Raw genomic sequence first — 53,308 nt, forward strand, 5'->3', positions numbered from 1 at the left:
ATACTAAGACGGTTTGATGGCCGTTTGCAGTGCAATTGATGCCAATCAGCGCGTTTCACTCCGGCGCGGGGTGAAGCAAGCATCAGCAACCACAGAACAAAGCCTGCGCACGCCCATGGTAAACAATGGGCATAAATCCAACGATCAGAGACCTGCTCATGCACGCCACGCCACCAGTGGGCACGAAGACATTCGCGCTGTTCTGCCTCGCCAGTTTCCTGTTGTCACTGTCTTACGGCTCGACCTTTCTGTTGTCACTGCTGATCCATGCCCGTGGCGGTAATGAACACGACGCGGGCAGTGTCATTGCCACGGCGATGCTCAGCACCTTTGTAGCGGTGGTGCTTTCCGGGCATCTGGCCGATGCGCTGGGCGCGGCGCGAGCGATTGCGAGCACCGGCCTATTGTTGATGGTGGCCTGCCTGGGGTTTGCCCTGACGCCAGGGTTTGGCCAGGGCTTGATGCTGTTTGGATTGTCCCTTGGCTTGGGCTGGGGCGTGTTCTATACCTTGGGCCCGATCATCGTGACGCTGCTGGTGGAACCCCGCCAGCGGGCCAAATATTTCGCCTTGCTCTCGGGCAGTATGTTGAGCGGCATAGGTTCCGGCCCTTTGCTGGGACGCGCCGCCACTGCGCTGGACCTGCCCCTGACAACGGCGTTTTATATTGCCGGGCTCGCCAGCCTCGCCGGGGTGGTGATGTTCTGGCGCATGGGCTCTCGGTTGCGGCAGCACGCGAATGTACCGACCTCCAGGATTTCCTGGGCTGCAAGCCGCCGCGTACTGTCTTCCAAGGCGGCGTTCGCCATCCTGATGGTCGGCCTGGGTGGCTGCGTATTCGGGGGGCTGTCTTCGTTCCAGACCAGCTATGCCGTTGCCCATAAGCTGGACTATTCGCTGTTCTTCGCGGGTTTCCTGACAGCGGCAATTACCAGTCGCCTGCTGATCGCCGGTTTCGTGGTCAAGCGCGATGCATACCAGGCTGCCTGCGTATTATCCGGGGTGATGTTCGGCGCGATCGCGCTGTTCGCGTTTGGTGTCAGCGGTAACCTCAGTTATGTGCTCGCCGCCGCCACGCTAGGGATCGGGTATGGCCTGACGTATTCGGTGATTAATGGCCTGGTGGCCAACGAAGCACCCAGCGGCACCACTTCCCAGGCGTTATTGCTGTTCAGCCTGGCGTACTTTATCGGCGTCTTCGGGTTTCCCTGGCTCGCAGGCAAGATCATCGTCGACTTCGGCCTTGCGACAATGATGCTGAGCGTACTGGTGATCGCCGCACTCAACTGGACGATCACGGTGGCGCGCTTGGTAGCGCGCCGAGTATCGGCACATAAAGTGATACATGTGAGCTGATACCGTTCGTCGCCATCCCGGCACGATCGGCAAACGCGGGCAGACCAATACAGGGTAAGGACATTAATCATATGGAGGCACCCTGATGAAAAATTCCAAATTTGCTGCCCTCGCCCTCACCGGCCTGTTGTCTGCCGCGTCCCTGAGCGCCTTCGCTGGCAGTTCGACCACCGGGCCCACCGACCCTACGCCGGACGCCACCACTGAGTCGCAAAAATCCATGGGCACGGGCCTGGATACCAATGGTGGTGCGATCATCGACAACAGCGCCGACCCACGCACCAAAGGCAATGACACTCAGCGCCAGGCACCGCCTGCCGTAGGCAACGGCAAGATGGGCCCAGGCACGGACAACAATGAGCCGAAGATCAACAAGGGCGACGACTCGAACATCCCGGGCGCGAAGAAACAACCAGCGCCTTGATACACCCTTGGTACGACCTACACCCGACCATTTCCCCGTGAAGAGGTACGCATGAACGTCGATAGAAACCTTGAAAAAGAAGTCCTCACCCGCCTGCTGCACGCTCATCCGCAAGGTTTGGGCAAGGAGGTGCTGGACAATTACCGCGGTGAGAAAGAGGTCGCCGGTGTCTTGGCGTTCCTGCAGGACCGCGGGCTGATCAAGGATGGGCATGTGACCACCGACGACGCCGGTGAATATTCGTTGAACCTGCCGATCAAGCTGACTGCCTCTGGTGTGGATGAGGCACGCAAGCTGGACGGTGCAGTCCCTCAGTAATCCATTTCTGGTCTGGCCTCAGGCCACTGGGGCCAGAAGGAGTTTTAGCGATGCCTCGTGGAAGCAAAGCCAAATACACCGACGAACAGAAACGCAAGGCCGCTCATATCGAAGACAGTTATGAGCACAAGGGGTTGCCCAAGGACGAAGCCGAAGCCCGTGCCTGGGCGACCGTCAACAAACAGTCTGGCGGCGGTGAAAAAGCCGGCGGATCAGGCCGACGCAAGGCGCCAGCCAAGAAAACCCAGGACCGGCAGGAATCGGCCAAGCGCGCCGCTGCCAGTCGTGAAGGGCACCCGCGCAGCAGCCGTGCCTCGCTGGGTACGCAGACCAAGGAAAGTTTGATGAAAGAGGCGCGGGCCAAGGATATTCCTGGGCGCTCAACCATGCGCAAAGATGAGTTGATCCAAGCCCTGAAAAAAGCAGGTTAAACGCAGGACCCATTGTGGGAGCGGGCTTGCTCGCGAATGCGGTGTGTCAGTCAGCACATGTTTTAACTGACACACCGCATTCGCGAGCAAGCCCGCTCCCACATTTTTGAGCTTCGTTTATTCAGTCACTAATGCATCGACCTCAGCAGTGCCAGGTGAAGTCGCCGGCCCCCAACGGGTCACCGCCAGTGCTGCGGCTGCATTCGCTCTGCGCGCCGCTTGAACAGGTTTCAATCCTAGTGCCAACCCGGCAATAAATACCCCTGCATGTGCATCCCCCGCACCATTGCTGTCTACCGCCTGAACCTTGAAGCCTGGTACGTGCTCAGTCTCTGCCCCACGCCCTACCCAGCAACCATTTGGCCCATCGCGCACAACCAGCAGTGCCTGCATGTGCTGATTCAGCATGGGCAGCGCCTGATTAATATCCGTCGCCCCGGTAAACGCGAGGGCTTCAGGGCCATTGCTGGTCCAGATGTCGATACGCGGCAACAAGGCGCGCATCAACGCTGAGTCCGGCGCCTTGACCAGCGGGCCTGGGTCGAATACCACTACGATGTCTCGCGGCAGCGCCAGCAGCCAGTCAAGCAACGGCTGCGCCTTACCGTCAAGCAGCAAGCTGTAGCCACTGACATACACGTAATCATCGACACGCGGGACGATCTGAGCCAAGTCGTCGGCGCTCAGCTCACCCTCGGCGCCGAGATGGGAGATGAAGGTGCGTTCGGTGCTTGCTTCAGTCAGCGACACGCACAACCCGGTATCTTTGCCAGCGCTGGCTGCCAAGGCCATTTCAATACCCTCGGCCTGCATCGCTGCACGCGCCAGCTCGCCAAAGCGGCCCTCGCCATGACGGCCCAGGTAAACCACCGGCAACCCATTGCGTCGTGCCGCAGCCATCACGTTGAACCCGCCACCGACTTGGAAACTGGCGGAGTTGGCCAGCACGTCACCGCCGCTTGCTGGCAGGGTGTCGAGGCCCATGACCAGGTCAACAATGACCTGGCCGGTGTGCAGCAATCTAGACATTGGCGCTCTCTGCTAAAGCAGGACGACGGTCAGCCGCGCCGCCCAGTACCGCATATAGTCCACCCGCTACCAGGAAGGTCACGACCCAGCCCAGGCCGTTGTGGCCCAGCCAGGAGTCGGACAGCGGCCCGGCAAACCAGATGTTTTCGGCGGTGGTGCCGATGGTGGTGAAGCTGAACCCCAGCACAATGGCCACGGCCCAGGCGCCAAATGCACGCCACTCCACGCCGCCGCGATACCAGTAGGCACTGCTGGGGCTGACGTCCAGCAGGTCGGTGGGGCTGTAATAATGACGGTGAATCAGGTCGACCACGAAGATCCCGACCCACGCCGTGATCGGCACCGCCAGCAGCGAAATGAAGGTAATGAACGGGCCATAGAAGCTGTCGGCGATCAGCATGAAGTAGATGGAGCCGGCAAAAATCGCCACGATATCGACGATCACCGCATGCACGCGCTTGACCTTCAAACCCAGGGTCAGGGTGGTGAGACCGGCCGAATACACTGACAGATTGTTCGACAGCAACAGCCCGCCGAACGCGGTGATCAGGTACGGCACGGCCATCCAGGTCGGCAGCATGTCGCGGATCGCGATGATGGGGTCGGTGGCCGATGCCAAGTCATTGTTACCCACCGACAACAGGCCACCCAGGGTGATCAGTAGCACCAGCGGGATACCTGCACCAAACGCGGCGGAGGCCACCAGGCGCACGGCCTTGACGCTGCGGTGCTGGTAACGCGACATGTCTGCACCGGCGTTGGCCCAACCGATACCGGTACCGGCAGCCATGGTGCCTACGCCAATGATCATCGCGCTCAACGGCGCCGGGGTGGCGTTGAACACCGCGCTCCAGTCGATGGTGGCACACAGAAAGCCGCCCACCAGAATGTTCAGGCCGCCGAATACGTAGGTGGCCCACTTCTGGATCACCAGCAATGTGGCGTGGCCCAGGCCCGATACGGCCAGGGTCAGCAGCACGAAGATGGCAATGAAGATCAGGGTGAGCACCGGCGCGCTCTTGGCCTCCACTGCCGAGCCGAACAGGATGGAGCTCAACGACAATAATACGAAGGCTGCGGTGGTGGTGTTGACGGTTTCCCAACCCAGGCGGGACATCAGCGACACCAATGTCGGGCCGATATTGCCGCGCACACCGAAAATGGCGCGGGACAAGGTCAGGCTGGGCGCGCGACCACGGCGACCGGCGATGGAGATGATGCCCACTACGGCAAAGGAGCCAGCGGCACCAAGAATCGCGACGATGATCGCCTGCCAGATGGCCAGGCCACGAAACGCCACCAGCGTCGCACCAAGGGGCAAACCGAGGATGCTGATATTGGCCGCGAACCATACCCAGAACAGTTGCAGCGGATGACCGTTGCACTCGCCTTCCGGGACCGGCTCGATGCCGCGTGTTTCCAGTTGTCCGGCGCTTTGGCCGGAAGAGGGGCTGCTCATTAAGGGGTGCTCCTGGTGCCTGTATTGTTGTGGTTGTGGCGGATATGCAAATCAAACCTCTTACCGGGTCGTCCTGACGCAAAGATCCACTGTAGGAGCGAGCTTGCTCGCGAAGGTGGCCAACGATAACGCGGGGAGCCAGGAAAAAAGCAGCGCTCTGGTGGTTTTCGCGAGCAAGCTCGCTCCTACAGGGAACAGGGACTTATCGCAAAGCGAGCAGCCCCTGGACCAGCGGCTGCAAGTCCAGGCCATTGACCCGCTTGACCTGTTCAACCAACGCCTCAGGCCAGCACTGCATACCCAGGCACGCCCCCAGCATGGCGCCCAGGATCGCGGCAATGGTGTCGGTGTCGCCGCCCAGGCTGGCCGCCAGGCACAGGGCTTCGAAGGCATTCATATCACCCGACGCCACTTGCTGGGCCAAGGCAAACGAGACCACCACCGATTCCTGGGAAGCCACCGAAGTACCGATCAACTCGTAAAGCAGGTCGGCAAACAATGCTTTGTCGCCGCTGCCGACGCTCAGGGTGCGAGCCCAACTGATGCGGGTAGAAATGCGTCCGCCCGCGATCCAGTGACCATGGCTTTCGGCCTGTCGAGCAATCTGGGTCCCGATATTCAGGGCTTCCCCCAGGTCCACGCCATTGATGCCAGCCGAGACCACCGCCGCCACGGCCGCAGCGCTGGAAATACCCAGGCTGGTGTTATGAGTGACCTGGCACGCCTGGATCACCGCCTGGATAAACCGCCCCGGGTCGCTGACATCGGCGGCGATGCCCACCGGGGTGATGCGCATGGCCGCACCATTGGTGGTGCCGTAGCGCCCGGATTCTTCTGGGGTATGGCCGGCGAGGATCATGTCGATCGCGCGTTTGGTGGACGGCCCGAGCAAGTCCTGGGAACCCTTGGCGCGCATCCCCGCTTCCCAGTCGATCAGGCGCTGGGCAAGCACGCTGGGCTCGATCTGGCCCTGGCCTTGCACCAGTAACTCGGCAACCAGGATGGCTTGTTCGGTGTCATCGGTGATGGAACCGGCAGGCATGTTGGGCGCAATGGGCTGGTCGGCGTCGGCGTCTTCCAAGGCGGTGATGGCACCGAAGCGCTTTTGGACCTGCTCGCGGCTCAAGGATTGGGTGGGCATGCCCAAGGCATCGCCCAGGGCCAGGCCATAAAAGGCGCCAAGTGCGCGATTTTCTCGGGTCATTTCGACGCTCCAAACTGCAGATGCAGGCGAAAGTGCAGCGGGTCGAGCAGGCTTTCGACATGCTCCATGAAACGCTCGCGACGATCATAGGTGGTGCGCGACGCCTTGAGAAATACCGTACCGCTGGGGCGCCCGAGTAATTCGGCGTCTTCATCGCTCAGGGGTTCGGCACCGATCCACTGGTCGCCGTCGGCCCCGACGTAGCCGTAGGCGGCCAGGGTGATGGTCAGGGAGTTGTCGATCAGGCCAATGTGGGGCAGGTTTTCCAGATCGCCAACGGCCGGCATCAACGAGCGCTCCAGCGACACCGCTGTACCGTCAGCCGTACGCCGCAGGCGCTCGAGGGTAATGAACTGGTCGGTGCCGAAACGGCTGAACAGATCCGGGTGCGTCACGGCTTCGAAACGCAGGACGTCGGTGCTTACTTGGGCGCCCGTATCGGCCAAGGCCTGGGCCCAACCGCTGCGTTGGTCCAACACCATGCCGTCAAAGGTGACAATCGAACCGACGCCGCTCTGGGTGGCGATGTAGTTGCGACGCTTGAGCTCGGCCAGCGCCTCGCGCAGCGTGCCCCGGCTGACCGCAAACTCCTCGGCCAGTTGGTGCTCGCCCGGCAACAGGAAGCCGTCGGCCATGACTCCACCTTCGATACGGCGGATGAGCTCATCGACGACGCGTTTTTTCTTATCAAATCGAACATGTCTAATCATGTACAAATTGATAACCGAAAGCGCGCGTTTACCGCAAGAGGATTATTTCAGGCTGAAGACAAAAACCGCCTCAGGGCTCCAGGCCGATGGGGAAAAACTCCCCGCTGCTCCAGACGCCAAGCCAGTTCTGACCGTTGATCGGACGGCTCACCGCCAGCTCCACCAACTGGTAAAAAACGTTGCGATGCACGAGGGCTTCGAGGTTGGTGCGAACGCGCACATAGGGGGCGGGTTCTTGGGTGACGGGGTCGATCACCACCCGCAGCGGGTGTTCGAGGCCTGCCTCGAACTGTTCGTCGACGTTGGTGGTAAAGCGCAATAACTGGCTTTCGCCCTGCCCTTGCACTTCGAGGGTCACTGCCACAAACGGCGCATCATCGACGCGGATGCCGACCTTTTCCACCGGCGTCACCAGGAAATAATCGTCGCCATCGCGGCGGATGATGTTGGAGAACAGCTTGACCATCGGCTTTCGCCCGATGGGTGTGCCCTGGTAGAACCACGTGCCATCGCGGGCGATGCGCATGTCGATATTGCCGCAGAAATCCGGGTTCCACAGATGCACCGGTGCCGGCCCCTTGCCCTTGGGCAGTTGGGCCAATAACTCATTAGCCTTGGCGGAATCGGTCATGGCGGGCTCCTCTGTCTTACTGATCACTCATACCCAGCAAACCGCGGGCATATTGCGCCAGGGGGCGGGCGATCAAATCTTGTGGCGATGTGTCGTGGAACGTCAGTAAACCGCCACGACTGCGAATACGTGCAGTATCAATCAAATACTGGGTGCTGGTCTCGATCAACATGACTTGGATCACCCCGCTGTCCAGGCCAAGGCGGTCCAGGGCTTGTTGGTCGGTCCACTCGTCGGCGTTGCCGATACGGTCATCGGCTGCCGCAAAGCGGCAATACAGCAGGTAATGAGCACCCGCGTCGCGGGCTTCGGCCATGGCCTGTTCAAGACCCTCCGGCTGGCGGGCGCGACGGATCATGGGGAAATATTCAACGAAGCCATTGAACGCTTCCTCGGCCACCACATTGGGCCGCGGGTAAGCGCTGCCCGGCGGCACGAAGGCGCCCTGGGCGATAAACACAAAGGAGTCCGGCTGTATGCGCACCGAGGCGGTACGCCGCGTATCGCTGTGATCGAGCAGCCCGGCATCGCTCATCTGATAGCGGGTGCCTTCGGCCATATCACTGACGGTCATGCAACCGCCCAGGGCCAATGACGCCAGCAGCAAAACCAGACTACGCATCCTAATCCTCCAGAGGCCGGTGACAGGAAACCGGCGAATGGGGCGTGGGATGCAGGTTCTACGCCAGTTCGAGCAGCGCATGACAAATGTGGGGGTTGCCTGCGATGACGGCCTGACAGCCGACGCTTATCTACCTGACACTCCACGATCCAACTGTGGGAGCGGGCTTGCTCGCGAAGGCGGCCCGGCAGTCAACACAGTTAGATTGTGTGCATATCCATTCCTGCGGTAACGGCTACTTAGGGTTCCGCCCTGACGGCGGGTCACTTTGGAAAAGCCCCAAAGTAACCAAAGGGCTCTTGCCCCACCACTCGGCACCTCGCCTAGGCTCGGTGTGCCCGTAATCCGCCAGTGATTTGGGGGGCCGCCTAAGATCAAAAGCAGATCAAGAGCAAGATCAAAAGCGGCTCGCTTCGCATCGTGGTTACCGTCGGTGGCTATAAACTAGAAAGTTGTAAGAATCCATCAGCATCGCAGGCAAGCCAGCTCCCACCACTGATGTGCGACCGAATTAAAACGGGATCAGCCGCCGATGATCTTCATGATCGTGGCACCACCGGAAAACGCCACTTCCTGCTTGTCGGCCAAGGCCTTCATCAACAAGCCCTGCAACGCCGGCAACGCCTGGTGACGCGGTTGATCGAGCAAGTCACCGACATAATGGCGATTGCTGGAGGACAGGCACCCATGCAGCCAACCGGTGGAGGACAACCGCAACCGCGAACAGGTGCGGCAGAACGGTACGCTCTCGTTGGCGATCACACCGAAGAAGCCCTTGCCCGGCACTTCGTAGCGTACCGCCGTCGCATCGACGGGTGCGTTGGCTTGCAGGTATTCATGTTGCTCGCCGATCAAGCTGAGCAGCTGTTGCAAACTGACGAACTGTTGCAGGAACGCGTTGGAGTCTTTGGCCAGGTGCCCCATGCGCATCAGTTCGATAAAGCGCAGCTCGTAGCCACGCGCCAGGCAGTAATCGAGCAGCGGCATCACCTGGTCCAGGTTCTGGCCGCGCAACGGCACCATGTTGACTTTGATCTTGATTCCGGCAGCACTGGCCTGGTCCATGCCATCGAGCACGGTGGCCAGGTCGCCGCCACGGGCGATGCTGCGGAAAGCGTTGGCATCCAGCGTGTCGAGGGAGACATTGATGCGTCGGATACCAGCGGCCACCAGCAACGGCAGTTTGCGCGCCAGCAGTTGGCCGTTGGTGGTCAGGCTGATGTCGCTCAGGCCCATCTGCCCTACCGCCCTCATGAAGGCTTCCAACTTGGGGCTGACCAACGGCTCACCGCCGGTAATGCGCAAGCGCTCGATACCCGCCGCTTCGATCAGGTATGCCACGCCTCGGGCCATGGCTTGGGCCGACAGTTCATCCTGGGCAGCCACCAGCCGCTTGCCGTCAGGCACGCAATAGGTACACGCATAATTGCAGGCTGAAGTCAGGCTGATCCGCAAATTGCGAAAACGCCTGCCTTGACGATCAACGATCATGGATCACTCCGGCAGAGGATAATTCGGGCGCGCTAAAAGCTGACTCATAACTCAGCTTTTAGCAAGGTCCTTGCCTGAGTATATTCCTGGGTTACTGCGCCTGGCAGTAAATCGTTGCGCCATCACTGTGGCGAATGACTTACGTGGCAGGGGTGTCGCCGCTCTTCTCGGCGCCCGGCAGTTCCGGGCTGTGCTTGCGCTTGTTGCCCATGCGCACGCCGATGTCCATCAGGAATTGGAAGAAACCTTCCTGGTCTTCCAGCACATTGCTCCAGAACGGCGAGTGGTACAGCGCCACAGCGCCATGCACCAAGGCCCAGGCGGCGCAGTAGTGGAAATATGGTGGCACGTCTTCAAGCTTGCCTTCGCTGATACGCCCCTTGATCAGCAGGGTCAGGCGTTCGAAGTTCGAGGCGCGGATCTTGTGCAGTTCCTCGACCATCTCCGGCACTTGGTGACCTTTGACCACCTTCTCTTCCAGGCGGTCGAACAGGCGATAGCGCTGCGGGTCACGCATGCGGAACTCGAAGTAAGCGCGGGACAGGGCTTCCTTGTCTTTGTCGACATCCGCAGAGTGCAGCAACTCGTTCAAATCGCGCTCGTAGTCGAGCATCAGGCGCAGGTAGATTTCGGCCTTGGACTTGAAGTGCTTGTAGATCGTGCCTTTGCCGATACCCACGGCATCCGCAATCATCTCGACGGTGACGCTGTCTTCGCCTTGTTCAAGAAACAACTTGAGCGCGGTGTCGAGAATTTCCTGCTCACGGCGGCGAAACTCACGGACCTTACGGGGTTCTTTGTGCATGAGGAAGAGTCTGCAGAGGTCGGAAATAGGGAGGGTTGCGCAGGGCCATGGATACGTGGCGATACGATTTACCCGATGCGAGGGATTATCCCGACTGAACGGTCGTTGGGCAATGTCTATGTGAACCCGCCAGGCACATAAGTTTCAATGCGCCAACGATTTCGCCGTTATCAGTCAGAAATAATACGCAACACCTGAGCCTGCCCATCAGCGCAATGAGAACTCAAGCGAAGGCCGCGTATTCCAAATCTGTTTAAAAAACGATCAATCACGACTGGACTGAATGGGATAGTGGTCAATACTTCAACTGTCGGCGCGACATCTCCCCCAAGTGACGCGTCGACCTGGGTACCGACGGACTGCGTGCCCTTGTTTTACTCCTAATGGTCTTAGCCCGGATTCACCCCCCAGAACCCGGGTTTTTTTTGCCTGCGATTCAGCCGCTTTAACCGGCTACGTGGGCCAGCGGGAACAGGCGCTTGAAGTTCTCGGTGGTCTGCTCGGCAAAACGCTCGTACGACTCGCCGCGCAGCATCGCCAGGTAATCAGCCACGTCACGTACATATTCGGGCAAGTTCGGTTTGCCGCGATGGGGGATGGGCGCCAGGTACGGCGAGTCGGTTTCCACCAGCAGGCGGTCGGCGGGCACTTGGCGGGCCACATCGCGCAGCGCGTCGGCATTGCGGAAGGTGACGATGCCCGACAGGGAAATATAGAACCCCAGGTCCAGGGCCGCCTTGGCCATGTCCCAGTCTTCGGTAAAGCAATGCAACACGCCAGCCTGCGGCAACGCGGCTTCACGCAGCAAGGCCAGGGTATCGGCACGGGCGCCTCGGGTGTGGACGATCACCGGCTTGCCCGTCTGCTGGGCGGCTTGCAGGTGCAGGCGGAACGAGGCCTGCTGCAACTCGGCAGCTTCAGGCTCGTAGTGATAGTCCAGGCCGGTTTCGCCAATGGCCACCACCCGCGGGTGGTTGAGCTCACTCAGTAACCAGTCCAGAGCCGGCGCTTCGCCAGGCTTGAGGTCCAGCGGGTGGATACCCACCGAGCAATCGACGTCGGCGTAGCGATCAGCCAGGGCTTTGACATCGGCGGCGTTGTCGGCGCTGACGCCAATGCACAGGAAGTGCCCTACCCCACGCTGGCGGGCAGCTTCAAGGGCGGCGTCGAGGGAGCCGCCGTGCTGGGCAAGGTCGAGGCGATCAAGGTGGCAATGAGAATCTACGAGCATAGGAATCAGGGCTTAAGTCACAAAAGAGGTAGGGCCAACGATACACCCGTCGGCCACGGAATTTAACGGCGCCCGAGCAGACCGACCCACTGCACCAGCAACGCCTCGAGCAGCAGCACGCGGTTGAGGTTGGCCTTGCCGAGGACTTTCTGGCGCTGGGCGAGGATCCAGTCCTGGATGTTCAGCACTTTGTCCTGGGGACTTTTTTGCGCGAGGTATTGCACGACCTTGCGCATATCCGCCAGGCCCAGGCCGTTCTCATCCTGGGTAAGCTGGTAGCGCAGGATCAGGCTGGACCAGTCGCAGAACCAGTCGAACAGCAGCAACAGCGGAATATCCTTCCAGGCGCTTTCGGCCAGTTGCGTGGCGGACAATTCCTGCTTGAGCAGTTTCTTCACGCCATCCACGACCAGTGCACGCTGTTCGCGCACGCCCTGAGCCTGCAGCTTCACCGCCGCCAAGGGCGAACCGGCCGCCAGGGTCAGCAACTCGCCTCGTTCTTCTGCACTGCATTCCGGCAACGCCTGCGCCAGCCATTGCAGGCTCATGGCTTCGCTGGGCAACGGGCAAGCCTGCTGCACGCAACGGCTGCGAATGGTCGGCAACAAGCGGCTGGACTGGTGGCTCACCAGCAACAGCACGGTATCGCCGGACGGCTCTTCAAGGCTTTTGAGCAAGGCGTTGGCCGCGTTGATGTTCATCGCCTCGACCGGCTCGATCAGCACCACTTTGCGCCCGCCCATCTGCGCGGTCTGCACCACGAAGCTCACCAGGTCGCGCACCTGGTCGACCTTGATGGCCTTGTCCGCTTCCTCGGGCTCCAGCACATAGTTGTCCGGGTGACTGCCAGCCTTGAGCAACAGGCAGGACTTGCACTCGCCACACGCCTGCAGATTGACCGGGCGTTGGCACAACAGGCTGCCCATCAGGCGTTCGGCGAGGTGGCGTTTACCGATGCCCACCGGCCCATGCAGCAGATAGGCGTGGGCATGCTGGGCACGCCCCGCCAGATGCTGCCAGAGACCGTCCTGCCACGGGTAGGACTCAGCCACGGTTACGCTCCAACAGGGTGGGCAACAGCGCGTCGATAGCCTGTTGCACCTGGCTCAGCGGCTGGGCGGCGTCCAACAGGTAATAACGTGCGGGTTCGGCCTTGGCGCGCTGCAGGAAAGCGCTGCGCACCGCATCAAAAAAGGCCTGGCCTTCCAGCTCGAAGCGATCCAGGCGACCTCGCGCACTGGCGCGGGCCATGCCCACTTCCACCGGCAGGTCGAACAACAGGGTCAGGTCGGGGCGCAGATCGCCTTGCACGAAGGTTTCCAGGGTGGCGATGCGCTCCAGGGACAACCCCCGGCCCCCACCCTGGTAGGCGTAGGTGGAGTCGGTAAACCGGTCGCAGATCACCACGGCACCCCGCGCCAGGGCCGGGCGAATCACTTCGGCCAGGTGCTGGGCACGGGCGGCAAACACCAGGAGCAACTCGGTGTCCGGATTCATCGGCTCGTCACCCGGGGTCAGCAGGACTTCGCGAATGCGCTCGGCCAACGGCGTACCACCCGGCTCACGGGTCAGCACCACCTCGATGCCCTGCGCACGCAGGCGCTCGGCCAGGTAGTCACGGTTAGTGCTTTTGCCGGCGCCTTCCGGGCCTTCCAGGGTAATAAACAAGCCAGTCACAGGCAGTCCTTAGTCAGAGTCATTGCGGGCTTTGAGGCGCGGTAGTGTCCGGCGCGGGCTCGATCGGAGCGTCGGGGGTAGGCGCATCGCTGGAAGGTGCCGAATCTTCCAGCGGTTTCACCACCGGTGCCGGGCTGGAACGGTAATCGGCACGGCGCTTGAGTTGGAACTCACGCACAGCGGCATTATGCGCATCCAGGTTATCCGAGAATATATGGCTACCATCGCCACGGGCGACGAAGTACAGGCTGCTGCCCGGTACCGGGTTCAGCGCTGCATGGATCGCCTCGCGGCCGACCATCGCGATGGGCGTGGGCGGCAGGCCGGCGACCATGTAGGTGTTGTAGGGGTTGGCTTCCTTGAGGTGGGCGCGGGTCAATTTGCCGTTGTAGCGCTCACCCAAGCCGTAGATCACGGTAGGGTCGGTCTGCAGCAGCATACCGATCTTCAGGCGACGCACAAACACACCGGCAATCTGCCCGCGCTCCTGAGGCACACCGGTCTCCTTTTCCACCAGCGACGCCATGATCAGTGCTTGGTAAGGGTCGGTGTAGGGCGCGTCGGCGGCACGCTTGCTCCACTCCTGGGCGAGTACATCGTCCAGGCGGTTGTAGGCTTTTTTCAAAAACTCGACATCAGTCATGCCGCGGACAAAACGGTAGGTGTCGGGGAAGAACCGCCCTTCCGGAAACACACCTGGGTGGCCGAGCTTATCCATCACTTCGCTGTCACTCAGGCCCGCGAGGGTCTGCACGATCTTTTCATGTTTGGCCAGGGCGGTGCGCACCTGACGGAAATTCCAGCCCTCCACCAAGGTCAGGCTGTACTGCACCACTTCGCCGCGCTGCCACAGGCCGATCAAACCCTCGGCGGTTAGGCCCGGGCTCATGCGGTACTCGCCGCTGTGCAGCGGCTGGCCTTCGAGGTTGAAACGCCAGTACAGGCGCAGCCAAAAGGCATCGTCGAGCACGCCGTCAGCTTCCAGACGATTGAAGGTGCCCGTCGGCGTAGCGCCAGCAGGTACATCGAGCAATTGCTCCTGAGGCAGCTTCAGGGGCTGCTTGAGGGCAGAGTCGAGTTTCCAGGCCGAAAAGCCCACGAGCAACGCTGCCGAGACCAGGCTGATCTGCAGCAGTAACACCAGTTTTCGTATCAACTCAAATATCCAATAGCGCGCGAACAATGCCCTGCAGTTTACGGGTGAGCGGCCCAACCGGCCAGCTCATCGCAGCGCAGCCTCGCACCGGCCAAATGCCATAAACGCTGTTGCAGACGAAGACTTCATCGGCCTGTTGCAACTGCTCCACACTGATGTCGGCCACGGCCACCGGGACGCCCAGCGCTTGTGCCTGGGCCAGCACTTCGGCGCGCATCACGCCCGCAACGCCACAACGGCTCAGATCAGCGGTTAGTAACAAGCCGTTGCTCACGAGGAAAAGGTTGCTGAATATGCCTTCGATCACCCGGCCGGACATATCCAGCATCAGGCCTTCGGCATGTTCGCTATCTTGCCATTCGGCACGCGCAATCACCTGCTCCAGGCGATTGAGGTGCTTGATACCGGCCAGCAGCGGCTGCTGCGCCAAACGCGTGGCACACGCAAACAGGCGCACGCCTTCGACTTCATGGGTAGGTGGGTAAACAGCGGGCGCACTGCCCTGCAAGATGCGGCGCACCGGGGCGCCAGGGTTGATGCCATAACCGCGCAAGCTGTCGCCACGGGTGAGGATCAATTTGAGAACACCGTCGCCAAGGGCGGCGGCGAAGCTCAGCACTTCGTGGCGAATCAACCCGTGATCCGCCACCAATGCCAAACGCCTGCAACCCTCTTCCAGGCGTTGCAGGTGACGGTCGAGCAGCAACGGCTGCCCGGCCTTGACGGCGATGGTCTCGAACACCCCATCGCCATAGGCCAGGCCGCGATCTTTCAGGGGCACGCTGTCCGCTGGCTGACCGTCGACCCAGCTGTGCATCACTCGGCGAACCGGCGGAACACCAGGGAACCGTTGGTGCCACCGAAACCGAACGAGTTGGAAATCGCCACGTCGATCGGCATAGGTTGCGCTTCGTGGGGTACGAAGTTCAGGTCGCAGCCTTCGTCCGGCTCATCAAGGTTGATAGTCGGCGGAGCGACCTGATCCCTGATTGCCATCACGCTGAAGATCGCCTCGACCGCGCCCGCCGCACCCAACAGATGGCCGGTCATGGACTTGGTGGAGCTGACCGCCAGCTTGTAGGCGTGCTCGCCGAACACCGACTTGATGGCCTCGGCTTCCGCCAGGTCGCCGGTCGGGGTCGAAGTGCCATGGGCGTTGATGTACTGCACCTGGTCGGGGTTGACCTTCGCATCGCGCAGGGCATTGGTGATGCAACGCGCAGCACCCGCTCCATCGGACGGAGGTGAAGTCATATGGTAAGCGTCGCCGCTCATGCCAAACCCGATCAATTCGGCGTAGATAGTGGCGCCACGCGCCTTGGCGTGCTCCAGTTCTTCGAGCACCAGCGCACCGGCACCGTCGGACAGCACAAAGCCGTCACGGCCCTTGTCCCACGGACGGCTGGCACGGGTCGGCTCGTCGTTGCGGGTCGACAGCGCACGGGACGCGCCGAAGCCGCCCATGCCCAGGCCGCACGCGGCCATTTCGGCGCCGCCGGCGATCATCACGTCGGCTTCGTCGTAGGCAATGTTGCGTGCCGCCATGCCAATGCAGTGGGTACCTGTGGTACACGCCGTGGCGATTGCGTAGTTAGGTCCCTGTGCACCCAGATGGATGGACAGGAAGCCGGAAATCATATTGATGATCGAGCCCGGTACGAAGAACGGTGAAATTCGACGTGGGCCAGTCTCATGCAAAGTGCGGCTGGTTTCTTCGATATTGGTCAGACCGCCAATACCTGAACCCATGGCCACGCCGATGCGGTCACGGTTGGCGTCGGTGACTTCCAGGCCGGCGTTACGCACTGCCTGAAAACCGGCAGCCAGGCCGTACTGAATGAACAGGTCGAGCTTGCGGGACTCTTTGATCGAGAGATATTTCTCGACATTGAAGCCCTTTACCGAGCCGCCAAAACGGGTGGAATAGGCAGAAAGGTCCGTGTGTTCGATCAGACCAATACCACTGCGGCCAGCCAGAATGCCCTGCCAACTGCTCGGCACATCCGTACCCAGTGGCGACAACATACCCATACCGGTGACTACGACGCGTCTACGCGACACAGCACTCTCCTTTTTCTAATGACGACACTTTTCATCGCCGCTAAAGAAAAAACCGCACGCCTTTACAGCAGTGCGGTTTTTCCCTGACAGCAAGCGACGACTACAAACTATTACGCCTGGTGGCTAGTAACGTAGTCGATGGCAGCTTGAACAGTAGTGATTTTTTCAGCTTCTTCGTCCGGGATTTCGGTCTCGAATTCCTCTTCCAGAGCCATCACCAGCTCAACGGTGTCAAGGGAATCGGCACCCAGGTCTTCTACGAAGGAAGCAGTGTTGACCACTTCTTCTTCCTTAACGCCCAGTTGCTCGGCGACGATTTTCTTGACGCGCTCTTCGATGGTGCTCATACCTTGTTTAACTCCTAATGGACAAATTCAGGCAGCTGGCCAGTGGGTAAGTGTATAGAAAGCCATTTCAGCTTTTCAACTGAAAGCTTCACCCTGTACCCGGTCGGCCACCTGCCTATAAATTAAGTTGCAGCTTTATAACGGATTTTAGACAGCTCGTATGACATTTTTTTGAAGCGATCCGTCACAATTTAACTCATGTACATCCCGCCGTTAACCGGGATTGTAGCCCCAGTCACGTATGCCGCACCGTCAGATGCCAGGAAAGTGACCACATTCGCGATCTCTTGGGCCTGGCCCAGACGGCCCAGCGGAATCTGCGTCAGCAAGGCTTCGCGCTGTGCTTCCGGCAGTTCGCGGGTCATATCGGTGTCGATGAACCCAGGGGCCACCGAGTTGACCGTAATCGACCGCGAGCCGACTTCACGCGCCAGTGCGCGGCTGAAACCTTCCAGGCCGGCCTTGGCAGAGGCATAGTTTACTTGGCCTGCGTTGCCCATGGCACCCACTACGGAGCCAATATTGATAATTCGGCCCCAACGCGCCTTGGTCATGCCGCGCAAAACGCCCTTGGACAGGCGAAACAGACTGTTCAGGTTGGTATCGACCACGTCGTACCACTCGTCGTCTTTCATGCGCATCATCAGGTTGTCACGGGTGATCCCGGCGTTGTTCACCAGGATAGCCGGCGCACCGAACTGAGCAGTGATCTGGGCCAGTACGGCAGCCACGGACTCATCGCTGGTCACATTCAGTTCAAGACCGGTACCTTGCACGCCGTTTTCCTTCAGGGTCGCGGCGATACGCTCGGCGCCCGAGGCGGAGGTGGCGGTGCCGATCACTACGGCGCCCTGACGGCCCAGCTCCAGGGCGATCGCCTGGCCAATGCCACGGCTTGCGCCGGTAACCAGTGCAACTTTACCTTGCAGACTCATGCAGGCTTCTCCTAAGTAAGGGATTCAGGCCAGTGCCGCGCGAGCGGCAGCGAAGGCTTCTGGGGTATTGAGGTTGGCGGTCGACACACCGTCGGCGCAGCGCTTGTTCAAGCCGGCCAGGACTTTGCCCGGACCGCACTCGACCAGTTCGGTGGCACCGTTGGCGGCCAGGGTCTGGACCGATTCAACCCAGCGCACTGGCTTGTACAGTTGCTCCAGCAGGTCGCGCTTGAGGGTGTCGAGGTCGGCGGCCACGGCCGCGCTGACGTTCTGCACCAGCGGGATCTGCGGCGCCTGCCAGTTGATGGCCGCGATGGACTCGGCAAAACGCTCGGCCGCTGGGCGCATCAGCTCACAGTGGGACGGTACGCTCACCGGCAACGGCAGGGCACGCTTGGCGCCACGGGCCTTGCAGCCCTCGATGGCACGCTCGACAGCTGCCTTGGCGCCGGCGATCACCACCTGGCCTGGGGAATTGAAGTTCACCGCGCTGACCACTTCGCCTTGCGCCGCTTCGGCGCAGGCCTCGATCACCACCGCGTCGTCCAGGCCCAGGATAGCGGCCATGCCGCCCTGCCCGGCCGGAACGGCTTCTTGCATCAGTTGACCACGACGCTCGACCAGCTTGACCGCTTCAGCCAAGGTCAGGCTGCCCGCGGCCACCAGGGCACTGTACTCGCCCAGGCTGTGACCCGCGACGAAGGCAGGGCGTGCACCGCCTTCTGCCAGCCACAAGCGCCACAGGGCGATCGAGGCGGTCAGGATGGCTGGCTGGGTTTTATCGGTTTGGTTGAGCAGTGCTTCCGGCCCTTGCTGGGTCAGAGCCCACAGGTCGTAACCCAGGGCGTCGGAAGCTTCCTTGAAGGTGTCCAGGATCAGCGGAAACTGCGCGCCCAGCTCGGCCAACATGCCGAGGGACTGCGAACCCTGCCCTGGAAAGACGAATGCGAGGGATGTAGACATGTAACAAGCCCCTAATGATCTGGTCGTCAAAAATGCTCGCGCCTACGGTGGGCGCGAACGAAACTGACTGATTGGATGGTCAATTGAACTGGCCGGTCACATTTAAGCACTCCCGGGCCAATTCGCCTAAGGCAACAGATCCTCGAGACGGCCGTGCAAGCGTTGCGGCAGGTTCTCCTGAATCTCGATCAAGGCCCGTGCAATTGCACTTTGAAAGCCCAGCACACCGGCCGAGCCATGGCTTTTTACGACAATGCCCTGCAAGCCAAGAAAGCTTGCACCGTTGTGCCGTGCTGGCGCCAGGTCAGCCTGCAAGCGTCGCATCAGGGGCAACGCCAAGGCACCCACCATACGTGACGCCAGGTTGCGCTTGAACAAAGCTTCAATACGCGTGGCAATCATGGTTGCCAGGCCTTCGCTGGACTTGAGCAGGATATTACCGACAAAGCCGTCGCACACCACCACATCAGCTTCACCACGGTACAAACCATCACCTTCAACAAAGCCGATGTAGTTCAAGCCCCGCGCGCTTTGTAGCAAGGTGGCGGCAAGCTTGACTTGCTGGTTGCCCTTGATGTCCTCGGTGCCGATATTCAACAGGGCAACCCGGGGCCGGGCCACGCCCAGCGCTTCGGCGGCCACCGAGCCCATTACGGCAAACTGCAACAGGTGCTCGGCGCTGCAATCGACATTGGCGCCCAGGTCCAGCAGCTGGCAATAGCCTTTCTGCGTCGGGATCGCCGCCACCATTGCCGGCCGATCAATACCCGGCAAGGTTTTGAGCACGTGCCGCGACAACGCCATCAACGCGCCGGTATTACCGGCACTGACACAGGCATGCACCTTGCCATCACGCAACAGCTCAAGGGCCACCCGCATTGAAGAATCGGGTTTGCCACGCAGGGCAGCCGCCGGTTTTTCATCCATGCTGATGGTTTCGCTGGCTGGCGTAATCGTCAGGCGCGCGCGATCCACCGCCGGATGGCTGGCAATCAGTTCTTCAAGTAGGGAGGGTTGACCGACGAGGGTCAGGTGCAGCGAGGGCGTGGCAGACAGGCTGGCAATGCAGGCCTGAACAATGCTGCGGGGACCGAAGTCCCCGCCCATTGCGTCAATCGCGATGACTTGAGCAGACAAGTGATTACTCGTCAGCGCCCTTGTCGATCACTTTACGGCCACGGTATACGCCTTCTGGCGATACGTGGTGACGCAGGTGAACTTCACCAGTGGTCTTTTCCACGGACAGGGTGCTAGCCTCGAGAGCGTCGTGCGAACGGCGCATGTCACGGGCGGAGCGGGATTTTTTGTTCTGCTGAACAGCCATAATTGATTAACTCCTAAACGTTTGGGTCACGCTTTAACTGCGCCAATACACTGAACGGGTTGGACCGCGTTACCTCGTCCTCGCTCGGCTCGGCCTCGTCATCGAGACCCTCCGGCTGCTGGCATTCTTCCGGATGATGAGCAGGCACAATGGGCAAGGCGAGCAAAAGCTCCTCCTCGATCAGTGCATGCAGATCCAATGGATCTTCGCCCAGTTCCAGCACGTCATAACCTTTCGGCAACGACTGGGTATTCGCACCCTCTTTCACCACAGCATAACTGCATTCGCTGTGGATCGGCAGGGTGACCAGCTCAAGACAACGCTGGCAAACCATTTTGACTTCGGTGTCGATAACGCTGTGGATTACCACAGATTTACGTTCATCTCGTTCAAAAACGAATTGTGCCTGCACCGTACCGACAGTGTCGGAAAGCGGGTCGCAGAGTCTCTCCAAATCGGCCAGCAGCATCTCACCTTGAAGGGTGGTGCCACGATCAGCCAATTTGCGCGGGTCAACGTGAGGTGGAATCGGGTCATTCAACATAGGCGCAGCATTATAGGGATGCACCCGGCCATGTCAAAGGAAATTCAGCCCTGTGCGTCAGCCGGTCACGTCGCTAGAATCTGCGACTGCCTTGAGGAGACGTATATGCTGCCTTTATTACTCGCGTCCAGCTCGGTTTATCGCCGGGAATTACTGAGCCGCCTGCACCTGCCGTTCACCTGCAGCTCGCCGGATATCGACGAAAGCCACCGCCCGAATGAATCCGCCATCGAGCTGGTCAAGCGCCTGGCCGAACAAAAGGCCCGCGCCCTCGCCGCCAGCCATCCTGGCCATTTGATCATTGGCTCGGATCAGGTCGCCGCACTGGAAGGCCGGATCATCGGCAAGCCGCACACCTTCGAAAATGCCCGCGAGCAATTACTGGCAGCCAGCGGCAAGCGTGTGAGCTTTCTTACCGGGCTGGCACTGCTCAACAGCGAGACTGGGCGCTGCCAGGTGGACTGCGTGCCGTTTACCGTACACATGCGTGAACTGGATGCAGAGCGTATTGAGCGCTATCTGCGAACTGAACAGCCGTATGACTGCGCAGGCAGCTTCAAGGCCGAGGGACTTGGCGTGAGCCTGTTCCAGAGCACGGAAGGGCCTGATGCGACTAGCCTGATCGGCCTTCCACTCGTCAGGCTGGTGGACATGCTGCTGAGCGAAGACGTGAAAATCCCTTAGAACACTGCAAAACCAAATGTGGGAGCGGGCTTGCTCGCGAAAGCGGAGTGTCAGTCGATACAAGTGCGACTGATCCACCGCCTTCGCGGGCAAGCCCGCTCCCACATTTTGAGCTATGTCAGCCTTAAGATTTCAGCGCAGGGATGGCCCTTGGAAGCCCATGTACAGGGCTAGCTTCTCCGCCACACTGGCACCGAGTTTCTTGGAGAAGCGATCAAACGGCGATTCCTCGACCGTAAAATCCACCAACTCCTTCTCACCCACTACATCCCGCGCCACCGAGCTGGCGCTGCCCAAGCCGTCAATCAAGCCCAGCGGCAATGCCTGCTCGCCCGACCAGACCAGGCCGGAGAACAGCTCCGGATGCTCTTTATCTTTCAAGCGATCCCCACGCCCCTGCTTGACGCTGGCAATGAACTGACGATGGGTAGTGTCGAGCACGCCCTGCCAGAACGCGGTTTCATCCGCCTTCTGCGGCTGGAAAGGATCGAGGAACGACTTATGCTCACCCGAGGTGTAGGTGCGACGCTCCACCCCCAGCTTCTCCATGGTGCCGACAAAACCGTAACCGGCCGCCGTCACACCAATGGAACCTACCAGGCTGGCCTTGTCGGCATAGATCTGGTCTGCGGCACTGGCAATGTAATAGGCACCCGAGGCACCCAGGTCGGAGATCACGGCATAGAGCTTGATATCCGGATGCAAGGCGCGCAAGCGACGAATCTCGTCATACACATAACCCGACTGCACTGGGCTGCCACCTGGGCTGTTGATGCGCAGGATCACACCCTTGACCTTGGCATCCTCGAAAGCCGCGCGCAGGCTGGTGACAATATTGTCGGCACTGGCGGGTTCCTTGTCGGCAATCACTCCGCGCACCTCGATCAAGGCGGTGTAGTGACTGCCGCGGGCGGCGCTCTTTTCCATGTCCATCAGCGGACTGAACAGTGCCAGCATCCCAAGCAGGTACACAAAGGTCAGCAGCTTGAAGAAAACCCCCCAGCGCCGAGAACGCCGCTGTTCCTGGACGCTGGCCAGGAGGGTCTTCTCCAGAAGCTTCCAGCTTTTATCATCACTGCTCTCGGCCTTTTCAGGCGCCTTCCACTCGTCACTCATGCCATTAACCCCAGCAAAGACTTATCGGGCCCGGCTGAGCCAGGCCTGCAGTTCGGAAAAATGATCAATCGTCAGCCTCGGCTCGTATTGCTGCAACGCCTCGGCAGACTGGGCGCCGTAGCTGACGGCGACACTATCCATGCCCGCATTGCGCGCCATCATCAGGTCGAAAGACGCATCGCCTACCATCAATGCCTCGCGTGGCGTTACGCCACAGTGCGCAAGGATCTGCTCCAGCATCAAAGGGTGAGGTTTGCTGGCGGTTTCATCCGCAGCGCGGGTGATATCGAAGTAATCCTGCCAACCATGAGCCTTGAGCACACGGTCCAGGCCGCGACGAGCCTTGCCCGTGGCAACCGCCAGGTGATAACCCTCGGCACGAAACGCCTCCAGCGACTGCACCACGCCTTCAAACAGCGGCGAAGGCACAGCCTCCAGCGCGATGTAGTGGTCGGCGTAGTGCTCGCGAAACGCAACCAGCTCGGCGTCACTGATGTCGGGGTACAGGGTACGAATGGCTTCAGGCAAACCCAGGCCGATAATGCCCTTGACCGCCAGATCCGTGCATAACTCAAAGCCCGAACGGGTCGACGCCATGTGCATGGACTCGACGATGCGGCCAATGGAATTGGCCAGCGTCCCGTCCCAATCGAAGATCAGTAGCCTGTAGTCAAGGTGCGACACTCAAACGCTCCACGGTCTTGGCCCACATTTCATCGACCGGCGCCTGCAGTTTCAGCTCGCCGCCATCGGGCAGCGGCACGGTGAGCATGTAGGCGTGCAGGAACAGGCGCTTGCCGCCCAGATCGCGAATTTCCTTGGAGAAATCTTCGTCGCCGTACTTGGTGTCACCCGCAATGCAGTGGCCCGCATGCAGGGTATGCACACGAATCTGGTGAGTGCGGCCAGTGACCGGCTTGGCCTCGACCATCGTGGCGAAGTCACCAAAGCGACGCAGCACCTTGAACAGGGTCAGGGCCTCTTTGCCCTCCTCGTCCACTTCGACCATGCGCTCGCCGGAGCGCAGGTTGCTCTTCTGCAGCGGCGCACGCACGCTCTTGATCGAGCTGGCCCAGTTGCCGCGCACCAGGGCCATATAGCGTTTGTCCACGCCATCGCCACGCAGGGCGGTGTGCAAGTGGCGCAACATGCTGCGTTTCTTGGCGATCATCAACAGGCCGGAGGTATCACGGTCCAGGCGGTGGACCAGTTCCAGCTCCTTGGCATCCGGGCGCAACTGACGAAAGGCTTCGATCACGCCGAAGTTCAAGCCACTGCCACCATGAACCGCAATGCCACAGGGCTTATTGATCACGATCAGCTTGTTGTCTTCGAACACGATCGACGCTTCCAGGCGCTGCAACAACCCTTGGGCCAGCGGTACCGGCTCGTCGCGTTCAGGCACGCGCACAGGCGGCACACGGACGATATCGCCCGCCTGCAGTTTGTACTCAGGCTTGATGCGCCCCTTGTTCACGCGCACTTCGCCTTTACGCAAAATGCGGTAAATCAAGGTCTTGGGCACGCCTTTGAGCCTGGCCAAAAGAAAGTTGTCGATGCGTTGGCCGGCATATTCCGGCGAGACCTCAAGCAGCTGGACGCTGGGGGTCGGGGGGGTGGTAGTCGTCATGGCGGCGATGATAACAATTTTTTATGGAATTGAAGCACTTAATCATTACTGCTATAGTCGCGAACGCCGCCAAAAGCGGCCTGGGCAGAGGACATGCGGCAAACTGCCGGCCCTGACCATCGCAATTCATCAGGACGCGAGGCCGTCCTACGGGGCTTTCGCCACCCAGGAAGGCTCAAGATTGTAACAAGCGCAGGTGACATGAGGCCTGAAGCGAGTGCAGAAAGCAGAGTGAATACTCGCCTTTTGCGCCGATATTTACGGCCAGTTCACAAAGTGCAGTCAGTTTTGAGCCAGACCACGGCGAATGCTTCGGAAACAACGCCTGTTAAGAGCTGAGTGAGAGCGCAACCGCCCACACCTAGTCTTGTTTAGCCATGAGCGTGGACTCCCCATTGGAGAACACGGTAAATGCCAACCCGCTGCGGATTCTGCGCGCGGCAGCACCCGAATTATCAGGGATACGTGTAGGGTGGAGATGCACAACCGTCGGACTGTGTAGCACTAGGCTTGTTTCAGACGCTTCATCTCGTCCACAGTCGCCGGTTGATTCCTCCTCCTGACCTTAGCTTTTGTTGAAGTGGTGCCTTTGTCACCACCGCTAACGAGCAGGACGCGTCCGTCGCGATACCGGCCCAATTGGCCGATTTTGCTGGACACTGGAGTGGCCAACCACTCTTGACGCACCTGACACCGACCGTGAGAAGTCGTGTGTGCCGAACGCCGTTTCCGGCAGCCCGGAAACCGACGGTACAACATGAAAAGAATGCTGATTAACGCAACTCAACCCGAAGAGTTGCGTGTTGCACTGGTAGATGGCCAACGCCTCTACGACCTGGACATCGAATCCGGTGCACGCGAGCAGAAAAAGGCCAACATCTATAAAGGCCGTATCACTCGCATCGAACCAAGCCTTGAGGCTGCCTTTGTCGATTTCGGCTCCGAGCGCCACGGCTTCCTGCCCCTCAAAGAAATCTCCCGCGAATACTTCAAGAAAGCCCCCGAAGGCCGCGTGAACATCAAGGACGTCCTGAGCGAAGGCCAGGAAGTCATCGTCCAGGTCGAAAAAGAAGAACGTGGCAACAAGGGCGCAGCCCTGACCACCTTCATCAGCCTCGCCGGTCGTTACCTCGTACTGATGCCGAACAACCCACGTGCCGGCGGTATTTCCCGTCGCATCGAAGGCGAAGAGCGTAACGAACTGCGTGAAGCGCTGAACGGCCTGGTCGCACCGGCCGACATGGGCCTGATCGTGCGCACTGCCGGCCTTGGCCGCAGCAGCGAAGAAATGCAGTGGGACCTCGACTACCTGCTGCAACTGTGGACCGCTATCAAAGAAGCGTCCCTGGATCGTTCCGCGCCATTCCTGATCTACCAGGAAAGCAACGTGATCATCCGCGCCATCCGCGACTACCTGCGCCAGGACATCGGCGAAGTGCTGATCGACAGCGTTGAAGCCCAGGACGAAGCCCTGACCTTCATCCGCCAGGTGATGCCGCAGTACGCCAGCAAGATCAAGCTGTACGAAGACAGCGTGCCGCTGTTCAACCGTTTCCAGATCGAAAGCCAGATCGAGACCGCCTTCCAGCGCGTGGTCGAACTGCCTTCCGGCGGCTCCATCGTGATCGACCCGACCGAAGCCCTGGTGTCCATCGACATCAACTCGGCACGTGCGACCAAAGGCAGCGACATCGAAGAAACCGCCCTGCAGACCAACCTGGAAGCGGCTGAAGAAATCGCCCGCCAGCTGCGCCTGCGTGACATCGGCGGCCTGATCGTGATCGACTTCATCGACATGACCCCTGCCAAGAACCAGCGCGCCGTGGAAGAGAAAGTCCGCGAATGCCTGGAAGCTGACCGCGCTCGCGTGCAAGTCGGCCGCATCTCGCGCTTCGGCCTGCTGGAAATGTCCCGCCAACGCCTGCGTCCATCCCTGGGCGAGAGCAGCGGCATCGTCTGCCCGCGTTGCAACGGCACCGGCATCATCCGTGACGTTGAATCGCTGTCCCTGGCGATCCTGCGCCTGATCGAAGAAGAAGCCCTGAAAGACCGCACCGCCGAAGTTCGCGCACAAGTGCCGATTCCGGTTGCCGCCTTCCTGCTCAATGAAAAACGCAACTCGATCACCAAGATCGAACTGCGCACCCGTGCCCGTATCGTCATCCTGCCGAACGATCACCTCGAAACGCCGCACTTCGAAGTCCAGCGCCTGCGTGATGACAGCCCGGAAGCCCATAGCGGCCAGTCCAGCTATGAAATCGCCGCGGCTGCTGCCGAAGTCGAAGAAGTCCAGCCAGCCGCTGCGACCCGCACCCTGGTTCGCCAGGAAGCGGCCGTGAAGACTGCGCCGGCCCGCGCCAACGCACCGGTACCGACCGAAGCTGCCGCCCCGGTTGCCGCGCCGGCCGCCCTGCCTGAGCCAAGCCTGTTCAAGGGCCTGGTGAAGTCGCTGGTCAGCCTGTTCGCCACCAAGGAAGAGCCTGCTGCCCCGGTTGTGGTTGAAAAGCCTGCCACCGAGCGCCCAGCGCGCAATGAAGAGCGTCGCAACGGTCGCCAGCAGAGCCGTAACCGCAATGGCCGCCGTGACGAAGAGCGCAAGCCGCGCGAGGAACGTGCCCCGCGTGAAGAACGCGCACCACGTGAAGAGCGTGCGCCTCGCGAAGCCCGTGAAGACACCCCGACCGTAGCCCGTGAAGAGCGTGCACCGCGTGAAGAGCGCGCCCCACGTACCCCACGCGCTCCACGTGAAGATCGCAAGCCGCGTGGCGAGCGTGAAGAACGCGTGCGTGAACTGCGCGAGCCTCTGGACGCGGCACCTGCCGTTGCCGCAGCCGCAGCCGTTACCGCCGACGAACGCCCGGCCCGCCAGCCGCGTGAAGAGCGCGCACCACGCGAAGAGCGCCAACCGCGCCCGCCACGTGAAGAGCGTCAACCACGCGCCGAGCAAGCCGCTGCCGCCAGCGAAGAAGAAGTACTGACCGGCGAAGAGCAGTTGCAGGAAGACGGCCAGGACAACGCCGAAGGCGATCGTCCACGCCGCCGCTCCCGTGGCCAGCGTCGTCGCAGCAACCGTCGTGAGCGTCAGCGTGATGCCAACGGCAACGTGATCGAAGGTTCGGAAGAAGCCGGCGAAAACGCAGAAGCTGCCAACAACGAACCAACAGGCGCCGAACTGGCTGCCGGCTTGGCCGTTACCGCTGCCGTTGCCAGCTCGGTCATCAGCGCTCCTGCTGAGGCCCAGGCTCACGAGCAAGCCGAACGCGCTACCGCCGCTGTCGAAGACACCGGTGCAGCAGAAGCACCAGTGGCCGAAGCCCCAGCGGTTGAAGCGCCGGTTGTTGAAGCGCCAGTCGTTGAAGCCACGACCCCTGTCGAAGCCCCAGTGGTTGCGGAAGTGGAAGTTGCCCCGGTTCGCGATGCACAGCCGGAAACCGACGTGGTTGCCGTTGAACCTGCTCCAGTAGTTGAGCCTCAGCCAGTAGTCGAAGCGGCTGTAGAAGCTCCGGTGGTCGAAGAAGCTGCCCCCGCTGTGCGTGAAGTTCGCGAAGAACAGACCGCCTTCCAGTGGACTGCCGAACCGGCTGCACCGGTTGAAGCGCCAGCGCCTGCCCCAGTGGTAGAAGAAGCACCGGCACCGGTTGCTGAAGTCGTCGCCGAGCCAGCCCCGGTGGTTGAGCCGACGCCGGTTGCTGAGCCCGTGGTTGAAGTTGAAGCCCCGGTGGTTGCCGAAGTGGCCGCCCCTGTGGTTGAAGCTGCACCTGCAAGCGCCCTCACCGAAAACGGCCGTGCGCCGAACGACCCGCGTGAAGTGCGTCGTCGCCGCAAGGAAGCCGAAGCTGCTGCAGCCGCAGCCAAGGCGGTAGAGCACGAGGCCCAGGAAGCAGAGCACGAGCCTAAACCCCTCGTCTGATTCCATAAGCCACTAAAAAGCCCCTCCTGAGTGATCAGGCGGGGCTTTTTTATGGCTGATTATCTCAACCTGGAATGCTCCCACACTTAACCTGCAGTAAAACTCAACCGTTGCGGCACATCCACATCCCACAGCACACCAGGATCATCTACCTGCACCTCTCGCACCTGTGTTTGTGCAAATAAAGGCCTGGCCCCACGATCCCCACTCAGAGCCATCAGCGCCGGCCCAAACGTGTGGTGGAAAGCCACCGGGTGCCCGTACTGCCCGGCAGATACCGGCACAGTGATGCCCTCCACGCTGGCAATCACCCGTTCGATACTCGATGACTGAATAAACGGCATATCCCCCAACACCACCAGCCACCCATCCGTTGCATCGCTGGCCTTGACCCCCGCCGCAATGCTGTCGCCCATCCCGCTGGAGTCCAGCAGCACAACCTGACAGCCATAAGCCTTTGCCAGACGGATAACCTCCCCGCGCTCCGGCGAAGTCACCAACCAGCGCTCTACGACACGCCGAGGTAAATTGCGTAGCACCTGTTCGATGACCGGCCGGCTAACACCATCCAAGCCTACGCACGAGGCGAGCAACTTGTCTTGATCAGCCCCGGCTTCGGCACGAAAACGACTGCCCTGCCCCGCCGCCAGCACAATCGCCGTCACCGTCACCCGGCCACCACTGCCATCGGTTTTTTCTGCATCGGTGCCACACCGTTCTTGATCGCAACAATTTCCGCCATCAGCGACAGCGCAATTTCCGCCGGCGTATGGCTGCCGATGTGCAGGCCGATCGGCCCGTGCAAACGCGCAATGGCCTCCGCCGACAGGCCCAGTGCGGCCAGGTTCTCCCGACGCTTTTGGGTATTGACCCGCGAACCGAGGGCGCCGATATAGAACGCCGCGGAGTTCAGCGCCGTCAGCAACGCCATGTCATCCAGGCGTGGATCGTGGGTCAGGCAGACAATAGCCGTGCGTTCATCGGTATGAATATTCAACACCGCCTCATCGGGCATGCCCGGCACAAAGCGGCCATGCTGGTCTTCCCAGCCGTAGGCGAACTCTTCGCGGGGGTCACAGATCAACACTTCGAAATCCAACAGGCGCGCCATTTCCGCTACGTAGCGCGACAGCTGCCCGGCGCCGATCAACAGCAGGCGCCAGCGCGGGCCATAGATGGCGCGCAAGCGTTCGCCGTCGAAGCTCACCACGTCGCTCTTGCTGGCGGCGCTCAACGTCACCTCGCCGGTGGCCAGATTCAGCTCGCGAGCGACAATCTGATGATCTTCACAACGCGCCAACAGCGCTTCGACCCAACCCCACTCTTCCACGCGCTCCTCGGTGAGCCGCAGGGTGCCGCCGCAGGGCAGGCCAAAACGTGCCGCCTCATCGCGTGTGACGCCGTAGGTCACCAACTGCACGGACGGGCCGTCAGCGGGTAAGCGGCCGTCCTGCAGGCGCGCGATCAAGTCATCCTCGATGCAACCGCCCGACACCGAGCCAATCACCACGCCATCACCACGCAAGGCCAACATCGCCCCCGGCGGGCGCGGCGCGCTGCCCCAGGTTTGCACCACGCTGTACAACATCACGCGCTGCCCGGCGCGGCGCCATTGCAGCACGCTGCGCAGGACGTTCAGATCCACACTGTCCATCAGGCCTCCGGTAAGTACTGTCGCGTTCACTGTAAACCAAAAATATCCGTAGCATCCCGCCAGAAACGCAAACGCCCCGAACCAGTCGGGGCGCTTGCGGATAGCGTTGGCGTCAGTTCACGCCAGCAGTCACTTACTTGACGACAGGCGCCGGGCCTTCAGCCACGCCCAGGTCATCGAGCTCGCGGGTTTCGGAGATACCGGTACCACCGGATGCCAGCTCGCTTTGCAGCTTGTCGGTGTCCAGTTCCTTGACCCACTTGGCCACAACGATGGTGGCAACTGCGTTACCCACCAGGTTGGTCAGGGCACGGGCTTCGGACATGAAGCGGTCGATACCCAGGATCAGCGCCAGGCCGGCAACCGGCAGGTGGCCAACGGCCGACAGGGTGGCGGCCAGTACGATGAAGCCCGAACCGGTCACGCCAGCAGCGCCTTTGGACGACAGCAGCAGCACCAGCAGCAGGGTGATCTGGTGAGTGATGTCCATGTGGGTGTCGGTCGCCTGGGCGATGAACACAGCCGCCATGGTCAGGTAGATCGACGTACCGTCGAGGTTGAAGGAGTAACCGGTTGGAATCACCAGGCCGACCACGGACTTCTTCGCACCCAGGCGCTCCATCTTGATCAGCATGCGTGGCAGTGCGGATTCGGAAGACGAGGTACCCAGTACGATCAGCAGTTCTTCACGGATGTAGCGGATCAGCTTGATGACACTGAAACCGTGGGCGCGGCAGATACCACCCAGCACGATCAGCACGAACAGGACGCAGGTGATGTAGAAGCAGATCATCAACTGGCCCAGCTGCACCAGCGAACCCACACCGTAGGCACCGATGGTGAACGCCATGGCGCCCAGGGCACCGATTGGCGCGAGCTTCATGATCATGTTGATGATGTTGAACATCACGTGGGCGAAGCGATCGATGAAGTCCAGCACCGGCTTGCCGTAGGCACCCAGGCGGTGCAGGGCGAAACCGAAGATCACCGAGAACATCAGCACTTGCAGGATGTCGCCGTTGGCGAAGGCGCCGACGATGGTGTTCGGGATGACGTTGAGGATAAAGCCGACGATGCTCTGGTCTTTACCGGCGGTGACGTAGGCCGCCACTTTGGAAGCATCAAGGGTCGCGACGTCGATGTGCATGCCGGCACCCGGCTGCACCACGTTGACCACGACCAGGCCAATCAGCAGGGCGATGGTGGAAACGATTTCGAAGTACAGCAGCGCGTAGCCGCCGGTCTTGCCGACCGACTTCATGCTTTGCATGCCAGCGATGCCACTGACCACGGTACAGAAGATGATCGGGGCGATGACCATTTTGATCAGCTTGATAAAGCCGTCACCCAGTGGCTTGAGGGCCACGCCGGTCTGCGGGTAGAAGTGGCCGAGCAAAATACCGATAACGATTGCAACGATCACCTGGAAATACAGGGATTTGTAGATTGGCTGACGAGTCGTCATTGCAAAGTTCCTCAAACGTCCCGTGTGGCAAATATCCGCCATTGCCCACGGCACTTGAATTGCGAACCCTCCTGCACTGGAGGGATTTGTTGTTTGCGAAGCCTGTAGGAGCAAGCCTGCGCTGTAATCCTTATCGCAAACAGCGTGCCACTTTGCTTAAACGCGCTAAAGGCCTTTAGACATCAGGGCTTGGGGTTCACGGGCGACTCCGGGGAGTGCAACAAGGTGGCGGATTTCCGCCCACTCATCCTGTCTCGTCCTACAATTTGGCGGATATCCGCCTTGTCGCCCCGCCGGGTGATGGCTACTATCCGCCACTCCATGGATGAGGCCCTTGCATGCGTGAACGTACCATCGCCAGCCATTACGCCCGAGCGGCCCTCGGCGGTGCGCGCCGGGCCGGTTTTGACTACTCGGGGGTGTTGCAGCAGGTGGGCATCACCCCGGAACTGCTGACCGAACCCCGCGCCCGCATCGCTCCAGAGCAATTTACCCGCTTGCTGCAAATGCTCTGGCTGGGGCTGGATGACGAATACCTGGGGTTTGCCGAGGGGCCGAGCAAACGTGGCACTTTCGCCATGATGTGCCACGCGCTGATTCATTGCCGCACGCTGGAGAAGGCGCTGGAGCGCGGCTTATTGTTTTATAGCCTGTTCCCCCAAGGCCCACGCTGGCAGCTGACTAAAGAAGGCGACATGGCGCGCCTGAGCCTGGACGACTCGCAGCTATGGGACCCGGACCACTTCCTCAGTGAATGTCTGCTGGTGATCTGGCATCGCCTGGGCAGTTGGTTGATCGGCCAGCGTATCCGGCTGCAGCAGGCCACCTTCAGCTACCCGATGCCGGCCCATGCCGGTGAATACGACCTGCTGTTCCCCTGCCCCCAAGTGTTCGGCGCGCCGACCAGCAGCCTGGTGTTTCCCAGCCGCTACCTGAGCCTGCCGCTGTTGCAGGATGAACGCACCCTCAAGCACTTTTTGCAGCGCTCCCCTGCCGACTTGTTATCCCGGCCGGATGAAGGCGACAGCCTGAGCAGCCAGTTGCGCCGCCTTCTGAGCCGCGACCGCACGCCCTGGCCAGACCTGGAAGCCGTCGCCCAGCACTTGCACATCAGCCCACAGACCCTGCGCCGGCATCTGCGCGAAGAAGGCACGAGTTTTCAGGCATTGAAGGATGAGTTACGCCGAGATATCGCCATTTACCACTTGGGGCGGGCAGATTTGTCTTTGCAAGAGATCGCAGAGCAGTTGGGTTTTTCCGAACCGTCGGCGTTTCATCGGGCGTTCAAGAAGTGGACGGGGTTGACGCCGGGGGCCTACAGAGCGCAGGAGAGTTAGAGGTGTATTGCCTGCGATGAGCATAGGTATCTACACAACTTTGTAGGCTGTAGCAGCCGACGGTAACCACGATGCGAAGCGAGTCGCTCTTGATCTTGCTCTTGATCTGCTTTTGATCTCAGGCGCCCCGTTAAACCACGCTGGCCGGAATTCGACAGGGATTTGGGGGGTAAACCGGCAGGGATGCCGGTTTAGCCGCCCCGCGCCATGGATGGCGCGTGGCGGCGGCCCCCCAAATCACTGGCGGATTACGGGCACACCGAGCCTAAGCGAGGTGCCGAGTGGTGGGGCAAGAGCGTTTTGCTTACTTTTGCGCTCTTCAAAAGTGAGCCGCCGTCAGGGCGGAACCCTAGGTGGCCGTTACCTACATAACGGATATGCACGCGGTCAGATTCAACATCCTGGTCGGCTGTAAGGCCGCCATCGCAGGCAAGCCAGCTCCCACAGTTGAATGTATTCACACATCAAAATTTGTAAACCCGATCAACTGTGGGGGCTGGCTTGCCTGCGATGAGGCCAGTGCAGATCACAAGGCAGGAAAGTGAATCCTGAACGCCGCCCCACCCAACGCTGAATCCCCCAACGTCAAACGCGCGTGATAGCTTTCGATGATGTCCTTGACCACCGCCAGCCCGATCCCCTGCCCCGGGTGCTGGCGGTCGAGCCGTTCGCCACGCTGCAGGATCCGTGCACGCTGGTCCGGTGGTACGCCGGGGCCGTCATCTTCGATACACAGCTCAATGCCATCGAGGTTTTCCACCAGGCTGATACGCACTTGCTTGAGGCACAGGCGGTAGGCGTTTTCCAGCAGGTTGCCGAGCATTTCGAGCAACGCGCCCTTCTCGATGGGCACTTCGCAGGCCTGCGGTAAATCGAAGGTCACGGTGACCCGCTTGTCGCGGTAAACCTTTTCCAGGGTATCGCACAGGCTTTGTACCACCGGTTCCAGGCGGACCTGGTGGCGCACCAGGCCACTTTTACGCAGGCTGGCACGCTGCAACTGGTAGCCGATCTGCTGGCTCATGCGTTCGATCTGCGATTGCAGCACCCACGCCTGGCTACGTTCTTCGGGGCGCTGGGCCATGTCTTCGCTCACGCCCTGCAACACCGCCAGTGGGGTTTTCAGGCTGTGGGCCAAGTCATCGAGGGAGTCGCGGTAGCGCGCACGCTGTTCGCGCTCGCTGTGCAGCAAGCGGTTCAGGGAGCCGGTCAGGCGCAGCAGCTCACGGGGGTGTTCTTCGCTGAGGCTTTCGCGGGTGCCGCCTTCGATCTGGTCGAGCTCATGGCTCAGGCGCCGCAGGGCTTGCAGGCCCCAGGTCAGGCCCAGCCACAACAGCGTCAACAGCACCAGCAAGGCCGCGCCGAACCCGAGGTAGAGGTTCTCACGCAGGCCTTCGAGGGTCAGTTGGTATTCGCGTACCGGCTGCAAGGCGACAATGCTGAACGCCGCGCTCTTGCCTCCCAGCAGCCGGACCTCGACGTCATACACAAAGAATTCCTGGCCATTGGCCTCGCGAATCCGCGCAAACTCGTTGCCGCGCCCGTCGTAGCGCGGTTTGTAGTTGATGTTTTCTTCCTGGGTCGCCCGCGAGCGCCATACCAGATGGCCTTCACGGTCGTAGATATAGCCCAGCAGCCGACTGTCGGTGAGGTTGAAACGCTCATCGGGCAGCTGCGCCGGCATCAGCAGGCGGTTATTGTCGACCCGCGCCGCAGATATCAGGGTGGTCACATCCGACGCCAGGCGCTGTTCGATGGAATCCTGCAGCGCCAGGCTGAACGCGCCTTGCATGGCTGGCAACAAGCCGAGCATAAACAGCACGGCCAGGGTGGCGGCCGCCAGCATCAGGCGCACACGTAGCGAACGAATCAACGGCAGCGCTCATTGAACAGGTAGCCCAGGCCACGCACGGTGTCGATCGGCTTGAACCCGGCCGGGCCTTCCAGCTTGCGGCGCAGGCGGCCGACCAGCACTTCGATCACGTTTGGATCGCGTTCGTCGTCATCCGGGTACAGTTGCTCCATCAAACGGTCTTTGGCGACCACTTGTTGATGATGACGCATCAAGTATTCGAGGATCCGATACTCATAGGCAGTCAGCGCCAAGGGTTGCTCGTCCAGGGAAGCTTGCTTGCGGTTAAGGTCCAGCAGCAGCGGCCCGGCGACAATAGTCGACTGGGTAAAACCGCTGGAGCGACGCAGCAAGGCGTTCATGCGCGCCTCCAGCTCTTCGAACTGGAACGGCTTGACCACGTAGTCGTCGGCCCCGGCCGCAAGGCCCTCAACCTTGTCCTGCCAGTTGCCGCGGGCGGTGAGGATCAGGATCGGGAAAGTCTTGGCCTGGGTGCGCAACTGGCGAATCAGGTCCAGGCCACCCATGCCGGGCAGGCCAAGGTCGATGATCGCCAGGTCATGGTTGAATTGGCCGGTCTGGTACAGGGCTTCTTCGGCATTGGCCACAGCTTCGACCACATGCCCGCTGTCGGTCAGGCGGGTAAACAGGTGATGACGCAGCAGCGCCTCATCTTCCACCACCAGCAATTTCATAAGGTTCTCCACTGCAATTCAACTAGCCGACAGGGGGATATCATAGCGGCCCTGCAGCTCTTGGGGGCGCAGTTTTATGCCATTGTAGTGGCCGGTCAGGTGCGCGTAGCCGCTGCGATAGTCGGGTTGCGCGGCGGTAGCGCCCAGGGCCTGGCCCCACGGCGCGCCCTGGGTGCCGGCGTCTTCGAAGCTGACACGATGGATCAGGTTGCTGGATTTCTTGGTTTTCTCGCTGCCAAAGGCCGCAAAGGCGCCATCGGACGCCTGCACGCCGGCAGTGGCGCCGAGCATGGTCAAGGCCAACATCAGCTTTTTGATCGCAGTCATGGTGGTTACCTCATACGCGTTTAGGCTGTGGGGTCCAGACTACGCAGGCGCCCCTGAACTCCCCCTGAACAGGCTCTGAACCGCACCTGAACCGCATCGGGCTATCCACTGGCGCGCCAACTCGGCAAAATACCGCGCATGACGCCCCTACCCGCTTGCTGCACCCCACTCGATGATCATTGGCCGTTGCCGGTTTCTTTGCCGGGCACGGTGTTTTTGAGCACGCGATTCGACCCGGTTTTATTGAGCCCCGGCGATTTCCAGCGCTGCGATGTGCCGCCGCCCGCGAGCATCCAACGCTCGGTCGCCAAGCGCCAGGCGGAATTTCTCGCCGGCCGCCTGTGTGCGCGCGAAGCGCTGCAACGACTCGATCATCTGCACTGCATCCCGGCCATCGGCGAAGACCGCGCCCCGGTCTGGCCAGGGCATATCAGTGGTTCCATCACCCACAGCACCGGGCACGCTGCGGCGATTGTCGGGCACAAGGCGCGATGGCGTGGGCTGGGCATGGACCTGGAGAACCTGCTGACACTGGAACGGGCCGAACGCCTGGCCGGAGAAATCCTGACGGTCGATGAGTTGCAGCGCATGGCCACCCTACCCCGTGAGCAACACGCCTTGCTGGTGACGCTGACGTTTTCGGTCAAGGAAAGCCTGTTCAAGGCGCTCTATCCGATCGTGCACAAGCGCTTTTATTTCGAGCATGCCGAGGTGTTGGAGTGGTCAGCGGCTGGGAGGGTGCGGTTGCGGTTGCTGACCGATCTTTCGGAAGAATGGAAGCATGGCAAAGAGCTGGGAGGGCAATTTGTGGTGCAAGGGGAGCAGTTGTTGAGCCTAGTGGCTATCGCAATGTAGGAGCGAGCTTGCTCGCGAAAAACTCACAGGCGCCGCGTTTATTCAGGAAGCACGCGTTATCATTGACGTTTTTCGCGAGCAAGCTCGCTCCTACAGTTAGGGAGTCAGGGCTTATCTTGATCTCTGGGCCAACTCAGGCTGAAACACGCCCCGCCCAGGTTGTTGCTCTTGCTGATCAACGCCCGCCCGCCGTGCCAATAGATTATCCGCCGCACGATCGACAAGCCCAGGCCATGCCCGCCAGAAGCGCGGGTACGGCTGTCATCCAGGCGCAGGAACGGCGTGAAGATCCGCTCCCAGGCGCTTTCCGGCACACCGGGGCCATCGTCTTCCACATCAATGCGACAGCGCACCTGCCCCACCTGATAACTGATCAACACTTGGCCTCTGGCGTGGCGCATGGCGTTACTCACCAGATTTTGCAGGGCACGGTGCAAATAGCGCGGTTCAGCGTCGACCCAGGCGTCATCCCAATGTGCCGAGGACAGGCAAATACCACGGGTGACGGTGACCTGCGGGCGCAATGGCGATAATTCGCCAATTACCTGGTCGAGCAATGCATTAAGGTCCACGCGCTGGAAATTCAGCTCCGGCGCACCCTGCTCCAAGCGGGCATAAGTGAGCATCTCGTCCACCAGGCCATCGAGGTCCTGGATATCGCCATCCATGCCTTCCAGATATTTGCGCCGGGCTTCGGGCGTGGCGGCGTCACCGATCATCTCCAGGCCAAAACGCAGGCGCGCGACCGGTGTGCGCAGCTCGTGGGAGACCGCGCGCACCAGCTCACGCTGAATCGCCAGCAATTGCTGCAGGTGCTCAGCCATGCCATTGAAGGCTGCCGCCAGGCGCCCGACCGAGTCGGCACCGCGAGCGGGTACGCGCACTTCCAGGTTGCCCTTTGCGATACGCGTGGCCGCCGCCTCGAGGCCTTTGAGCCGGCGCTCAAGTTGTCGCACCAGCAGATAGACGATCAAGCCGATCAGGGTCAGACCGATCAAGGTGATCAGGATCAGCCATTGCGCCGGGTACGGGTTCATCTGGTACAGCGGGCCGATCTCCAGTACCCAAGGGGTGCCGACCATGCCGGCAAACACGCGAATCGAATCGCCGCCCTTGCCCAGCGCCATCACCGTATCGCCCTCCGCCACGCGACGACGCTGGTCGTCGTCCATGTCGGCCTGGTCAAGGGCCATCAAGTGCATTTCAAAACCAAAACCCTTGGCCTGCTTGATGTCGGCCAGGCGCTGGGGCTGTTCGGCCACCGGGAAACGCACCAGTTCGTCGGCCAGCAGGTAAATAGTCGCACGGGCCAATTGCTCGCTGATCTGCTGCACTTCGCCGGTGAGCACCAATTGCTCTTGCTCGCTGACCAACCGCAGCACCCGCGCCGCGTGGGGGCCGGTCTGTTCCACCAGGACCTGACCGCGTTGCAGGCGGTTGCGCTGGCCCAGGTCCAATTGCGCATCGGTGAACGTGCGCAGCTCCAGCGGGATGCCCAGCAAACGCTCCCACACCGCCAAGGCGCGCTGCCGTTCAATGGCGCTCATGGGTTGCAGGTTATCGCCCATCAACGCAAAGGTGCCGTGGGCCAGGCGCTCACGGTACTGGCCGCTGCGCACGTCATTAAGCAGGTGCAGTGCGAGGGCGCCGAGCAGCGCCACCAGGATCAGTGCCGCGCACATGCCGCCGTAGATGCGCAGGAAGATCGAGTTCACAGCGGCATATCGGCAGCGGCTTCGGGGACGAACAGGTAGCCTTTGCTGCGGATGGTCTTGATCAGGCGTGGGTGGATTGGATCGTCGCCGATCTTTGGCCGAATGCGCGAGATACGCACGTCAATGGAACGATCCTGGCCGTCATAACCGATACCGCGCAGAGCTATGAAGATTTCTTCGCGGGACAGGATGCGCCCGGCATTCGCAACCAGCAGCCACAGCAAGTCGAATTCAGCGCTGGTCAGTTCGATGCTGCCCTCATGCAACCAGGCTTCGCGCAAGGCATTGTCCACCACCAGTGGCCCAAACTGCAGGCGGCGTTGATTTTCCATTGCGGGCGGCGACACCGGCTCGCTGCGGCGTAGCAGCGCCTGGATACGCGCCAGCAACAAACGCGGACGCACGGGTTTGCACACGTAGTCGTCGGCGCCCATGTCGAGGCCCAGCACCTGGTCCATGTCGTCGGTGCGCGCGGTGAGCATCAGGATCACGCCGTCATAGCGCTCGCGCACTTTACGGCAGATGCTCAGGCCGTCTTCGCCGGGCAGCATCAGGTCGAGGATCACCAGGTCCGGCTGCTCGGCGATGATGCGCGCCGCGGCCTTGGCACCATCGCCTTCTACCGACACACGCAGGCCGTTGCTTTCCAGGTACTCACGGGTCAACTCGGCGAGTCGCTCGTCGTCCTCGACGATCAGTATCTGCCAGGCTTCTTGCTCCATGCGCTACCTCGGTTCTCTATTGTAGGAGCGAGCTTGCTCGCGAAGAACGCAAGGGCACCGCATTTATCCAGGTTTGCTGCATTATCGTTGACGATGTTCGCGAGCGAGCTCGCTCCTACAGTTGTCATATGGAGCAAGCACGCTATCGCCCTGATCAAGGCCGATTGTAGCCATGCACCGGCCCTTGAACACAAGCCGGGAAATCCATTCGGTCATGGCGATTTTTTGTGGTAGGGTTCGCGCCCTCAAAATTCCCGCCTGCAGTTTCTACCCGGGAATATTCGGTGACAAACGGTGTAATCCAGTAGTAATGCGGCCTACACGGGTGTTCCATGATTCATACACATTTTACCCACAGCGTTATCCACAGGTAGTGCGTTGCTAAGCCCCCGAAAACGCATTATCTTGTACCTCGACGCTAAAAAAACCCTACATGTAGGGTTTTCAGCGAAAAGACCAAACACAAATCAGACAAGAAACTCAAGCGCTTTCTTGCTCGTGTTTGGTTGAACCAAAGCATTTTTTGAAAGCCCAAACCGCGCACGCGGATGGCAACCGTTTTCCAGCCCGATTGGCAGAAAACGGTACGGGTGTTGCAGGGCTTGAATGGGGCCACTGTCACCCACCAGGAATACGGCTAAGGGCTCCCCGGCCCCGAACCAAAGACTTCGGCATGGAAGCGGCGCGATGAGCTCCCTTCCTCCTGTCCCGAAGTTGTTATGCCAGGCCCAGGCCTGCTGTAAGTGCTTCAGGACGGAACGGTGGGCACCGTGATGGTGCCCAAATAAATATAGAATGTGGAGACACCCCCTCATGCAAACCGACACAACTCGCGAGAACCCGCAAGGCTCCGTGCCGCAGGCCGCTGATTCGAACCTGGATCTGTCCGCCACTGCACCTGGCCAACTGCGCGTGATCAAGCGTAACGGCACTGTCGTTCCTTATACCGATGACAAAATCACCGTCGCCATCACCAAAGCGTTTCTTGCAGTTGAAGGCGGCACCGCTGCCGCTTCGTCGCGCATCCACGACACCGTTGCCCGCCTGACCGAACAGGTCACCGCGACCTTCAAGCGTCGCATGCCATCGGGCGGCACCATCCACATCGAAGAAATCCAGGACCAGGTCGAACTGGCCCTGATGCGTGCTGGCGAGCAGAAAGTGGCCCGCGACTACGTGATCTACCGCGATTCACGTGCCAAGGAACGTGCCGTACGCTCCCCGGCCGAAGAGGCCGCCGTACAAGCGCACCCGTCGATCCGCATCACCCTGGCCGACGGCAGCTTCGCACCGCTGGACCTGGGCCGCCTGAACACCATCATCACCGAGGCCTGCGAAGGCCTGGAAGAAGTCGACGGTGACCTGATCCAACGCGAAACCCTGAAGAACCTGTACGACGGCGTAGCCCTGACCGACGTCAACACCGCCCTGGTGATGACCGCCCGTACCCTGGTCGAGCGTGAGCCGAACTACTCGTTCGTGACCGCCCGCCTGCTGATGGACACCCTGCGCGCCGAAGGCCTGGGCTTCCTGAAAGTCGCCGACAGCGCCACTCATCACGAGATGGCCGACCTGTACGCCAAGGCACTGCCGGCCTACATCGCCAAAGGTATCGAATTCGAATTGCTGAACCCGATCCTGGCCACCTTCGACCTGGAAAAACTCGGCAAGGCCATCAACCACGAGCGTGACCAGCAGTTCACCTACCTGGGCCTGCAAACCCTGTACGACCGTTACTTCATCCACAAGGACGGCATCCGCTTCGAACTGCCGCAAGTGTTCTTCATGCGCGTGGCCATGGGCCTGGCGATCGAAGAGAAGAACAAAGAAGACCGTGCGATCGAGTTCTACAACCTGCTGTCGTCCTTCGACTACATGTCGTCGACCCCGACCCTGTTCAACGCCGGCACCCTGCGTCCACAGCTGTCGAGCTGCTACCTGACCACCGTGCCGGATGACCTGTCGGGCATCTACCACGCGATCCACGACAACGCCATGCTGTCCAAATTCGCCGGCGGCCTGGGCAACGACTGGACACCGGTGCGTGCTCTGGGTTCTTACATCAAGGGCACCAACGGCAAGTCCCAGGGCGTCGTGCCCTTCCTGAAAGTGGTGAACGACACCGCTGTTGCCGTGAACCAGGGTGGCAAGCGCAAAGGCGCTGTATGTGCCTACCTGGAAACCTGGCACATGGACATTGAAGAGTTCATCGAGCTGCGCAAGAACACCGGTGATGACCGTCGTCGTACCCACGACATGAACACCGCCAACTGGATCCCTGACCTGTTCATGAAGCGCGTCTTCGATGACGGCAAGTGGACCCTGTTCTCGCCATCCGAAGTGCCGGACCTGCACGACCTGACCGGCAAGGCCTTCGAAGAGCGCTACGAGTACTACGAAGCCCTCACCGAATACCCAGGCAAGGTCAAGCTGTTCAAGACCATCCAGGCCAAAGACCTGTGGCGCAAAATGCTGTCCATGCTGTTCGAAACCGGCCACCCATGGTTGACCTTCAAGGACCCATGCAACCTGCGCAGCCCGCAGCAGCACGTGGGCGTGGTCCACAGCTCGAACCTGTGCACCGAGATCACCTTGAACACCAACAAGGACGAGATCGCCGTTTGCAACCTGGGTTCGATCAACCTGCCGAACCACATCGTCAACGGCAAGCTGGACACCGCCAAGCTGGAGCGTACCGTCAACACCGCCGTACGCATGCTCGATAACGTGATCGACATCAACTACTACTCGGTGCCACAGGCGCAGAACTCCAACTTCAAGCACCGTCCGGTTGGCCTGGGGATCATGGGCTTCCAGGACGCGTTGTACCTGCAGCACATCCCTTACGGTTCCGATGCAGCGGTCGAGTTCGCCGACAAGTCCATGGAAGCGGTCAGCTACTACGCGATCCAGGCCTCCTGCGACCTGGCCGACGAGCGCGGCGCCTACGAGACGTTCCAGGGTTCGCTGTGGTCCAAGGGCATCCTGCCGCTGGATTCGCAACAGATCCTGATCGAAGCCCGTGGCCAGAAGTACATCGACGTTGACCTCAACGAAACCCTGGACTGGGCGCCGGTACGTGCCCGTGTGCAGAAAGGTATTCGTAACTCCAACATCATGGCCATCGCACCGACCGCCACCATCGCCAACATCACTGGCGTGTCGCAGTCGATCGAACCGACCTACCAGAACCTGTATGTGAAATCGAACCTGTCGGGCGAGTTCACCGTGATCAACCCGTACCTGGTTCGCGATCTGAAGGCCCGCGGCCTGTGGGACTCGGTCATGATCAACGACCTGAAGTACTACGACGGTTCCGTGCAGCAGATCGAGCGCATCCCGCAAGAACTCAAAGAGCTCTACGCGACCGCCTTCGAAGTGGACACCAAGTGGATCGTTGACGCCGCCAGCCGTCGTCAGAAGTGGATCGACCAGGCCCAGTCCCTGAACCTGTACATTGCCGGTGCTTCGGGCAAGAAGCTGGACGTGACCTACCGCATGGCGTGGTACCGTGGCCTGAAAACCACTTACTACCTCCGTGCCCTGGCCGCCACCAGCACCGAGAAGTCGACCATCAACACCGGTAAGCTGAACGCAGTGTCCAGCGGCAACCACGGTGATGACTCGGTACTCGCAGCGCCAGCCGGCCCGGCACCTGTGCCAAAGGCCTGCGCGATTGACGAGCCGGATTGCGAAGCTTGCCAATAAGCTGAGCCTGCCCAGGGGCATTAACCCACTGGATCGAAAAAGCCCGATAAACCCCGACTGCATAGGGTTTATCGGGCTTTTTGCTGATCGCCCTAGAGGAAGGCGTACGCAATACCCTGCTTCGGCGTGCCCCCCCTGCGCCCCCACAACTCCACGCGCCCATCGATGACCGCCATCGAATGGCGATCGTAGGCCACTACACCGAGCTTGCCGCTCGCTAGCTCACGGCTTGAAGACTGCCGGTAAAGACCTTTCAAACCCAGGCGATCCAATGCTTCGTGGGGCATTTCGCCGTTGTTCAAACTTTGCATCGCATGGGCGAAGCTTCTTTTGGATTGACTTGGGTTGTCGTCCAGCCCATTACCTTCAATCTGTGCCCGCTTGGCGCTCGCTGCAAACATGAAGTTGGCATCGGTCAGCATGCCCGGATTATCCCCCTTGAACTGCGCATACCTGGCCGCCTGCCTTAATTCGTCCTTGGATAAATCAAGTTCGAAGCCATCACGCATTTTTACGTAATAACCGTCTGCTGACTCTTTTACCTCCTTGAAAACGTCAGTGGGTTTTTGACCAAACCTCATCATGGCGCCCTTTATCGCTGAAACTGTAACGCAATTGCCATCGGGCCCCTGGCTGAATCCACTCCAGATGTTGTCCGGTTTTTTCCCTGGGTTACTTTGATCAGGCTTGTAGTTGAAGTGCTTGGAACCTTCCGTAATCGGCAGATTACTCATAGGCTCGCTGGGCCCAAAATTGCCGGGGCTTGGCCTGCCACCACCGCCCCCACCACCGCCACCACCTGGCGACGGGCCAGGTGAAGGCGGCGAGGGCGTGGGTGATGTATCGTCCGTTTCCGGAAACCATTCCTTCATCAGGCGCCGCAGCATCTCCAGCCAGGAGACGTCTGCCTTCTCCATCAACTCCAGCATGATCTCCTTGAACTTTTCATCCCCCAGTTCTTCGCGCTTCTCGTTCAACTTGTCACGAAGGTCTCGAACGGTCTGGCTCTTGGATGTTTTTTCGGCATCCCTCAACTCATTGAGCAGTTGCCTAACCGATTCAGCATCAGAGGACTTGCCTCCCCCGGGTTCATCCGACTGACTTTTGCGTGTGTATACATCGGCGCTTAAATCACTCGGGACAAACCAGTGACTACCTGATGGCGCCCCCTCCCACTGCTTGTACATCGCCATGCATCTCTCCAGATGGTCCATGGGCCACATGCGCCCGTGCCCATGCGTGGCGCAATCGGCGTTGGGCGTTCCAGCAGCAAGGCGAGATGAAACAGGCAGCAAACTAGTAACGCGCGCACAAAAAAGCCCCTCGATTGAGGGGCTTTTTTGTGTGCAGGTATTAGCGCGGTGGCATCAGGTCATCTGAATGATGGTCTGCATGATGGTGCTTTGGGTGGAGATGGTCTTGGCGTTCGCCTGGTAGTTGCTCTGGGCCTTGATCAGGTCCACCAGCTCGTTGGTCAGGTTGACGTTGGAGTTCTCCAGGGAGGTGGCCTTGATCGACCCCAGAGTGCCAGATTCCGGTGCATCGAAGCCCGGCTGGCCCGACGCGAAGGTTTCTTTCCAGGTCGTACCGCCGGCGGGCTGCAGGCCCTGCTCGTTGTTGAAGCTGGCCAGGGAAATCTGGCCGATGGCCTTGCTCTGCTGGTTACTGAAAGTGGCGAAGAGCACACCGCTGCCATCGATCTTCAGGCCGGTGATCTGGCCGGTGGCGTAACCATCTGTGACCGGCGGGTTACGATAGCTGGCCGAGTTGTACTGGGTGACGGTGCCCATGTTGATGGCGATGCCATCCTTGTTAGCCGTCGCATCGTTAGCCTTCCATACGCCATCGGTCACCGTGCCAGGCACCCAATCCTTGATGGTCAAGGTGTTACCGGCAACACCGCCGGTCACGATGCTCTTGAGGTTACCAGCACCATCGAAGCTCAACGTCGACGGCACAGGCGCCTTCACGTCAGCACCGGTACCGGTAGGAGCCGAACCATCAGGATTGCGGCCATCGATCAAGGTGTAGGCCTGCCACTGGTTGGCATCGGTTTTGACCAAGTACTGCACCATCGGGTGCGCGTTGCCCTGGGAGTCGTACAAGGTGGTGCTGTATTGCGTGGTGAAGCTTTCGGACTTGGTTGGATCAAACGGGTTCTTGGACTGATCGATCACAGGCGACGAGGAGTTCAGGTTGCTGGAAGAGTCCACCTTGGTAGACGCCTTCGGTGGCAGGTTCGCCAGGTTCAGCTGCAGATCAACCAGGCCACCTTTGGTGATTTTGCCATTCTCGTCCGCGGCATAGCCTTGCAGGCGCGAGGTGCCGGTATTGTTGGTGATATAGCCGTCTTTGTCAGCGCGGAAGGCACCGCTACGGGTGTATTCCAGCGAGCCGTCGCTGCCCTTCTGCACGAAGAAGCCACCACCCTGGATCGCCATGTCGAGGATACCGCCACTCCCGTTGACGTCGCCCTGGGTGAACTGCTGGGACACCGCCGCCAGGTTCACACCGTTGCCGATGCTGTTCTGGCCGGTGCCCAGCTTGGAGGCCGCGTAGATATCCGCGAATTCCGCACGGGATGACTTGAAGCCAGTGGTCGCGACGTTGGCGATGTTGTTGCCGGTCACGTCCAGTTGTTTGTTGGCCGCATAGAGGCCGCTAAGGCCGATGTTAAAAGACATGTTTCTCTCCTCTGCCGTATTTAGCCGGCTCTATGTACCGATAGTCTGAATTTGCGACAGCTTGACGCTGCCCATGCCGCCTGCAAGGTTGAGCAGCATTTCGCCGCCGGTCTTGCTCAAGGTCACGCTGGTGACCGTGGCTGGTAGCGAGGTGGCCAGGGCCACCGCGTCACCTGTGTCGTTCTTGGTGGAGGCATTGAAGGTGTAGGTGCCGGCTGGGGCGACCTCACCCTTGTCGTTCTTGCCGTCCCAGATAAAGCTCTGGCTGCCGGCACTCTGCGCGCCCATATCCACGGTGCGCACGACGTTGCCGTCCTTGTCGGTGATCTTGACGGACACGTTGCCCACCGCCGATGGCACCGCCACCGAACCGTTCATGCTCTTGCTGGTATCAACCATGGCTTTGTCGGTCTGGATAATGATCGACCGCCCCACCAGCGACGAAGCCTGCAGCGCTTGCGAAGAGCTGAAGTTGCTGGAGATGTTGTTCACCGAGTCGTTCAGGGTGTTGATGCCTTCCAGGCTGCTGAACTGGGCAAGCTGGGCCACGAACGCGCCGTTGTCCTGGGGCGACAGCGGGTTCTGGTTTTTCAGCTGGGTCACCAGCAACTGCAGGAATGCGTCCTTGCCCAGCGCCTGGTTACCCGTGGCAGCTTTGGAAACATTCGATACATTGTTCGAAGCGTCCTTGACCTTGGAGTTGAACAGGTCCTGGACAGCCGTGTTGTTTGACGTATCAACGATGGCCATTATTTGGCGCCCCTTATCACTGACCCAGGGTCAGGACCTTCTGCATCATGGTTTTGGCGGTGTTCATCATTTCCGCGTTGGTCTGGAACGAGCGGCTGGCGGAAATCATGTCAGCCATTTCCTCGACCACGTTGACGTTGGGGTAGTAGACGTAACCCTTTTCGTTGGCGGCAGGATGGTTCGGCTCGTAACGGGCCTCCAGGTTGCTCTGGTCTTCGACCACGCCCAACACCTGCACGCCGGAGCCGGCTGCGTCCTGATTCTGGAACAACGACTCGCTGCCGCCTGCCTGGCCACCCTGGAACATGGTGGCAAACACCGGATGGCGGGCGCGATAGGTCTGGTCAATGCTTGAGGAAACGGTCTCGGCGTTGGCGATGTTACTGGCGACGGTGTTCAAACGCGTGGTCTGCGCGCTCATGCCACTGCCGGCAATATTGAAAACACTGGACAGGGACATGGCTTACTCTCCGCGCAGGGCTGACATCAGCCCTTTGAATTTACTGTTGAGCAGGGTGAAGCTGGCCTGGAAGTTCACCGAGTTTTCGGCGTAGTTCGATTGCTCCAGCTGGGCGTCGACGGTGTTCTGGTCGATCGACGGCTGCATCGGCGTGCGATACAGCAGCGACTCGTCACCATTGCCCAGGCCTTGCGCTTCGATATGACGGCTGTTGGTCATGTTCAAGGCGAAGGTGCCGTTCTTGGTCTTGTCCTGTTGTGCGGCGAGCACGGCGGAGAAGTCCAGGTCCCGAGCTTTGTAGTTCGGGGTGTCGGCGTTGGCGATGTTGTTGGCCAGGACTTCGGCACGCTGGGCGCGGAAGCCCAGGGCTTGTTCGTGGATACCGAGCGCTTTATCGAAGCTGATGCTCATGGCGGAAACCTTTAGGCTGACCTGCTGTTCGTTAGCAGGGTTATAGCAAGGTGCATGCCAAACTTGCGAGAGCCCGTATATCAAGGGTTTCGAGGGGAGTTGCCGGCGACTATGCCAGAAAAGCGGCAAGCGATTTCCGCGTAGTGCCAGTAAAGCGGCAATGGGACTTGCCGCTTTACGCCAGCTTACCGAGAAAACAAATGTGGGAGCTGGCTTGCCTGCGATGGCGTAGTGCCTGCCGACTTATTCATCGACTGACACACCGCCATCGCGGGCAAGCCCGGCTCCCACAGTTTTATTGCATACACCCAGACTACTTGGCCTGGTAGATGATCCCCGGGCTGCATTGCACCATCTGAAAGTGGTCCGGCAGGCCGTTCAATGCCTCGGAAGCACCGAGGAACAGATAACCTCCACGCTTGAGCGTGCCATGGATGCGCAACAGGATGTCTTTCTTCACTTCAGCCGAGAAATAGATCAGCACATTGCGGCAGAACACCATGTCGAACTTGCCCAGGCTGGCGTAACTATCGAGCAGGTTGAACGAGCGGAATTCGACGCGGTTCTTGATCGGCGCCTTGATCGCCCAACGCCCCGCCCCTTTGGGATCGAAGTAACGTTGAAGACGCTCCTGGGACAAGCCTCGGCCCAACGCCAGGCTGTCGTACTCACCGGTCTTGCAGTTGGTGAGCATAGTGCCGGACAAGTCCGTGGCCACAATTTGCGCGCCGGCTTTCAACTGGCCCATGTTGGTCCGCTCGAACTCGTCGATGGACATCGAGATCGAGTACGGCTCCTGCCCCGAGGAACAGGCCGCCGACCATATGCGCAGGCGCTGGCCCGGGCTGGCCTTGATGGCTTCCGGCAAGGCTTTGTTCTTGAGCACTTCAAAGGGATAGGTATCGCGAAACCACAAGGTTTCGTTGGTGGTCATGGCATCGACCACCATTTCCTTGAGCCCGCTGCGCGGCTGCCCCTGAATCCGCTGGACCAACTCACCCAGGGACTTGATGCCCTGCTGTTCCATCAGCTTGTTGAGACGGCTGGATACCAGGTACTGCTTGTTTTCACCGAGCAATATGCCACAGGCCTTTTCCAGGAAGACCCGGAACTGTTCGAAATCCAAATTACCCGTAGACAATGATGCCGCCTCTTAAATCGTGTGACCGCCGGGGGAAATCCCCTAGCCGTGATCTGCTGCCTTGATCCGGTCGACTACCCGGGATGCGAGGTCATCAGGACGGAACTTGGCCAGAAAGTCATCCGCACCGACCTTCTTGACCATTGCCTGATTGAATACCCCCGACAACGAAGTATGCAGGATGATATGCAACTTTTGCATGCGTGGATCGTTACGTATTTCGGCCGTGAGCGTGTAGCCGTCCATTTCCGGCATCTCGATGTCAGAGATCATCATCAAGAATTCTTCTTCAGGCTTCTTGCCTTCGTCTGCCAGCCTGCGCAGGTAATCCAGGGCCTGGCGGCCATCATTGAGGGCTACCACCTCAACCCCGACGGTCTGCAGGCAACGCGTGACCTGCTTGCGCGCCACGGAAGAGTCGTCCACGGTCAGTACACGCAGCGAAACCGCCTTGTGTGCCGTTTCGGCATCCACCACCCCGACGGAGATGGCTTCCGACGTGGGCGCCACTTCGGCGAGGATCTTCTCCACGTCGATGATTTCCACCAACTGGTTATCGACCCGCGTCACCGCCGTCAGGTAGTGATCGCGCCCCGTGCCCTTGGGCGGCGGATGGATCTCTTCCCAGTTCATATTGACGATGCGCTCCACCGAGCGCACCAGAAAACCCTGGGTCTTGGTGTTGTATTCGGTGATGATCACGAAAGGGTTCTGGCGGTCTTGCAAACCCGCGGCCCCCGTGGCCATGGCCAAGTCAAGAATCGGAATGGTCGCGCCACGGATGTTGGCCACGCCGCACACCACCGGACTGGACTTGGGCATGATCGTCAACTTGGGGCATTGCAGCACTTCACGCACTTTAAACACGTTGATGCCATACAACTGTTTGCCATCCAGGCGGAAAAGCAACAACTCCAGGCGATTCTGCCCTACCAGCTGTGTGCGCTGGTTTACTGAATCCATTACACCTGCCATGCCCAGACTCCTAAATCCTAGGGGTACGACGCGTACCCAACACTAAACGGCACGAGCTTTGCTATTTACTGAGTATGGATATTAAAACGACAGTTTCCCGACACCCTGGCCGCTCACGCTACCGCAGACTGCTCTGCGCCGCGATGGCACTGCTTGTCTCGGGCCTGGGCGCCACGGCCCGTGCCGACAACGTCACCCTGCCTGATCTACTTATCGGCGTCACCCAAGGCTTTCTTGAGTTCACTGTAGAAGATTATCTGGCGACCACCCAGACGCCGGGGCGTTATGAAATCCAGGTCAACCAGTTGGACCCTCGCTTGCGCATGCCAATGTGCGACAAGGAATTGACAGCCACTCTGGAAAGCCCGGCCCAGCCGATCGGCCGTGTGACCGTAAAAGTACGCTGTGAGGGCGCGTCGCCCTGGACGGTTTTCGTACCGGCTCAGGTCAAGCTGTTTCGCGATGTAGTGGTAGTGGCGCGGCCATTGAAGCGCACCGGCATCATCGGCTACGACGACGTGGCTCTGCGCGAACGGGACATCAGCCTGATCAACCAGGGCTACCTGACGTCGCTGGACCAGGCCGTCGGGCAGAAACTCACGCGGCCAGTAGTCACCGACCAAGTCCTCACGCTGGTTCATCTGGAACAGGCCGAGGTGATTCGCAAGGGTGATCAAGTGGTGATTTCCGCGAGCAGTGGCGGCCTGAACGTAAGGATGCCGGGCGAGGCGTTGTCCAACGGCGGGATGAGCGAACAGATCCGCGTCAAGAACCTCAACTCCAATCGCGTGATCAAGGCGCGGGTCACGGCACCAGGCCAGGTCGAGGTGGCGCTATAGATGACTGGAATCAAATGCCAGCTTTTCCTACACTGTGTGCTGGATATTGAGCCGAACAGGTTTATTGTCAATCGCGCCTAAAGTTTGCCCGGGTATGGCCGAAAACATGGCAAGCGTCCAAATACCCAGAGGTTTTTCAACATGGTCATTGATTTCAGTCGTTTGAATAACGCCCCGGCCTTGCCCGGCAATACGCGCACCGGCGGTGCCAAGGACAGCGTAGAGGCCAAGCAGCCCTTGCCTGCCAAAGCAGAACAGGTCGCCGCCAGCCAGAGCGGGGAATCGGTACACCTGAGCAATGAGGCTCAACAGTTGCAGAAGGTCACTGACTCGCTGCGCGATCAACCCGTCGTCAATAAAGCCCGCGTGGCCGAATTGAAACAGGCTATCGCTGATGGCAGCTATAAAGTCGACAGCAACCGTGTAGCCAGCAAGCTGCTCAACTTCGAAGCCGAGCGCTAGGCAAAGGCCTGCGCAGGGCTTTTGGACGCTTAAAACCCAAGGCCAGCCATGCACCACGACGAACATTTGCTCCAACTGATCATTGATGATCTGGCGCCGACGCAACAATTGCTCGAGCTGCTCAAGGAAGAATCCCTGGCCTTGTACGGCCGGGATATGCCCTTGCTGGAAGAAATCCTGGCGCGCAAACAGTCGCTGATTGTCTTGCTCGAACAGCACGGCAAGAAACGCAGCGAGATCCTGATCAGCCTGGGCCTGCCCGCCGATCATGATGGCCTGGCACAACTGGCCAGCCACTCTTCAGTCGGCGATCAACTGCTGGCACAAAGCAAAGAACTCAATCATTTGCTCGCCCAGTGCCAGGAAGCCAACCTGCTCAACGGTCAGTCGATCCAGCTTCAGCAAGCCACCACCGCCAATCAGTTGCGCATACTGCACGGCGGAGAGCCTCCGGCCCTGTATAACGCCCAAGGCTCCACCTCACGCCTGGTCAAACCAAGCACCCGCAGCCAAGCCTGACGCCGGTTTACAGCGTGACCTATCCAAGGCGCGCTACATACTGGCAAAATGCCGGTTCTTGCGTGTAGTCGTATTTTGCCTGGAGATGGAAGAACCGTGTTCAACGCCCTTAATGCGGAAGATGCACCGCAGCCCCCCAAGGTGCTCACCACGCCTCTGGAAATCGCCAGCACGTTGCGGATGCTGCAAGAAAGCCATGACCCGCTGATCATCACTTTCCACGAACGCAGCCAGCGCTTCCAGAGCTACTTGGTGGACATCGACCGGGACAGTAAAACGCTGGTACTCGACGAAATGATTCCCCGCGACGGTGAACGCTATCTTGAGAACGGTGAAGCCTTCCGTATCGAAGGTTTCCATGAGGGCGTGCGGGTTGCCTGGGAAAGCAACGGCACCTTGATCATCAGCGAAAAAGGCGGCCACCGTATCTACAGCGGCAGCCTGCCCGGCGAAGTGGTTTACCACCAAAGACGCAATGCCTTCCGCGCCGCACTGAAACTCGCGCAATTGGTGGATATTCAGTTAGGTGGCGAGAAGCTCAAGGCGCCTGTCAGCGGTAAGCTGTTGGACATCTCGGCAACCGGCTGCAAATTGCGCTTTGAAGGCGACATCTCCGAGCGTCTGCAGTTGGGCCAGGTCTATGATCGCTTTATCGCTGCCCTGCCCTTCGGCAGCATGACCACCTCCGTGGAACTACGCTACCTGCACTTCGAAGACAAGATCAACACCACCTTTGCCGGCGTGCGCTTTCACAACATGAGTGGCTTGGTGCAGCGGCAAGTGGAACGCTTTGTCTATCAATTACAGCGCGAGGCTCGACGCTTCGATAAAGACGATGATCTTTGAGCTTTAAACGCTGAGATAAAAAACGGGCAGGTCCTGATGGGATCTGCCCGTTTTTTCGTTCAGGGGCGCGCCCTGCTTAGGTCATGGGGATGTTCGTCCGGGTCTGGTGGCTCGTGCGGTTCTTCGCTCGTCGGCTCGTCGGTTTCAGGGGCAGGCTCTGGATCGGGCACAGTGACTTGCATCTGCTCCTGTACCACCTGCTCATCCACCCGCGGGTCAAGGGCAGCCACCAAAGGCGAACTGGACATGCTGTCGGGCATCGCCACGTGGTGCAGCGGCGCGTCGTCGACCTGATGCAGGTTGGTCACCGCCTTGGGGCGAATGCGCCACACCAGGATCAATGCACACAGGCTGAAAAACGCATAGAGCATCTGGCTGCCGAATAGCTTCATTACCACACCGGCCAACAGCGGCCCCACGCTGGCGCCGACCCCGTAGGTCACCAGCAACATGGCCGTAAGCGATACCCGACGATCGCCTTCCACATGGTCGTTGGAAAAGGCCACTGCCAAAGGATAAAGGCAGAACTGCACCAGCGAACAGAAGAAGCCCGCCACGAACAACACTTCCAGCGGTACCTGGGTCATGATAGCCAACGGCAAGGCCGTCACCGCCAGGCACAAGGCAAAACAGCGTATCAGCAGTGCGCGGTCATAGCGGTCCGACAACCAGCCCAGCGGCCACTGCACGACCAATCCAGCAAAAATGCAGCTACCCATGAACAGGCCGACTTGCTCAGTCGTCAGGCCCTGCTGAGAGGCGTAGAGCGGTGCCAAACCGTAGAACGAACCGACGATCAACCCAGCGCCCAACACGGTGCTGAGCGACTGCGGCACGCGCTTGATAAAGAAGCGCGGCTCCATCGGGGCCGGGTGCAGTGGGGCCGGGTGAATGCGTCGAGTCATTGCCACCGGGACCAGGCACAGCGCAAAGCACAACGCCACCAGCATCAACAGCTCAAGCCCAAGATGGGGATGCATGACCAGGATCAGTTGGCCCAGCACCAACCCAAGGTAGGACGCAATCATGTAGCCGCTGAACACTACACCGCGCTGCTTGGCATCCGCCTGCTCGTTGAGCCAACTCTCGATGACCATGTACTGGCACATCATCCCCAGGCCCACGATCATCCGCAGCACAATCCAGGCTGGCAGCCAATCAATCAAACCGTGACCCAGCACCGCTGCACCGACGATGCCCGCGCAGGTGGCATAGGCGCGAATATGCCCGACCCTGGCAATGAGGCGATGTCCGAGCTTGCCGCCCAGCACCAAGCCAAAATAGTTGGCAGCCATCAGCGCACCGACCCACAGGCTGTCGACATTGTCTGCTGCCAGACGCAAAGCCAGATAAGTACTAAGCAGGCCGGAGCCGATCAGCATCATCAAAGAGGCGAAATAAAGGGCTCGAAAAGATTTCCAGATCTGGCGCATCGGCGTTCCGAGCGGCTCCTTGCGGTGAGGGGTAGGGCTATCAGCATGATAGTCCGGGGCGGTTGAGTCCGGACAGACGGCAGGGCCTGTTTCCGGGGATTATTTTGTTTCACAGCTCAGACGCTACGTGGGTGTCTGTGAGGTACATAACCGTGGAGATAAATACACGGCGCACCACCTGTGAACCTTGATAACACGCAAGGTTCGACTGGTATTCGGGTATCTGTACAAAAGGCTTCAGTGGAACACTGTGCAGGCTTCGGAAGTTGGCGTTCTTTTCGAGCGCCCAAAACAAAACCCCAACTGCTTTCGCAATTGGGGTTTCGGAATTTAATCTTGACGATGACCTACTCTCACATGGGGAAACCCCACACTACCATCGGCGATGCATCGTTTCACTG

General features: G+C 60.1%; 52 protein-coding genes. 13 read left to right on the forward strand and 39 right to left on the reverse strand.

The window, feature by feature from the left end; translation table 11 throughout:
- Window positions 1–158: 158 nt before the first annotated feature.
- The 4 genes from BUE92_RS03880 (at window position 159) to BUE92_RS03895 (ending at window position 2,528) form a co-directional block, all read left to right on the forward strand.
- Entirely contained in the window at window positions 159–1,355 is a 1,197-nt protein-coding gene (locus BUE92_RS03880; RefSeq protein WP_073521991.1) for an MFS transporter, read from the forward strand.
- A gap of 85 nt (window positions 1,356–1,440) precedes the next feature.
- Window positions 1,441–1,779, forward strand: coding sequence for a hypothetical protein (locus BUE92_RS03885; protein ID WP_073521992.1), 339 nt, complete (start codon window positions 1,441–1,443; stop codon window positions 1,777–1,779).
- 51 nt (window positions 1,780–1,830) lie between these two features.
- Window positions 1,831–2,097: a hypothetical protein gene (locus tag BUE92_RS03890; protein WP_073521993.1), complete on the forward strand. Its 267-nt coding sequence runs from the start codon at window positions 1,831–1,833 to the stop codon at window positions 2,095–2,097.
- 50 nt (window positions 2,098–2,147) lie between these two features.
- The gene (locus BUE92_RS03895) at window positions 2,148–2,528 is read left to right on the forward strand and encodes a termination factor Rho (RefSeq protein WP_073521994.1); all 381 of its coding nucleotides are present in this window, start codon (window positions 2,148–2,150) and stop codon (window positions 2,526–2,528) included.
- A gap of 117 nt (window positions 2,529–2,645) precedes the next feature.
- Here the strand turns inward: BUE92_RS03895 and BUE92_RS03900 are convergent, their stop codons facing one another.
- From BUE92_RS03900 to BUE92_RS03995, 20 genes are all read right to left on the reverse strand, one after another.
- On the reverse strand, window positions 2,646–3,557 hold the full coding sequence (locus tag BUE92_RS03900) for a PfkB family carbohydrate kinase (protein WP_073521995.1): 912 nt from the start codon (window positions 3,555–3,557) through the stop codon (window positions 2,646–2,648).
- Window positions 3,550–5,016 carry a purine-cytosine permease family protein gene (locus BUE92_RS03905; protein WP_073521996.1) on the reverse strand — a complete coding sequence of 489 codons (1,467 nt, stop codon included), beginning with the start codon at window positions 5,014–5,016 and terminating at the stop codon, window positions 3,550–3,552. The genes BUE92_RS03900 and BUE92_RS03905 overlap by 8 nt, the downstream gene beginning before the upstream one ends.
- Window positions 5,017–5,218: 202 nt before the next feature.
- Complete coding sequence (locus BUE92_RS03910) at window positions 5,219–6,220, reverse strand: ADP-ribosylglycohydrolase family protein (protein WP_073521997.1); 1,002 nt, start codon at window positions 6,218–6,220, stop codon at window positions 5,219–5,221.
- Window positions 6,217–6,930, reverse strand: coding sequence for a GntR family transcriptional regulator (locus tag BUE92_RS03915; RefSeq protein WP_073521998.1), 714 nt, complete (start codon window positions 6,928–6,930; stop codon window positions 6,217–6,219). Before BUE92_RS03915 ends, BUE92_RS03910 begins: the two co-directional genes overlap by 4 nt.
- Window positions 6,931–7,000: 70 nt before the next feature.
- Entirely contained in the window at window positions 7,001–7,561 is a 561-nt protein-coding gene (locus tag BUE92_RS03920) for a DUF1285 domain-containing protein (protein ID WP_073521999.1), read from the reverse strand.
- Window positions 7,562–7,577: 16 nt separating this feature from the next.
- A complete protein-coding gene (locus tag BUE92_RS03925; protein ID WP_073522000.1) occupies window positions 7,578–8,183 on the reverse strand; it encodes a DUF4823 domain-containing protein in 606 nt (201 codons plus the stop codon).
- A 522-nt stretch (window positions 8,184–8,705) separates the two neighbouring features.
- Window positions 8,706–9,674 (reverse strand): GTP 3',8-cyclase MoaA, encoded by a 969-nt coding sequence (locus BUE92_RS03930; protein ID WP_073522001.1) that lies wholly within the window; start codon window positions 9,672–9,674, stop codon window positions 8,706–8,708.
- Window positions 9,675–9,813: 139 nt separating this feature from the next.
- Window positions 9,814–10,479, reverse strand: coding sequence for a TetR/AcrR family transcriptional regulator (locus tag BUE92_RS03935; protein ID WP_034128432.1), 666 nt, complete (start codon window positions 10,477–10,479; stop codon window positions 9,814–9,816).
- 445 nt (window positions 10,480–10,924) lie between these two features.
- On the reverse strand, window positions 10,925–11,710 hold the full coding sequence (locus BUE92_RS03940) for a TatD family hydrolase (protein ID WP_073522002.1): 786 nt from the start codon (window positions 11,708–11,710) through the stop codon (window positions 10,925–10,927).
- A 62-nt stretch (window positions 11,711–11,772) separates the two neighbouring features.
- On the reverse strand, window positions 11,773–12,762 hold the full coding sequence (locus BUE92_RS03945; RefSeq protein WP_073522003.1) for a DNA polymerase III subunit delta': 990 nt from the start codon (window positions 12,760–12,762) through the stop codon (window positions 11,773–11,775).
- Window positions 12,755–13,387: a dTMP kinase gene (gene tmk / locus BUE92_RS03950; protein WP_073522004.1), complete on the reverse strand. Its 633-nt coding sequence runs from the start codon at window positions 13,385–13,387 to the stop codon at window positions 12,755–12,757. The genes BUE92_RS03945 and tmk overlap by 8 nt, the downstream gene beginning before the upstream one ends.
- 19 nt (window positions 13,388–13,406) lie before the next feature.
- The gene (mltG, locus tag BUE92_RS03955; protein ID WP_073522005.1) at window positions 13,407–14,543 is read right to left on the reverse strand and encodes an endolytic transglycosylase MltG; all 1,137 of its coding nucleotides are present in this window, start codon (window positions 14,541–14,543) and stop codon (window positions 13,407–13,409) included.
- A 1-nt stretch (window position 14,544) separates the two neighbouring features.
- Window positions 14,545–15,360: an aminodeoxychorismate lyase gene (gene pabC, locus BUE92_RS03960; RefSeq protein WP_073522006.1), complete on the reverse strand. Its 816-nt coding sequence runs from the start codon at window positions 15,358–15,360 to the stop codon at window positions 14,545–14,547.
- Window positions 15,360–16,604 carry a beta-ketoacyl-ACP synthase II gene (gene fabF, locus BUE92_RS03965; protein WP_073522007.1) on the reverse strand — a complete coding sequence of 415 codons (1,245 nt, stop codon included), beginning with the start codon at window positions 16,602–16,604 and terminating at the stop codon, window positions 15,360–15,362. Before fabF ends, pabC begins: the two co-directional genes overlap by 1 nt.
- Window positions 16,605–16,714: 110 nt before the next feature.
- Complete coding sequence (gene acpP, locus BUE92_RS03970; protein ID WP_003175607.1) at window positions 16,715–16,951, reverse strand: acyl carrier protein; 237 nt, start codon at window positions 16,949–16,951, stop codon at window positions 16,715–16,717.
- A gap of 191 nt (window positions 16,952–17,142) precedes the next feature.
- Window positions 17,143–17,886 carry a 3-oxoacyl-ACP reductase FabG gene (fabG, locus tag BUE92_RS03975; protein ID WP_003189275.1) on the reverse strand — a complete coding sequence of 248 codons (744 nt, stop codon included), beginning with the start codon at window positions 17,884–17,886 and terminating at the stop codon, window positions 17,143–17,145.
- 24 nt (window positions 17,887–17,910) lie between these two features.
- Window positions 17,911–18,849, reverse strand: coding sequence for an ACP S-malonyltransferase (gene fabD / locus BUE92_RS03980; protein ID WP_003189272.1), 939 nt, complete (start codon window positions 18,847–18,849; stop codon window positions 17,911–17,913).
- Window positions 18,850–18,975: 126 nt separating this feature from the next.
- Window positions 18,976–19,986 carry a phosphate acyltransferase PlsX gene (plsX, locus tag BUE92_RS03985; RefSeq protein ID WP_073522008.1) on the reverse strand — a complete coding sequence of 337 codons (1,011 nt, stop codon included), beginning with the start codon at window positions 19,984–19,986 and terminating at the stop codon, window positions 18,976–18,978.
- A gap of 4 nt (window positions 19,987–19,990) precedes the next feature.
- Complete coding sequence (rpmF, locus tag BUE92_RS03990) at window positions 19,991–20,173, reverse strand: 50S ribosomal protein L32 (protein ID WP_003179396.1); 183 nt, start codon at window positions 20,171–20,173, stop codon at window positions 19,991–19,993.
- Window positions 20,174–20,186: 13 nt separating this feature from the next.
- On the reverse strand, window positions 20,187–20,717 hold the full coding sequence (locus BUE92_RS03995; protein WP_073522009.1) for a YceD family protein: 531 nt from the start codon (window positions 20,715–20,717) through the stop codon (window positions 20,187–20,189).
- A gap of 105 nt (window positions 20,718–20,822) precedes the next feature.
- Here BUE92_RS03995 and BUE92_RS04000 point away from each other — a divergent pair, with 105 nt between their 5' ends.
- The gene (locus tag BUE92_RS04000; RefSeq protein WP_073522010.1) at window positions 20,823–21,401 is read left to right on the forward strand and encodes a Maf family protein; all 579 of its coding nucleotides are present in this window, start codon (window positions 20,823–20,825) and stop codon (window positions 21,399–21,401) included.
- 132 nt (window positions 21,402–21,533) lie between these two features.
- On the opposite strand, the gene BUE92_RS04005 is transcribed toward BUE92_RS04000, so the two are convergent.
- From BUE92_RS04005 to rluC, 3 genes are read right to left on the reverse strand one after another with little or no spacing between them, the layout of a single operon-like run.
- Entirely contained in the window at window positions 21,534–22,517 is a 984-nt protein-coding gene (locus BUE92_RS04005; RefSeq protein ID WP_073522011.1) for a S49 family peptidase, read from the reverse strand.
- A gap of 21 nt (window positions 22,518–22,538) precedes the next feature.
- Window positions 22,539–23,201, reverse strand: a complete 663-nt coding sequence (locus BUE92_RS04010) for an HAD-IA family hydrolase (RefSeq protein ID WP_073522012.1) — start codon at window positions 23,199–23,201, stop codon at window positions 22,539–22,541.
- Entirely contained in the window at window positions 23,188–24,147 is a 960-nt protein-coding gene (gene rluC, locus BUE92_RS04015) for a 23S rRNA pseudouridine(955/2504/2580) synthase RluC (protein WP_034128444.1), read from the reverse strand. Before rluC ends, BUE92_RS04010 begins: the two co-directional genes overlap by 14 nt.
- Window positions 24,148–24,913: 766 nt before the next feature.
- On the opposite strand from rluC, the gene rne reads away from it, so the two are divergent.
- Window positions 24,914–28,057 (forward strand): ribonuclease E, encoded by a 3,144-nt coding sequence (gene rne / locus BUE92_RS04025; RefSeq protein ID WP_218599063.1) that lies wholly within the window; start codon window positions 24,914–24,916, stop codon window positions 28,055–28,057.
- Between the two features lie 86 nt (window positions 28,058–28,143).
- Here the strand turns inward: rne and BUE92_RS04030 are convergent, their stop codons facing one another.
- The 3 genes from BUE92_RS04030 to BUE92_RS04040 all read right to left on the reverse strand — a co-directional run bounded on the left by BUE92_RS04030 (window position 28,144) and on the right by BUE92_RS04040 (window position 31,176).
- Window positions 28,144–28,728 (reverse strand): nucleotidyltransferase family protein, encoded by a 585-nt coding sequence (locus tag BUE92_RS04030; RefSeq protein WP_073522015.1) that lies wholly within the window; start codon window positions 28,726–28,728, stop codon window positions 28,144–28,146.
- On the reverse strand, window positions 28,725–29,711 hold the full coding sequence (locus BUE92_RS04035) for an XdhC family protein (protein WP_073522016.1): 987 nt from the start codon (window positions 29,709–29,711) through the stop codon (window positions 28,725–28,727). Before BUE92_RS04035 ends, BUE92_RS04030 begins: the two co-directional genes overlap by 4 nt.
- Window positions 29,712–29,844: 133 nt before the next feature.
- The gene (locus BUE92_RS04040; protein ID WP_073522017.1) at window positions 29,845–31,176 is read right to left on the reverse strand and encodes a dicarboxylate/amino acid:cation symporter; all 1,332 of its coding nucleotides are present in this window, start codon (window positions 31,174–31,176) and stop codon (window positions 29,845–29,847) included.
- A 338-nt stretch (window positions 31,177–31,514) separates the two neighbouring features.
- On the opposite strand from BUE92_RS04040, the gene BUE92_RS04045 reads away from it, so the two are divergent.
- Entirely contained in the window at window positions 31,515–32,513 is a 999-nt protein-coding gene (locus BUE92_RS04045; protein WP_014719572.1) for an AraC family transcriptional regulator, read from the forward strand.
- A gap of 526 nt (window positions 32,514–33,039) precedes the next feature.
- Here the strand turns inward: BUE92_RS04045 and BUE92_RS04055 are convergent.
- From BUE92_RS04055 to BUE92_RS04065, 3 genes are read right to left on the reverse strand one after another with little or no spacing between them, the layout of a single operon-like run.
- A complete protein-coding gene (locus tag BUE92_RS04055) occupies window positions 33,040–34,386 on the reverse strand; it encodes an ATP-binding protein (RefSeq protein WP_019817208.1) in 1,347 nt (448 codons plus the stop codon).
- Window positions 34,383–35,060 (reverse strand): response regulator, encoded by a 678-nt coding sequence (locus BUE92_RS04060; protein WP_010208358.1) that lies wholly within the window; start codon window positions 35,058–35,060, stop codon window positions 34,383–34,385. The genes BUE92_RS04055 and BUE92_RS04060 overlap by 4 nt, the downstream gene beginning before the upstream one ends.
- 18 nt (window positions 35,061–35,078) lie before the next feature.
- Window positions 35,079–35,387 (reverse strand): hypothetical protein, encoded by a 309-nt coding sequence (locus BUE92_RS04065; RefSeq protein ID WP_073522018.1) that lies wholly within the window; start codon window positions 35,385–35,387, stop codon window positions 35,079–35,081.
- A gap of 138 nt (window positions 35,388–35,525) precedes the next feature.
- Here BUE92_RS04065 and BUE92_RS04070 point away from each other — a divergent pair, with 138 nt between their 5' ends.
- Complete coding sequence (locus BUE92_RS04070; RefSeq protein WP_073522019.1) at window positions 35,526–36,242, forward strand: 4'-phosphopantetheinyl transferase family protein; 717 nt, start codon at window positions 35,526–35,528, stop codon at window positions 36,240–36,242.
- Window positions 36,243–36,346: 104 nt separating this feature from the next.
- Here the strand turns inward: BUE92_RS04070 and BUE92_RS04075 are convergent, their stop codons facing one another.
- Both BUE92_RS04075 and BUE92_RS04080 read right to left on the reverse strand, forming a co-directional pair.
- The gene (locus tag BUE92_RS04075; protein ID WP_073522020.1) at window positions 36,347–37,957 is read right to left on the reverse strand and encodes an ATP-binding protein; all 1,611 of its coding nucleotides are present in this window, start codon (window positions 37,955–37,957) and stop codon (window positions 36,347–36,349) included.
- A complete protein-coding gene (locus tag BUE92_RS04080) occupies window positions 37,954–38,679 on the reverse strand; it encodes a response regulator (RefSeq protein WP_073522021.1) in 726 nt (241 codons plus the stop codon). The genes BUE92_RS04075 and BUE92_RS04080 overlap by 4 nt, the downstream gene beginning before the upstream one ends.
- Window positions 38,680–39,492: 813 nt before the next feature.
- On the opposite strand from BUE92_RS04080, the gene BUE92_RS04085 reads away from it, so the two are divergent.
- On the forward strand, window positions 39,493–42,387 hold the full coding sequence (locus BUE92_RS04085; RefSeq protein WP_032879843.1) for a ribonucleoside-diphosphate reductase subunit alpha: 2,895 nt from the start codon (window positions 39,493–39,495) through the stop codon (window positions 42,385–42,387).
- Window positions 42,388–42,479: 92 nt separating this feature from the next.
- Here the strand turns inward: BUE92_RS04085 and BUE92_RS04090 are convergent, their stop codons facing one another.
- From BUE92_RS04090 to BUE92_RS04120, 7 genes are all read right to left on the reverse strand, one after another.
- A complete protein-coding gene (locus BUE92_RS04090; RefSeq protein WP_178380680.1) occupies window positions 42,480–43,580 on the reverse strand; it encodes a hypothetical protein in 1,101 nt (366 codons plus the stop codon).
- Between the two features lie 174 nt (window positions 43,581–43,754).
- On the reverse strand, window positions 43,755–45,071 hold the full coding sequence (gene flgE, locus BUE92_RS04095) for a flagellar hook protein FlgE (protein ID WP_073522023.1): 1,317 nt from the start codon (window positions 45,069–45,071) through the stop codon (window positions 43,755–43,757).
- A gap of 30 nt (window positions 45,072–45,101) precedes the next feature.
- Window positions 45,102–45,821 (reverse strand): flagellar hook assembly protein FlgD, encoded by a 720-nt coding sequence (flgD, locus tag BUE92_RS04100; protein ID WP_073522024.1) that lies wholly within the window; start codon window positions 45,819–45,821, stop codon window positions 45,102–45,104.
- A 16-nt stretch (window positions 45,822–45,837) separates the two neighbouring features.
- Window positions 45,838–46,281, reverse strand: coding sequence for a flagellar basal body rod protein FlgC (gene flgC, locus BUE92_RS04105; protein WP_032895649.1), 444 nt, complete (start codon window positions 46,279–46,281; stop codon window positions 45,838–45,840).
- A gap of 3 nt (window positions 46,282–46,284) precedes the next feature.
- Window positions 46,285–46,692: a flagellar basal body rod protein FlgB gene (gene flgB / locus BUE92_RS04110; RefSeq protein ID WP_034120825.1), complete on the reverse strand. Its 408-nt coding sequence runs from the start codon at window positions 46,690–46,692 to the stop codon at window positions 46,285–46,287.
- A 313-nt stretch (window positions 46,693–47,005) separates the two neighbouring features.
- On the reverse strand, window positions 47,006–47,833 hold the full coding sequence (gene cheR, locus BUE92_RS04115; protein ID WP_073522025.1) for a protein-glutamate O-methyltransferase CheR: 828 nt from the start codon (window positions 47,831–47,833) through the stop codon (window positions 47,006–47,008).
- Window positions 47,834–47,875: 42 nt separating this feature from the next.
- Complete coding sequence (locus BUE92_RS04120; protein ID WP_073522026.1) at window positions 47,876–48,808, reverse strand: chemotaxis protein CheV; 933 nt, start codon at window positions 48,806–48,808, stop codon at window positions 47,876–47,878.
- A gap of 74 nt (window positions 48,809–48,882) precedes the next feature.
- Here BUE92_RS04120 and flgA point away from each other — a divergent pair, with 74 nt between their 5' ends.
- The 4 genes from flgA (at window position 48,883) to BUE92_RS04140 (ending at window position 51,474) form a co-directional block, all read left to right on the forward strand.
- On the forward strand, window positions 48,883–49,647 hold the full coding sequence (gene flgA / locus BUE92_RS04125; protein WP_073522027.1) for a flagellar basal body P-ring formation chaperone FlgA: 765 nt from the start codon (window positions 48,883–48,885) through the stop codon (window positions 49,645–49,647).
- Between the two features lie 141 nt (window positions 49,648–49,788).
- Window positions 49,789–50,109 carry a flagellar biosynthesis anti-sigma factor FlgM gene (gene flgM, locus BUE92_RS04130; RefSeq protein ID WP_073522028.1) on the forward strand — a complete coding sequence of 107 codons (321 nt, stop codon included), beginning with the start codon at window positions 49,789–49,791 and terminating at the stop codon, window positions 50,107–50,109.
- A gap of 48 nt (window positions 50,110–50,157) precedes the next feature.
- Window positions 50,158–50,628, forward strand: coding sequence for a flagella synthesis protein FlgN (locus BUE92_RS04135; RefSeq protein WP_014719584.1), 471 nt, complete (start codon window positions 50,158–50,160; stop codon window positions 50,626–50,628).
- Between the two features lie 96 nt (window positions 50,629–50,724).
- Window positions 50,725–51,474 (forward strand): flagellar brake protein, encoded by a 750-nt coding sequence (locus BUE92_RS04140; RefSeq protein WP_073522029.1) that lies wholly within the window; start codon window positions 50,725–50,727, stop codon window positions 51,472–51,474.
- A 59-nt stretch (window positions 51,475–51,533) separates the two neighbouring features.
- On the opposite strand, the gene BUE92_RS04145 is transcribed toward BUE92_RS04140, so the two are convergent.
- Entirely contained in the window at window positions 51,534–52,907 is a 1,374-nt protein-coding gene (locus BUE92_RS04145; protein ID WP_073522031.1) for an MFS transporter, read from the reverse strand.
- Window positions 52,908–53,308 lie beyond the last annotated feature (401 nt).

The sequence above is a fragment of the Pseudomonas fluorescens genome (genome assembly GCF_001902145.1).
Lineage (GTDB): Bacteria > Pseudomonadota > Gammaproteobacteria > Pseudomonadales > Pseudomonadaceae > Aquipseudomonas > Aquipseudomonas fluorescens_BV.

Coding starts and splice junctions, on each gene's coding strand:
- flgC (WP_032895649.1), bottom strand. CDS start 46,281: ATGTCCCTGTCCAGTGTTTTCAATATTGCCGGCAGTGGCATGAGCGCG.
- BUE92_RS04135 (WP_014719584.1), top strand. CDS start 50,158: ATGCACCACGACGAACATTTGCTCCAACTGATCATTGATGATCTGGCG.
- BUE92_RS04065 (WP_073522018.1), bottom strand. CDS start 35,387: ATGACTGCGATCAAAAAGCTGATGTTGGCCTTGACCATGCTCGGCGCC.
- BUE92_RS04000 (WP_073522010.1), top strand. CDS start 20,823: ATGCTGCCTTTATTACTCGCGTCCAGCTCGGTTTATCGCCGGGAATTA.
- BUE92_RS04070 (WP_073522019.1), top strand. CDS start 35,526: ATGACGCCCCTACCCGCTTGCTGCACCCCACTCGATGATCATTGGCCG.
- BUE92_RS03890 (WP_073521993.1), top strand. CDS start 1,831: ATGAACGTCGATAGAAACCTTGAAAAAGAAGTCCTCACCCGCCTGCTG.
- BUE92_RS04120 (WP_073522026.1), bottom strand. CDS start 48,808: ATGGCAGGTGTAATGGATTCAGTAAACCAGCGCACACAGCTGGTAGGG.
- BUE92_RS03905 (WP_073521996.1), bottom strand. CDS start 5,016: ATGAGCAGCCCCTCTTCCGGCCAAAGCGCCGGACAACTGGAAACACGC.
- BUE92_RS04005 (WP_073522011.1), bottom strand. CDS start 22,517: ATGAGTGACGAGTGGAAGGCGCCTGAAAAGGCCGAGAGCAGTGATGAT.
- acpP (WP_003175607.1), bottom strand. CDS start 16,951: ATGAGCACCATCGAAGAGCGCGTCAAGAAAATCGTCGCCGAGCAACTG.
- BUE92_RS03995 (WP_073522009.1), bottom strand. CDS start 20,717: ATGTTGAATGACCCGATTCCACCTCACGTTGACCCGCGCAAATTGGCT.
- BUE92_RS03935 (WP_034128432.1), bottom strand. CDS start 10,479: ATGCACAAAGAACCCCGTAAGGTCCGTGAGTTTCGCCGCCGTGAGCAG.
- BUE92_RS04060 (WP_010208358.1), bottom strand. CDS start 35,060: ATGAAATTGCTGGTGGTGGAAGATGAGGCGCTGCTGCGTCATCACCTG.
- BUE92_RS03885 (WP_073521992.1), top strand. CDS start 1,441: ATGAAAAATTCCAAATTTGCTGCCCTCGCCCTCACCGGCCTGTTGTCT.
- BUE92_RS04080 (WP_073522021.1), bottom strand. CDS start 38,679: ATGGAGCAAGAAGCCTGGCAGATACTGATCGTCGAGGACGACGAGCGA.
- BUE92_RS04040 (WP_073522017.1), bottom strand. CDS start 31,176: ATGACGACTCGTCAGCCAATCTACAAATCCCTGTATTTCCAGGTGATC.
- BUE92_RS03895 (WP_073521994.1), top strand. CDS start 2,148: ATGCCTCGTGGAAGCAAAGCCAAATACACCGACGAACAGAAACGCAAG.
- rne (WP_218599063.1), top strand. CDS start 24,914: ATGCTGATTAACGCAACTCAACCCGAAGAGTTGCGTGTTGCACTGGTA.
- flgE (WP_073522023.1), bottom strand. CDS start 45,071: ATGTCTTTTAACATCGGCCTTAGCGGCCTCTATGCGGCCAACAAACAA.
- BUE92_RS03915 (WP_073521998.1), bottom strand. CDS start 6,930: ATGATTAGACATGTTCGATTTGATAAGAAAAAACGCGTCGTCGATGAG.
- BUE92_RS04035 (WP_073522016.1), bottom strand. CDS start 29,711: ATGGACAGTGTGGATCTGAACGTCCTGCGCAGCGTGCTGCAATGGCGC.
- BUE92_RS03880 (WP_073521991.1), top strand. CDS start 159: ATGCACGCCACGCCACCAGTGGGCACGAAGACATTCGCGCTGTTCTGC.
- flgA (WP_073522027.1), top strand. CDS start 48,883: ATGGATATTAAAACGACAGTTTCCCGACACCCTGGCCGCTCACGCTAC.
- BUE92_RS03930 (WP_073522001.1), bottom strand. CDS start 9,674: ATGATCGTTGATCGTCAAGGCAGGCGTTTTCGCAATTTGCGGATCAGC.
- BUE92_RS03910 (WP_073521997.1), bottom strand. CDS start 6,220: ATGACCCGAGAAAATCGCGCACTTGGCGCCTTTTATGGCCTGGCCCTG.
- fabD (WP_003189272.1), bottom strand. CDS start 18,849: ATGTCTACATCCCTCGCATTCGTCTTTCCAGGGCAGGGTTCGCAGTCC.
- BUE92_RS04045 (WP_014719572.1), top strand. CDS start 31,515: ATGCGTGAACGTACCATCGCCAGCCATTACGCCCGAGCGGCCCTCGGC.
- BUE92_RS04145 (WP_073522031.1), bottom strand. CDS start 52,907: ATGCGCCAGATCTGGAAATCTTTTCGAGCCCTTTATTTCGCCTCTTTG.
- BUE92_RS03925 (WP_073522000.1), bottom strand. CDS start 8,183: ATGCGTAGTCTGGTTTTGCTGCTGGCGTCATTGGCCCTGGGCGGTTGC.
- pabC (WP_073522006.1), bottom strand. CDS start 15,360: ATGCACAGCTGGGTCGACGGTCAGCCAGCGGACAGCGTGCCCCTGAAA.
- fabG (WP_003189275.1), bottom strand. CDS start 17,886: ATGAGTCTGCAAGGTAAAGTTGCACTGGTTACCGGCGCAAGCCGTGGC.
- BUE92_RS03900 (WP_073521995.1), bottom strand. CDS start 3,557: ATGTCTAGATTGCTGCACACCGGCCAGGTCATTGTTGACCTGGTCATG.
- flgD (WP_073522024.1), bottom strand. CDS start 45,821: ATGGCCATCGTTGATACGTCAAACAACACGGCTGTCCAGGACCTGTTC.
- BUE92_RS03940 (WP_073522002.1), bottom strand. CDS start 11,710: ATGCTCGTAGATTCTCATTGCCACCTTGATCGCCTCGACCTTGCCCAG.
- flgM (WP_073522028.1), top strand. CDS start 49,789: ATGGTCATTGATTTCAGTCGTTTGAATAACGCCCCGGCCTTGCCCGGC.
- BUE92_RS04090 (WP_178380680.1), bottom strand. CDS start 43,580: ATGGCGATGTACAAGCAGTGGGAGGGGGCGCCATCAGGTAGTCACTGG.
- BUE92_RS04085 (WP_032879843.1), top strand. CDS start 39,493: ATGCAAACCGACACAACTCGCGAGAACCCGCAAGGCTCCGTGCCGCAG.
- rpmF (WP_003179396.1), bottom strand. CDS start 20,173: ATGGCTGTTCAGCAGAACAAAAAATCCCGCTCCGCCCGTGACATGCGC.
- rluC (WP_034128444.1), bottom strand. CDS start 24,147: ATGACGACTACCACCCCCCCGACCCCCAGCGTCCAGCTGCTTGAGGTC.
- BUE92_RS03920 (WP_073521999.1), bottom strand. CDS start 7,561: ATGACCGATTCCGCCAAGGCTAATGAGTTATTGGCCCAACTGCCCAAG.
- flgB (WP_034120825.1), bottom strand. CDS start 46,692: ATGAGCATCAGCTTCGATAAAGCGCTCGGTATCCACGAACAAGCCCTG.